Here is a 57,671-nt window from a genome sequence, read left to right on the forward strand (position 1 = left end):
GAAACCAGAAACAACGGATCCAGAGAAACCAGAAACAACGGATCCAGAGAAACCAGAAACAACGGATCCAGAGAAACCAGAAACAACGGATCCAGAGAAACCGGGAACAACGAATCCAGAAAAACCAGAAACAACGGATCCAGAAAAACTGGGAACAACGGATCCAGAAAAACCAGAAACAATGAATCCAGAGAAGCCTGAAAAAGAATTACCGAAAACAGGACAGAAAATGCCTGTGGAACCATATATGGGAGCACTTCTTATTATGATGAGTTTTGGATTGCTCGTATTAGGTAGAAAACAGCAGAGATAATAAAAATGAAAAGGTATCCTCCAAGTATTGGAGGATACCTTTTTTATTTGGCATGAAAAAACATTTAGCAAAAGAACTCGATGCAAATAGAAACAAAAAGGAAGAAAAAAATCGTCCTATTTTCTTAATATGGTTATATCAAAAATAACATATATTTAATGTGAAAATAAAAGGTTAAAGGTCTTCGTAATGTTTGGGTGAAAAAAGAGTTATCTATGTAATTAATTTGAGTACTTTAAGACAGAGGGCTTTTTCCTAAAGTGTTCAAAGGATGATAGTCCAATAGCAGGTGGAAGATGAAACTCGTTTTAGCACTGTATTAACACCTTGAAATATAGATAGGGGAAAATAATGTAAAAAAAACTATTGTATATTTAAAAACTTTATGTTACATTTGTGTTACAGAAAAGTTACAAACGGTAAATTATGTTACAGTTTGTTTTCTTTTGTTTTTCTTTATGTTACGAAAATATGTAAAACTAAAAAAATAGCAACCTAAAAATAGTTTTTCTATGTGTATAAGAGTGTGTGTAGTAAAGAGCCTGGTGAGAGCTTTACGCACATTATTAAAATTCCTTTCTGTCTTTAAAAGAAGAAAACCAACTACCAACTATTTAGGAGTTTTAAGTAATGATAGTAAATGAAATGTACTTCCTTTCCCACACACAAAGTACATCTTTATTTTCAGTCTAATTACTACACAGACTTTTATACATATGCTGTTATTGTTTTAGGGATATATAGGAGGAGAAAAAATGAAAAAGTTATTAATGGTAATTGGACTTACGTTTTTAATGTTAGCTGGATGTAGTAATGGGAATTTTGACAAAGCAATGGATGAAGGGAAGACCGCGTTAACGAATAAAGAATATAAAAATGCTTTATCATCATTTGAAAAAGCGTTAGATGAGAAAAAAGACGATTCAGATGCAAAGATGCTTGTAGAACAAACGAAAGTAATGATTGAAGCAGTGAAGTTAAAAGAAGAAACAAAGATAGAAGAATCAATCAAATCATTTGAAAAAGTAGAGAACATGAAGAATGGAAATGCTACGCTTGTAAAACAAGCGAAGGAAGAACGAACAGCATTACTAGCCATCTTAGAGCAAAAAAAGAAGTATAGCGAGCAACTGACGAAAAGTGAAGAGTTAATAAGTAAGAAAAATTATGCAGAAGCGAAAGATATATTAAATAAGCTAGTTGCAGAAACAAAAGATAACAAGAATCTTGAAGAATATAATAAAAAAGCAGTAGGATTAGTTACTAAAATAAATGAAGAAGAAAAAATGGCAAAGAGTGAAGCAACAGCGAAGGCACAAAAAACAAATGCAGTAACGAATCAAAAAGTAGCAACAGAAAAGACTCAAAAAACTGAGGCAGAAAAAAATCAAAAGGTAGCAGCAGAAAAGAACGAAAAAACTGAGGCAGAAAAGAATCAGAAGGTAGTAACAGAAAAGAACGAAAAAACTGAGGCAGAAAAGAATCAGAAGGTAGTAACAGAAAAGAACCAAAAAGTAGAGACAGGAAAGACTCAAGATGCATTTACTTTTGAGAAAGCGAAAGCATATATCAAAAATGAATATAAAGAAGACTATGATTACACGCTAGAAAATACGCAAGTAGAGAATGGAAAGAAATATTATCAAATAAGAGTGCATACGACATATAAAATAGAAGGTGCAGGTGGACCAGGATTTACTGGTGTATTTAAAGTATTCGAAGATGGTACAATCGTTGAAATGCACTAAATTGATGGAAAAGGTATCCTCAAAGTATATGAGGGTACCTTTTTTTACATAAAAAAAGGCATCTAGCAAAAGTACTAGATGCAAATAAAAACACAAGGGAAAATAAATATCTTCCCGTTTCCCGTAAGTAATTATATCAAAAAATTTATAAAAAACTAGCTTTATTTTTTATATCTTTGATGTGTAAAGCTATGAAAGTATAAGATTACACTGTTTTCATAGTGTTTTATTGAAAAAAGGAGCTGTGTATATGATTAATTTTAAACCAGAAAATTTAAACCAACTATTAAAAGTGATGCTAATTAGTGCGAATAAGTCGTATGATGCGATTAAAGATTATGAATTTACGGGAGAAGAAGTAGTATTCCGTGTAGACTTCGAATATATTGACGTTTCTTTAATGATTGTAGATATGTTAGGAAGATCAGCTTCTAAATTCACCATTTTGCCATATGCTCGTCCGAATACGAATGAAATAGATTACATTCAGTTTCAAGTGTATGCGATTAATGAAGGGAATTTTAAAGAAATGATGGATACGATGTGAAAAACTATAATTTTACAAATATGTATATACCAACTAATATATAATTAATACATTCATATAATTGGAGTGATGAGATGCAGCCATTAGAAAGGGAAATTCATTCTAATATGCTGAAAGTGTGGAGGGTTCACGCTTTAATTGGGGCGGCAGTTATACTAGCAGTCGTAATTGCATATTTCTTTTTTATGATCAATTTTAATTGGTGGGGCTGGTTGTTTGGCTTGTTAGTAACAGGCGCTATTACATTTATCCCGCTTGATTATTTTGTGTTTCCAAATTTACGTCAACGTTATTATAGTTACAGATTAAATGAAGAAGAGATTGAGATACAAAAGGGAATGTTCGTTGTGAAACGCGTACTCATTCCGATGATGCGTGTGCAGCACGTAACGATTGAACAAGGACCGATTATGAGAAAGTATAATTTAGCAGAATTACATATTTCCACAGCAGCAACTTCTCATAGTATTCCAGGTTTAACAAAAGAAGAAGCAGAGCAGCTGAAAAGACAAATTGGAGAACTTGCGAAAGTGAGTGATGAGGATGTATAAGAGGCAACATCCGATCACGATATTGTTAGGTATTAGGATTTCGAGTTTATTTCCACTTATTATCCTTGTTATGTTTAAACCTGAAGAACAAGTGAAACCTTGGTATTTCTTTTATCTTTTCATCTTGTTTATTATATTTATTATGGCAATTTTCTCAGCTATAAAATGGTATTTCAAAGTGTACTGGGTTGAAAATAATATTGTACATATAAAGCACGGTGTGTTCGTTAAGAAGGAAAGCTACTTAAATAAAGAACGTGTGCAAAATATTAGTACGTCTTCTAACATCATTTATCAAGTGCTTGGATTGACGAAATTAAACATAGAAGTAGCCGGCGGTGGTACTGAGCCGGAAGTGATGTTAGCTGGCATTAGAGAAAGTGAAGCGAAGGAACTGATTTCTTTATTACATAAAGAGAGAAGCATTGTGACTGAAGAAGAGCCCGCGACGACAGAAAATAAAACAATTTATCAGTTAACAGCGAAAGAAATTTTATTCGCATCTATTACATCTGGTAGATTCGGATTAGTATTTTCTATGTTAGTCATCCTTTACACAGAGTTTAATCAATTTCTACCAGAATGGCTCATCAATAAAGTAGAAGCGTATGTAATGGATAACGGTGTATATGAATTAATCGTTATGGCCGCGATTTTAATGGCAGTTTCGTGGGTCATTTCAACAGCTGGTTATGCGTTAAAATATGCGAACTTTAAAATAGAGCGAAAAGGAAATGAAATTCGCATCGTACAAGGGTTATTTGATAAGAAAGAGTTTGTTTTAAAATTACATCGCATTCAAGCGATCACGGTGAAAGAAGGCATTCTCCGTCAACCTTTCGGTTATTGTTCTGTTGAAGTAGAAGTTATTCAAAGTATAGAAGCGGCTGGAAATGAAGTAATGCTACATCCCTTTATGAAAAAGAAAGATGTCCAGCAGTTACTTACGTATTTACAGTTACCGTATGAAACGGAAGAGGAAATCTTTCACTTACCGAAAGCTGCATTACGTCGTTACGTAATAATGGGCTGGATTACAAGTGCAGTGCTTGCTGTGCCGATCGTCGGTGCGAGTATATATTTTAAGCAAAATATGGCGTTATTCACTTTAATACCACTATTTATCGCATTTACGCTACTTGCATATGCCCGGTATAAAAGTGGTAGATATATGATACGAGACAATCAGTTAGTCATGGTATACCGCGGCCTGGCAAAATATACAGGAATTATGCGAAGAAGGCATGTTCAAGCAGTAGGATACAATCAATCGTATTTTCAAAAGAAAGACGAGCTATGTACAGCTGCCGTATCAGTAGCGGGACATAAATATAAAGTGAAGCATATGCGAAAAGAAGATGCGCTGCGCATATATAATTGGTACAAAGAAAAAGGAAACACCGGTGCGTAATGGTGTTTCCTTTTTTCTGTCGTGATTTGTCGATAAGTCGATCTATTCGAAAAATCGCTGATATAATTTCATGTACCGCATCCCTGAAGGAACTACAGTACAAAAGAACTTAAACTAACACATCAAAAGTAGTCACAAATGACGGACGAGAGAAAATACTTTTCTGCTGTTCCGCATGCGGATGAGCCTGAGATGGAGCTTGTCCTTCTGCTTGTGCAGGGCGTTTTTTGTGAGCGTTTTCGAATGAACGTGATTCTGTCCAGTCTTTAAAGTTCTGCTCCGTTTCCCACATCGTTAAGATGACATATGTATCGTTACTTAATGGGCGAAGAACGCGAATCGCTTGGAAACCTGGTTCGTTTTCGATAAGGCCTGCGCGGTTTTTAAAACGATTTTCAAATACTGGGCGACCTTCGTCTGTTACAGAAATGTTGTTACAAACGATATAGCCAGGTTGTCCTTTAAATTCGCCAACAGCGTCTAATACGTCATACTGAAGAGAACCTTCTACAGATTCTTCTGTATTTTCTTTATAAAACATATCTTTTTCATTATTTTTTGCAGTGAAATGTGCTTGTTCTAGAGGTGTTTCGTATGAAATAATAGCCTTCATTTTAATGCCCCCTTTAATTATTTGTTTCTATTATATCAACTCTCTTAAAAAACTTCGAAGATTATATACATAAAGATACTTCTTTTTCAAATAATAAATGTACCATCATTTGGAAAGAAGGACGATGTATGAAGAAAGTAAAGTGGACTTTATTAGGTGGGTTAGCAACGCTCGTATTAGCGGTTGTACTTTATAAACTTATCGTGTTAGCTGGTGGCTATATGATGGATGAAAAGCAGCTCGTTTTCCACTCTTCATCACGTATCGTTGACCAGAAAGGGAAAGAAATTACGAAATTATACGTAGAAAATAGAGATCTCGTACCAATCGAACAAATTCCAAAATACGTGCAGCAGTCATTTATTGCGGTGGAAGATTCTCGTTTTTATGAGCATCAAGGAATTGATTACCCGTCTATATTCCGGGCTCTTTATAAAGATACGTTAGCTGGAGAAAAGGTAGAAGGCGGTAGTACCATTACGCAGCAACTCGCTAAAAATGTCTTTTTAACTCGGGAAAAAACAGTTACACGTAAATTGAAGGAAGTCGCAATTTCTCTTCAATTAGAGCAAAAATATACGAAGCAACAAATTCTTGAAATGTATATGAATCATATTTACTTTGGCCATGGGGCTTACGGTATTCAAGCGGCAGCAAAGTTGTATTTTAATAAAAATGTGGAAGATTTAACAGTAGAAGAGGGAGCAATGCTTGCAGGCCTTCCGAAGTCGCCAAACGGATATTCACCTTATTTCTCTCCAGAGAAGAGTAAGGAGCGCCGTGATCTCGTATTGTCGCTTATGCATAAACAAGGCTATTTGACTGCAGAAGAAAGTGTACGTTATCAAGGAAAGACAATTGCTCTATATAAAAACTTAGATGAGAATGAGCTCGCATATATGCCGTATATTGATATGGTTATAGATGAAGCAGCACGTTTATACGGGTTGTCTCATCAAGAAGTACTTCGCGGAGGATACACGTTTGTCGTTCCGATGGATGAAAAAATTCAAAAGGTAGCGTATAACCAGTTTCAGGATGCAAGGAATTTCCCTGGTAAAGAAGAGGGGGCGCAAGGTGCTTTTTTATTAATGGATAATCGTACGGGTGGAATTAAAGCGGCGATTGGCGGAAGAAAGTACGTCCCGAGAGGATTTAATCGTGTTTTTGCAAAAAGACAACCGGGTTCTGTGTTAAAACCACTTATCGTCTATGCACCAGCACTCGAAACGAAAAAGTATAATCCATATTCTTTATTGACGAATGAAAGACATTCTTTTGAAGGCTATGAACCTCGAAATTATAACCATGCGTATTCGAAAGAAATGACGATGTACGATGCGATTTTAGAGTCAGCAAATGTACCGGCAGTTTCTTTATTAAATGAGTTAGGGGTAGAAGAAGGAAAGCAATATTTAGAGAAAGGTAATGTTCATATTGCCGATGCAGGTTTAAGTACAGCGCTTGGCGGACTGAAAAATGGTGTTTCCACATTTGATCTTGTGAAAATGTATCGTGCGTTTTTAGCAAATGGTGATATTATTGAGCCGCATGTTATTGATAAAGTGTTAAATAGACACGGCGCGGTTATTGGAGAATCGCCAAAAGTAGAAACGAAAATTTTCTCGAAACAAACGGCATGGTATATGACGAAAATGCTTGAAGGAGTTGTAAAGGAAGGGACAGCAAAAGCCGGTGAATATAACGGGGCGTTAGCTGGGAAAACAGGTACAACTTCACTGCCAAATGACGATAATGGAGCTAGAGATATGTGGTTCGTTGGCTATACGCCAAATTTAGTAGGCGCTGTTTGGATTGGGTATGACCGTACGGATAAAGAGCATCAGTTGCAAGGAGAAAGTGCATCAGCAACGAAATTGTTTAAGAAAATTTTAACGAAGGCAAATGTAGAAAAGAAAGGGCAGTTTATGAAGCCAGAAGGTGTGGAAACAATCGGTGCTCCGATTCGTCTGCGCAAAATTGAAGATGTGAAAATGAAATTAGCGTTTAGCCCTTTCGGTTTATTTAAAGCGAAACTAAGCTGGACGCCACTTCCTGATGATAGAATTATGTATCGAATTTATAGAGTAGAAAACGGAATCCATACGCATGTAGGCACTGTAAATGGTGCTGGAGAATATGAAGAAAAGTTCGTTAACATCTTTTCAAAACCGAGTTTTTACGTTGTGCCATATAACACACAAACGAATCGTGAGGGAGAAAAGTCAAAAGTAGCTAAACCATAGTTTTTCTCTGTGTTATAATAAGAATGTTGTGAAAATAGTAAGCGTTTTTAAGAATGTTTGTGTCAATTTAATGAACAACGTACATAATATTATGCATTTTGTTTTTACAAGCTGTATAGTAAAAAAAGATAAATATCGAACGTATTCGAAGCATTGGTAAGGAAGGGAGCAAGGGTCTTGGTAAGAAATATAAATGAGACATTTTTAAAAGCATGTAGGGGGGAACGTACTGATTATGTACCAGCATGGTATATGCGTCAGGCAGGTCGTTCGCAGCCGGAATATAGAAAGATAAAAGAAAAGTATTCTTTATTTGAAATTACACACAATCCAGAGTTATGTGCTTACGTTACAAAGTTGCCAGTTGATCAATATAACGTAGACGCAGCAATTCTGTATAAAGATATTATGTCACCACTACCTGCAATTGGTGTGGATGTAGAAATTAAATCAGGTATTGGTCCAGTTATTGATAATCCAATCCGTTCTTTACAAGACGTAGAAAAACTAGGGGAAATCAATCCAGAAGATGACGTACCGTACATATTAGATACGATTCGTTTATTAACGACAGAAATGCTAGACGTACCGTTAATCGGTTTTTCAGGAGCTCCATTTACATTAGCGAGCTATATGATTGAAGGCGGTCCATCTCGTAATTATCATAATACGAAAGCGTTCATGTATGCAGAGCCGAAAGCTTGGTTCGCTTTAATGGATAAGCTAGCTGATATGGTTATTACATATTTAAAAGCGCAAATTAACGCAGGAGCAAAAGCAGTTCAAATTTTCGATTCTTGGGTTGGAACAGTAAATGTAGCAGATTACCGCGTATTTATTAAACCAGCAATGGAGCGTATTTTTACAGAAGTTCGTCCGATGGGTGTACCAATGATTATGCACGGCGTAGGAGCTGCACACTTAGTAAACGAATGGCACGACTTACCGCTTGATGTAGTAGGCTTAGATTGGCGCTTACCGATCGAAGAGGCACGCACGCGTGGCGTTCATAAGGCAGTGCAAGGTAACATGGATCCTTCATTCTTACTTGCGCCATGGTCTGTTATTGAAGAACATGTAAAAGGTATTTTAGATCAAGGGATGAAACAGCCAGGTTATATCTTTAACTTAGGACACGGTGTATTCCCAGAAGTAAATCCAGATACATTAAAACGTTTAACTACATTTATTCATGAATACTCTAAAGGACAGTTAGCGAAGTAAAGGAGCATTGCTGTATGAAAAAGAAAATTGGTTTGCTTGTAATGGCATACGGAACGCCATATAAAGAAGAAGATATTGAACGTTACTATACACATATTCGCAGAGGAAGAAAGCCAAGTCCTGAAATGCTAGAAGATTTAACAGAGCGTTACCGTGCAATTGGTGGTATTTCTCCTTTAGCTACTATTACATTAGAGCAAGCTAAAAAGTTAGAACAGCGTTTAAATGAAGTACAAGATGAAGTAGAGTACCATATGTATCTTGGCTTAAAACATATCGAACCGTTCATTGAAGATGCAGTGAAAGATATGCATAACGACGGTATACAAGATGCAATCGCACTTGTTCTTGCACCGCACTATTCTACATTTAGCGTGAAATCGTATGTAGGACGAGCACAAGAAGAAGCAGAGAAACTTGGAAACTTAACAATTCACGGCATTGATAGCTGGTATAAAGAACCGAAATTCATCCAGTACTGGGTTGATGCAGTGAAAGGTATATATAACGGTATGGCAGAAGCAGAACGTGAAAAGGCAGTATTAATCGTATCTGCACATAGCTTACCAGAAAAAATTATCGCACTTGGCGATCCATATCCAGATCAATTAAATGAAACAGCTGACTATATTGCAAGAGGTGCTGAAGTAGCAAACTATGCAGTAGGTTGGCAAAGTGCAGGAAACACGCCAGATCCTTGGATTGGTCCAGATGTACAAGATTTAACGAGAGAATTAAATGAAAAGTACGGTTATACTTCATTCGTATACGCACCAGTTGGATTTGTTGCGGAACATTTAGAAGTTTTATATGACAACGACTTTGAATGTAAAGTTGTAACAGATGAAATTGGCGCGAAATATTATCGTCCAGAAATGCCAAATGCATCGGACGCATTTATTGATTGCTTAACAGATGTTGTATTAAAGAAAAAAGAATCTGTAATGTAAAAAGAAAGGGGGAGCCTGCTTGAGGAAAAAAGTTGTAATCATCGGCGGTGGCATCACAGGATTAACAACAATGTATAACTTACAAAAAGATATTCGTGACAACAACTTGCCGATCGATACATTACTGATAGAAGCATCCGGTAAACTTGGCGGGAAAATTCAAACCGTTCGAAAAGATGGATTTACAATTGAACGCGGTCCTGATTCTTTCTTAGCACGAAAAGAAAGTGCAGCAAGATTAGCGAAAGAATTAGGTCTTGGCGATGAACTTGTAAATAATAAGGCCGGTCAATCATTTATCCTCGTAAACAATCGGTTACATAAAATGCCGACCGGATCAATGATGGGAATTCCAACGCAAATTACGCCGTTTCTATTTTCCGGGCTGTTCTCCCCAATTGGTAAACTAAGAGCTGGTTTTGATCTGTTAATGCCGAGATCAAAGCCAGTATCTGACCAATCACTCGGGCGTTTTTTCAGACACCGCCTCGGAAACGAAGTGGTTGAAAATTTAATAGAACCATTACTATCGGGTATTTATGCAGGAGATATTGATGAAATGAGCTTAATGTCAACATTCCCGCAAATGTATCAAATTGAGCAGAAACATCGCAGTATTTCACTCGGTATGCGTACACTTGCCCCGAAAAAAGAGACATCTGAACCGAAAAAAGGAATCTTCCAAACAGTGAAAACAGGTTTAGAATCTATCGTAGAATCTCTCGAAGTGAAGATGCATGAAGGTACGATAATAAAGGGTACTCGCATTGAAAAAGTTGCAAAACTCGGTGATGGTTATATGATTACTCTTAGTAACGGAAAAGAAATAGAAGCGGACGCGGTCGTAGTGGCAAGCTCACATAAAGTATTGCCATCTATGTTTGCGCAGTACAAGCAGTTTCGTTTCTTCCGCAACATTCCGTCCACATCAGTTGCGAATGTAGCAATGGCATTCCCGAAATCAGCCATTCAGCGCGATATTGATGGCACAGGGTTTGTCGTATCTCGAAATAGTGATTACACAATTACAGCATGTACGTGGACACATAAAAAATGGCCACATACAACGCCAGAAGGAAAAATGCTACTTCGTTGTTATGTTGGACGCCCTGGTGATGAAGCAGTTGTAGAACAAACAGAAGAGGAACTCGTTCAGCTTGTACTAGAAGATTTACGAAAGACGATGGATATTACAGAGGATCCAGAATTTACAGTCGTAAGTCGCTGGAAAGAAGCAATGCCCCAATATACAGTAGGCCATAACGAGCGAATGAAGAAACTTACAACATTTATGGAAAAAGAGTTGCCAGGTATATACTTGGCAGGTAGTTCTTACGCTGGTTCTGGTCTTCCGGACTGTATTGATCAAGGTGAGAAAGCCGCAAAGCGTGTACTCTCTCATTTGGAGAAAGTAATGGATACCGAATTAATTGCACAATAAAGTGAAACGCCTTCAATCACATTGAAGGCGTTTTGTTATTTATTCACCAATAAACATATATAAGTTATTTGGCTTTATAACAGCATCTCCTGCATAAATAACCCACTCTGTTAAGTTATCAAAATCTAACTGATAACTATTTCCTTCACTCATATCTTTTATAAAATATGGTTCATTAATGAGTATTCCTTGAATGAAATCTTCCGTAATTTCTTGCATTTCAAACCACATATGTTCACTTTTTCCTTCTTCGTAGGAGACACCAAACTTAGCGAGGAAACGAAAATCTTCATTCGATTGTTCAATGTGAAAAATGTTACTGAAATACCCGAAAGTATTCTTCGCATTGTAAGCCATACGATCGGTTTCACTATTTGTTTTATAGAACATGAGCCCTGTAGCTTCCTCGTGTTCTTGGAAAAAGCTTTCAATATATTCTTCTGAAGTATTAAATTTGAATAAGAGAACGGATGGAGATTGATGGTATTCATCTCGGTCATCCATACCGCCAAGAAATACGTTTTGCGCATCTATTGGTTGTAGTTTTACTTCTTCATCCTCAATTGAAGATAATTGATCCATACTCGTTTTATGCCCAATATAAGATAATCCTTTTTCCCATGGAACAGCTACTGTATGTATAGAACCTTGCTGACTATGCGCGATAACGATAGGCTCATTCATAGGAACTTGTCCATTCTCAACGGCATTATTAGCAAAGGTTTGAAAGAGGTCACCAATACCGTAGTAGGAAGAAATGCGATTTGGAATAATTAATTCTATTTCTGTTACACCTGCTCTTAAAAGGCCATGTGTATGAAACCAATATTGCGTAGGCTCACCGTCTTTATCGTCTTCATAAACGGAATGAATAACGTACAAGTCAGGAATGTCAGGTAATAATTCATTTTCAACGTGATATTCAATATAGCTTCTAGATATCACTTTCATTGCGGCACTTGAATCGATTACAAATAACAAGTCTGGAGCGAGGTTCCATAAAAACTGTAATTGCTGGAAAAAGCAGTCCAGCACATCGCCTACAAATAGCGTACGAGTAAAAATTTCAGTGCCATAAGCAGCATCTTCAAAATGACGATCTACGATTGTAGAATCTTGTCTATTGTACATTTTATATTCTTCTGGTTCATTCGCTTCATCAATATGCAGTTCATACGGTATGATGGTTTCATCCATATGTAACTCAACAATAAGGCTTGTCTCATCACTAAAAATAATTTTTAACTCATCAACTTTAGTAGCGATCGTTTCTAGCCGCTGTTTTAACTGCTCAATTGTAATTCTAGTTGGTATAACGGCAATCATATCTGAAAAATGACGTTCTAATGTTCCATTCATAGCTGCGCGGTATGTTTCTGTTTGCACTTCCATCCAATCACTCCTATTCAAATGAATCCATTTACATGCCAGTTAAATTTCGATATTTTCTGTTTTCTCTCTCTAACATTATAGAGCGCATTCGTAGAAGGTGTAAAATTATTATTTTGTATTATAGTTTGAAAGCTTGTAAATTAAATAAATTTTTTGTAAAACTTGTCGAAATGTAGTTCTATATAACGAATCATTTGATATGATAGAAATGCTGAGAAAATATGAAATAGGGAGAGGAAAATGGCTGTGAAGAAATTGTTAAGTGTCTTTTTATCATTCATACTATTGCTTTCATTTACTGGAACTATAGTACAAGCAGAAGAAACTACTTCTATGTCAGTAGAAAAAGCAATTCAAGTAATTAAGGAGCAAGGGAAAACGAAGGGAATAGTGGAAGGATATATCGTTGGGTATACGCAAAGTCCTTCTAAATACACGAAAGATCCGGCTAAGTTTGATGATACAAACGTAGCAATTGCGGATTCGCCAAATGAAACGAATCCAGACAAAATCATGCCTGTTCAATTGCCAAAAGGCGATGTGAGAGCAGCAGTAAACGTGAAAGATCATCCTGAAAACATCGGGAAGAAAGTTAGTTTAACAGGGACGCTTGAATTATATTTTAGTAGCCCAGGTTTAAAATCAGTAACAGCTCATAAGTTTCAAGGAGAAGGACAAAACCGTGTTAGCGATGTAGTAGCTTCGCCTAGTGGCGGAGAAGTTGCGAAGGGAACAGCGGTAACATTAACAACGAATACAGAAGGAGCAACAATCTACTATACGTTAGATGGCTCTAACCCTACAAATAAGAGCGTTCGTTATAACGGACAAATTGTGGTGAATGAAAATAGTGTGATTAAAGCAATCGCAGAGAAAGAAGGGCTTACTTCTTCAGCGATTTCAACATTTTCATTTAGCATCGTAAACAATGAACAGGTTCGTATTCATGATATTCAAGGAAAGTCACATACTTCTCCTTACAAAGGGAAGAAAGTATACAATGTGGAAGGCGTTGTAACAGCGCTTGATAAAAACGGTTTTTATATCGAAGATAACCAGCCGGATAATGATCCAGCTACTTCAGAAGGTATGTACGTATACAAAAAAGATGCGAACGTAGCAGTAGGAGATCTTATTCAAGTTGATGGAGAAGTAGAAGAATATGTTGGTCCTGGATACGCAGAAAGATTTGACACAGACTTAACGACGACGGAAATTAAAGCGAGCCGCGTTGCTGTAATCGCAAAAGATCAACCTTTACCAGCACCGATCGTACTTGGAGAAAACGGTGTGAAAATCCCTGATCAAATTATCGATAATGATGCATTCGGTTTATTTGATCCAAATGAAGATGCAATCGATTTTTATGAAAGTATAGAAGGTATGCGCGTTACGATGCCAACGCCAAAAATTATTGCACCTCAGAAAAACGGAAATTTATATGTAACAGTAGAAAATGGCGGAAATAAAGTCGTAACGAAATACGGCACACCTGTATTAGATGAAAATCAATTAAACCCAGAGCGTCTTTCTGTAAAAGTATCTCGTGATTATGTAGCAAAAGTAGGAGATACTTTCACTGGAGATATAACAGGGGTAGTCGGATATGATTACGGTTCGTTCCGTATTTCACCAATAACGGAATTACCATCTGTAGTGGACGGTGGATTTAAGCAAGTAGGCGCAAATATTCAGCCTCGTCTTGATAAGTTAACAGTTGCTACATATAACATTGAAAACTTCTCGGCGAATAAAAAAGAAACAACAGATGAAAAAGTAAAAGCGTTAGCGTATTCTATTAAATACAATTTAAAAATGCCAGATATTATCGGTGTAGAGGAAATGCAAGATAATAATGGATCAATTAATGATGGTACAACAGATGCTTCATTAAGTGCAAAACGTATCATTGATGCAGTGCTAGAAATTCGCGGACCAAAGTATGAGTATGTAGAAATTGCTCCGCATAATAATCTAGACGGAGGAGCACCAGGAGCGAATATTCGCGTCGGTTTCTTCTACAACCCATCACGCGTGAAATTAGCAGCAGTACCGAAGTTACTTGATAAAAATGTCGTTCGCATTGGAGACGAGAACCCATTATTTGAAAGTACACGTAAACCGCTTGCGGCAGAATTTACGTTCCAAGGACAAAACGTTGTTGTCGTTGCAAATCACTTAAACTCAAAAATAGGGGATGCAACGCCATTTGGAAAAGTGCAGCCACTCGTATTAAAGAGTGAAGAAAAACGAGTTCAATTAGCACAAGAAGTAAACAATTTCGTACAAGGTATTCAGAAAAAGAATACGAATGCACCAGTTGTTGTGTTAGGGGATATGAACGATTTTGAGTTCGCTAAACCACTAAAAACACTAGAAGGAACAATCTTGAAAAATATGTTAAACACAGTGCCAAAAGAGAACCGTTACACGTACATTCATGAAGGAAATGCACAAGTGTTAGATCATATTTTAGTAACAAACAACATCGCACCATACACAATTGTAGATCCAGTACATTTAAACTCAAACATTATGAAAGAACATGGACGTGTAAGTGACCACGACCCAGTACTTGCTCAAATTGATTTGAAGAAAGCTTCTTAAATCGTTGTAAAAGAACGCTTAGAAATATACTGAGCGTTCTTTTTCTGTAAAAATCATGTTAAAATTAATTAAAAATTCAGTTTTTTATAATGAGGAGGTTAAAAATGCAAGCATGGTTAAATGGAAAATTAATAAATCAGCTTGCCATTTTTTTTAGTACAATTGTCATGTTTCAATTTGTAGCTGAAGTAACAGGACTTACTCAAAATTTAGATATCACGTATAACTTAATACATACAGGATCGTCCTATGTAACGTTTAGTTTGGCAGTCATTTTTACTTTAATAGGTGCAAGAAGAGAATTAAGTAAATATGCAATTATTTTATTATGTTCAGTTGTAGGTATTAAAGCGATTTATTTTGCGGTGTTCGTTATTTTATGGGGATTAGCAGATACGCCGTAAGGGGGAGATGATTATATGAATAATGATAATAAGAGCGTAATTCTCCAAGCTTGCTTAGGGAATTACGCTCTTATTCGTTCAATGATTTAGTCTGAAATTGCTTGAAACGCTTTTCTACATCGATCTCTTTTTTGCAGTCTTCTTCTATATTTTTTCTTATCCCGCTTTACTCCTTGTATATACATGAATAAGCTAACGAGAAGGAAGAAAGTACATTGCATCGTTAAAATGTACGGTGACATGCCTTGCAATGGTTGTTTCGGATCATATAAATGAATAGGTGCTCCGCCTATTGAAGGAAGTATTGTATTTAGCAGGACGTACGGAATGGAGGCAACTGCGAATGGAAAGAGAATCGCCATATAGTCCTTTTGTGACCATACAGATGCAGCAAGTCCTAAAAGAGCCATTAAACCTGCAAATAAAAAATTAATTCCGATATATACAGTAATGTAAGTGAGAGGCGCATCAAAATATAGGTTTGCGAACATTCCATCAGCATTTATGATGCCGGAGCCAATCGTAGGTGTTCCGTCTGGAATGGTTAATTTGCAAAATAATAACGATAAGATGAATGGAAGCGTATAAAGAAATCCTCCGCAAAAAAACGTAACGATATATTTCGTTACTGAATAAGGAAATAAAGAAATCCCCTTACTGACAAACGGTTTAAAATCATCTGATTTATCCGAATTGTAACTTGTACTAAAGGGAAAACTCGCAATAACTGGCATTAATAATAAATAAACATCCATTTCATTGTCGCGAAATCCGATCCATTTTATATCTGTTGAAATAGGTCCACTCGCAGCGTCTCCTAAATAACGAATGACATAGTAATAGTGATAAATACAAATAAGAACGAATCCACTAAACATCATAATTAAAGAAATACGACTACAAAAAGCTTGCTTTATATTTAAACGAAGCGCATGCATCATGACTGAAAAAGCCTCCACTATTTTGATAAACTTGTCTATTTTCTATATTACTATTAAATGTAAAGATTTTCTTGTTTTTTTATTTGATTATTTGAAAAAAGGGGAATTTGTTGTTGTTAAGTAAGGTTTAACAGAAATTATATTTTCTAAAATATGGTTGACAATTTAGTATTACATTTGTAATCTTAATTGTAGATTACAAATGTAATACTAAGGAGTGAAATATATTATGACAAATCAATTACCTAAAATATCTGAAGCGGAATTAGAAATTATGAAAGTACTTTGGTCTAATTCTCCACAAACAGCGAATGAAATTATAGAAGAACTAGAAGATCCAATGGACTGGAAACCGAAAACAATCCGTACATTAATTAATCGGTTAGTACAAAAGGAAGCCGTTTCTTACCATCAAGATAAAGGGCGTATGTATGCTTATTATCCGTTAGTATCACAAGATAATTATTTACAAGTTGAAACGAAATCTTTGCTAAAGCGTTTTTGCGGCGCAGCGTTCAAGCCATTACTTGTTAATTTCTTAAAAGAGGAAAAATTGTCTTCAGATGATATTAATGAACTGAAACGCATTTTAGATGAAAAGACAGAGGAGAATAAGAGGAAGGATAGATAACAATGATAGACATGTTTATAAATGTATACCTTCCCCATTTTTTTGATTGGCTTATAGAAACGTCACTTATGGCCAGTATATTAGTTGGATTTATTTTATGTATAAAAGTGCTATTCAAAAATAAGTTAACGCCCCGGTGGCAATATATGCTGTGGATCGTACTAATGATACGACTCCTTTTACCATGGTCACCAGATAGCTCTTATAGCATTTATTCATTACTTTCTTATAGTTCTAGTGTGTCGGAAGTGATTCAAAAAAATACATCTTCCCTTGAGAATACAGTGAATAACGAGATAAAACAGACAGTAGAATTAGAAACAAATTCTGAAACTGTGATCAAAAATAGTGAACCTGAAGTAAACGCGAGTGCGGAACAACAGACTACACTTTCTTTATACAAAATCGCTCTATATGTTTGGTTAGCTGGAGTAATCGTATTAGCAGTCATCACGTTTATTACAAATAGACGTTTATATTCTTACATAAAGAAACAACCAGATATTACGGATGAACAAGTCGTTACAGTGTTTAATCGCTGTAAGCAGTCTATGAAAATGAAGAAGGCAGTTTCATTACGTCTTGCAGGAAAGATTGCGAGTCCAACTGTTTTTAGTTTCTTTCGCCCGAAAGTATTACTATCAAAAAAACATATGAAAGTATTAAATGAGCAACAATTACAATATGTCTTTTACCATGAGTTAGCTCATATTAAAAGAAGCGATGTAGCTGTAAATTGGATTATGTACAGTTTAATCCTATTAAATTGGTTCAATCCGATTCTTTGGTACGCCTATTTCTGTATGCGAGAAGATCAAGAATTAGCCTGTGACGCATATGCACTTACTTTTATAGATAAAGAGGAGCAAATTGCATACGGTCATACCATCATTACCCTTTTAGAACATTATTCCTATCAAGTACCAAGCCTAGCCAATTTAAGTAGAAATAAACGAACACTAAAAAGGAGAATCGTTATGATTAAAAAGTTCCAAAAGAAATCGTATCGTCTTTCTTTACTTGGAGTTATTGCTATAGCAGTTATAGCAGGGGGATTCTTATTGAATGCAAGGATAACTGAGGGAGATGAAAGACAGAAGGAAAAGGTTGTAGAAAACAAGCAATCTAAAGCGGCATTTGAAAAAGCGATAGAAACAGTATATGGTACACCAGAGAATGCAAGTAGAGAATGGGGTATGTCGATAAAGTCATATAAAAGAGATACAGATTTTTTGTATTTGGCAGAAAAGAATTTTACAAAAAAAGAATTTGAACAATATGTCCAATTATTTAAAGAGGCTAGTGAAATTCAGAAACAAGCAATGGTTAAGAAAAATGTGCCTGAGAATTACGATGGAGATACAAAGGAATTTAATCTTGAACGTTTGAATAAAACTGATCAAGAAAAATTAGCTAGTATTCAGAAGAAATTAAACCCTTTTAATGATAAATTGCAGAAGTCTTTAACATATACTATGGAAGAAGCAAAAGAACATGTACCGTATCAAATTAAAGAGCCAACTTATATACCTGAAGGTTATGAATTAAAGAGAGAATGGGCTGATTCATATTTTGGAAGAGATGTAGAATTAGTTATTAAATCAGAATATACAAAAGGGAAATATGGTTTTACAATTTACCAGTCAAGGATGTATATGGATGGTAATGTTAATGGTGGCAAGGATCCACTACACTACATGATGCCTGGAGACGAGAATCTAGAAAGTTATAGTTTAGACGGGAAAGAAATGGTCTATAATAAATATTCTCAAGGAGAGAGTAAGTTAAAAGGACTCAAAATGTTTGTACCAGCACAAGGTAAGAATAGTGAGTATCAAATTGTCATAGTGAATGATATTTTTACAAGAGATACAAAGATATACGAAGAGATAATCAATGATGATCTAACTAAGAAAGAGATGGAGAAAATATTACTCTCTATGTCAAAATAAAAGACAGTGTTCTTCAACTTTTGGTTTTAAGAACACTGTCTATTTAATTAGATTTCTAGAGTGATCTATCCAGCAATTATTATGAAGATATTCTAGCTTTCCATACAAGTATACTTTTTGATACACTATGGACAGTAATATATAACTTGACTGGAATTTTTTTATACTGGAAATAATAAAAAAGAGAACTTGTATAGAATGTAAGCGTGTGGTAATATCAAAGATGTACTGATTGACTATATTATCCAATTGGTCATTTTTGGAGGTGACGATGTGGCGATAGATCGAAAACGTTCTATTATTGAAGCTGCAACAAAGTCTTTTTCAGCGTTCGGTTATAAAGCAACAACGATGGATCAAGTAGCGAAATTAGCGAATGTAGGAAAAGGAACGATTTATACTTTTTTCAAAAATAAAGAAGAGCTATTTGGTGAAATTATTTCTAATTTAATTACAGAAATGAAGCAAGTTGCAGAAAATGCAATTCGTTCAGATGTTTCATTTTTTGAAAATGTACATAGAGCATTATATAGCATATTAGAATTCAGAAAAGAACATCAGCTCATGATTAAGTTAATTCAAGAAGAGCGTGATATGGGAACGAAAGAAGTACAAGAAGTGATGCAACAAGTAGATGTAGAAATCGTTTCTGTCATTCAATCGTATTTAAAGATTGCGATTGAAAAAGGTGAAATTAGCAAATGTGATCCAGAAATTACAGCATTTATTATGCTTCGCTTATACGTATCGCTTATTTTTGATTGGGAAAAAAATCATGAACCGCTAGAAAAAGAAAAAATCGCAGAATTATTTGAACTTTATTTATTAAAAGGATTGTCAAATTAAGATAATCCTTTTATTATTATAAAATATGACCAAATGAACAAAACGGTCATACATTTAATTTAAGGAGGGAAAATAGAAATATTAATTTCATATTGAGTAAAAGTTGCATAGTATAAATCCGGGGATAAGGCATATGTATGAATAAATATAGCCTTTTTATTTGGGTAAAAATGACTAAATGAACATTTTGGTCATTCGGAAGAGGGGGAGTAAAGATGAAATGGAATCAGTTACTTCGTAAAGAGTTTACTGAAATTATAAAAAGTAAAAAAATATTAATTCCAATTATCGCGGTTTTATTCGTGCCAATTTTATATGCAGGTATGTTTTTATGGGCCTTTTGGGATCCGTATAAACAATTAGATGATTTACCAGTGGCGGTAGTCAATTTAGATAAAGGTGCAGTATTTGATGGGAAACCAATTGAAGTCGGAAAAGGGCTCGTTGATAACTTAAAAGATAATACAAGTTTTAAATGGGAATTTGTAAGTGAAAAAGAAGCGAAAAAAGGAATGGAAGGTAGAAAGTATTACATGTTAGTACGCATTCCAGATGACTTCTCAAGTAATGCTACAACGTTATTAAAAGATGATCCAAAACCATTAAACTTAGAATACATTCCAAACGAAAGTTTAAACTTCCTATCTTCACAAATTGGCGGAACAGCCATTGAAAAAATTAAAGGTGAAGTATCAAGTACGTTAACGAAAACATATGCAGAGAAAATGTTTGATTCCATTCAAGACGTCTCAAAAGGATTAGCAGATGGAGCGGAAGGTGCAAACAAACTACACGACGGATCAAGTGAGCTGCATGATGGTTCAAGTAAAGTGACAGATGGCCTTCATACACTTCAAGGGAAGTCTGGAGAGATGAAGGATGGAGCTCAGAAATTAGCAGATGGATCTAATAAATTAGTAGATGGGTCAGGCAAAGTAACAAATGGTTTAAATACGCTAAATAGCAAAACAGGTGAAATGCAGATAGGTATAGGGAAATTAGTAGATGGCTCTGGAAAAGTAACGAACGGTTTAAATACGTTAAATAGTAAAACAGGTGAGATGCAGACAGGTATCGGAAAATTAATAGATGGCTCTGGAAAAGTAACAGACGGTTTAAATACGTTAAATAGCAAAACCGGTGAAATGCAAAAAGGAATTGGTGAATTACATGATGGATCTGAGAAAGTGACCGGTGGTTTGAACAAATTAGTAAGTAAATCCGGTGAATTAAAAACAGGAACAACGGATTTATCAAATGGTATGGAACAACTGGTTGGGGGGCAAAGACAATTAGAGGAAGCCTCTCAACAAATTGAAAAAGGTTTGCAAGATTTAAATAGTAAAGTGAAAAGTTCTGCTGCAGCTTTAGAGGAAATGCAGTCAAAAGGCCCTTCTATATTGAATACAGTAAATGAGAAAATAGATGGAGCTGGGGCGAATGTAAATCAGTTAAATGAACTTACGCAATCAACAGCAGGAGATGCAAAAAATGCAGCGCAAGATGTAGTGAATTTACAAAAGCAAATTGAAAGTTTACCGAAAGAATATCAAGAGCAGTTACAACCATTCATAACAAATGCTGTAAAAAATACAGCGACAGTTCAGCAAAAAGTTGCTGGAGTAGCGGGTGGAACAAATAAATTAAATGAAGAAGTAAAACAATTAAAAGGCGAAATAGATCAAAAAACAAGTGATACGCAAAACAAACTACCGAACACAGAGAAATTGGACTCTTTAACAGATAATATTGAGAAATTAGCCGGTATACAAAAAGGATTTGTTGGGAATTTCCAAGGGTTTGGTAAGAATTTAAATGCAGCAAAAGAAGGCGCAAATAAATTTAAAAACGAATCCGGTCAACTAATTGATGCGATAAATCAATTAGCAGATGGCTCTGGAAAAGTAACAGGTGGTTTAGGTGCATTATCTGCAGGGGCAAATCAAATGGCAGGTGGTGTAAATCAATTAGCAAATGGCTCAAGCCAAGTAACAGGCGGCTTAGGAACATTATCTGCAGGGGCAAATCAAATGGCAGGTGGTGTAAATCAATTAGCAAATGGTTCAAGCCAAGTAACAGGTGGTTTAGGTACAGTATCTGTAGGAGCAAATCAAATGGCAGGTGGAGTAAATCAATTAGCAGATGGCTCAAATCAAGTAACAACGGGATTAGGTACTCTAAATGGTGGTCTAAATAAAATGTCAACAGGCTCAACCCAGCTAATCGACGGCGTAAATAAACTAGCAGACGGATCAGGAAAAGTAACAGAGGGTCTTGTAAAAGTAAACGACGGTTCCGGTGAACTTGCGGAGAAGCTCGGCGAAGGGGCAGAGAAAACAGGTGAAGTGAAAGGGACGGATAAAACGTATGATATGTTTGCAAGTCCTGTAAAAGTGAAGACGGAGAAAATGGCGGAAGTTCCAAACTACGGAACTGGATTTACACCGTATTTCTTATCACTCGGTTTATTTGTTGGGGCATTACTATTATCAATCGTATATCCATTACGTGATACAGTTGGCGTTCCAAAATCAGGATTTAGCTGGTTTATTAGTAAGTTCGGCGTGTTACTATCAGTCGGTATTATTCAAGCGATTGTAGCAGATGTGATATTACTATTCGGATTAGGTGTAGAAGTACAAAGTATTCCGTATTTCATACTCTTTAGCATCGTTACAAGTTTAGCGTTTATCGCATTAATTCAGTGTTTAGTAACAGCATTCGGTGATGCAGGGCGTTTCATCGCCATCATCACATTAATCATTCAGCTTACAACAAGTGCTGGAACATTCCCACTAGAATTGATTCCGAAGTTTTTACAACCATTCAATGCTTGGTTACCGATGACATACTCTGTATCAGGATTGAAAGCAGTCGTATCAAGTGGAGACTTTAACTTCATGTGGCAAAACGTAGGAGTGCTCATGATTTTCATCGTTGTATTATCACTTGGAACAATTGCAGCCTTAACTTGGATGCACAAACGACAGTTTAGAAATATTGCGGAAAATCAATCGATTGAAGCATAGAAAAAAGCACCTTTTCGGTGCTTTTTTTATTTTATTGTAGGAGGTCTTTTCTGTAGTTTATATAAACCTTTTTACAAGATATAGAGACGAAAGAAAAGGATTTACAACAAATTATAGAGAAAATTAGATATAGAGGAGTTGATATGATGAAAGGAAATCTTACTTACTATTTTATCTTGTATCCACTAATCTTCTTTCTTGTTTTCACCCTTTCACCTATCTTATTTCATAAAGAGGAATATACAAGTATAAAAGATACATTAGGAATACTATTATTCTACTATGTGTTAATTAGCGGGTATTATATGATGGATGTTGTAAGTAAAAGAATGAAGAAAAATAATAAGGACAAACAATAAAGGTGTATGATTTAAAAACCGATGGAGGATAACAAAATGACCGAAAATGAAATGAAATTCAGAGATATGACGATTCGTAACTTTTTTGATAAAGAGGACCGCCTAAAATCGATTCCAGGTCAAAAGAAGAAAAAACTAGTATTGTTAGAGCATTTAATTAGCAAATTAAACGCTGAAAATCAATATACGGAAAAAGAAATGAATACATTTATAAAGCAATATCACGATGATTTTTGTACGATTAGACGTGAGTTTATTGTACACGGGTTTATGGATCGAGAGGATAATACGTACCATATAAACGGGAGAGAAGTGTGGACGAAGTGGGAGGAGTTAAAATAATGAATCAGCGGGGGATCCCCACTGATTATGAGTCTGTGCTAGTGTTGCAGCTTCTTTGTAGTAAGTCTATGAACTCTTCAACATTCGAACTTGTAATGTACCCAAGCGTTATATATTCATCTTCATAGTAAAATATTATTTTTTTATCAAAGATTCTTCTCTTCGTTTCTATAGATTCAATTTTTTCATACTTAAATTCGGCAATGAATGTATTTTTAGATTGTCCATGAAAGAGAAGTCTTCTATTAGTAGCCAGTAGCATGCCCGGATACGGAACATTATGTGTCATAATATAGCCAGTAAGTGAACAATTTAAAGTTGATAAAATCTTTTCTTCTTTATGTAATAGTTGTTTTGCAGCTATTAAGATTGGATTCATTGTGTACATTCCTTTTATATAGATGTAAAAATATTGTATCAAAAGTGAAAAGGTACTCAATATGTAATATTGCATATTGAGTATTTTATAGTTTAAATATTATTTTTTTAGAAAAGGGTATGAGGTGATTCAATGATACGATTAGCAAAAGAGATTGATGCGGAATCAATTATAGATATTAGAAAAGAAATTATATTATCGGAAACTACTACAAAGTTTTTTATAGTATCTCCAAAAAAATTACCAAATGATATTGATGCAGAAAAAGAAAAGATACGGAAAGGCAATAAAAAAGGGAATCTTTATATAGTTTATGAAGTAGATAGTAAGGTCGTTGGCTTTTTAATTTTCAACCGCTACAAACTAGAACGTCTACGACATGTAGGTACAATGGGAATGGGTATTAGAGAGGCGTACTGTAATCAAGGTATTGGTACGAAACTAATTGAATTTCTTATTAGTTGGGCTAAAGGACAGAAAGGTTTAGAGAAAATTTGCTTAGGTGTAGTTTCTGTTAATGATAGGGCAATTAAAGTGTATAAACGTATGGGATTTGTAGAAGAAGGAAGACAAAAAAAGCAAATTAAATATGAAGATGGAACATATGGAGATGACGTATTGATGGGGCTTTATCTTGAATAAAATAAAGGAGTTTTCTATTGATAGTAAGTGAGACTTTATGAGTCATCATATAGACGGTGCATATTTTAGTGATAAGACTGCCAATATTGGCAGTCTCTTTTTAGTAGAAGTGTTTACATACAACAAACCTTAAGTTCTAATCGTTCTTTCTGGCGCAGATGATGTGCAAAATGCATAGAAATAAGCTGGAACCATTCTGCTGCATGTAAGTAACCAAGCCCAGGATGTTCGACTTTACAATCACTAGGGATAGAAGAAAGTGTTGGCTCAATGTCTTTAACAATTGTAAGTAATTCTAGAAGCTGTTTCTGTACATCTTCTTTATTAGCTGGGTTTTCAGGCGTATATCCAGGATGATCTGGTAATTTGATTTTTATGTCTGGGAAAGCTCCCATCATATATACCTTTTCTCCCATATCCGTTTTTTTGTTAGTTGCAGAAGGCGCTTCAGTTCTGCATTTCGCGATTGCATTTAACTGCATGTGTGTAGCTGAAATTAAATGATTATACATTTGACCAAGAGACCATTCCTCATTAGAAGGCTTCATCCTAAATTGTTCTATAGAGTACTTTTCTAATTCCTTTATGTAGTACGTTGCTAACTCTTCAAATTTCTTCATATCACTAACTCCTTTTTATGAAAATGTATTTGTTACTACCTACTATAAAGAAGTAATACTGACAACATTATGTCAGTAGTGAAATGCAAAAATTAAAGATGTAACATTTTCTTTGCTTCATCACGGATTTTCTCAGATAGAACGTTTGGTTCAAGTACTTGCACTTGGCTTCCCCAGCTCAATACCCATTGAAACACTTCATCTATGTTTCTTGATTTCAAAAAGACGTGAAAACCATCATTTCTATGTTCGTATGAATCTATAAAGAAGTATCGTGATTCAATAATTTTATGTGCAATATGGGCTGGGAATAATAAATGAATCATCACAGTACGGTTGCTTTCAGGCTGATATTCTTGCAAAGAAAAGTCTTCGGATTTTATAAAGAATTCTTGTTCTTGTTGTAGTCCATCCATTCGATCTAAGCGGAAATTACGTATTTGTTTTCGAAGTAAACAATGGGCAACGACGTACCAAATTCCTGAAATATTGACTAAGCCGTAAGGATGAATGGTCCGTTTTATTTTTGTAGTTTCTCTCGGTTTCAGATAAGAAAAAGAGATAGCCTGTTCTTTTTGAATAGCTTCTTGCAATAGGAGAATTTGATTTTCTAGCTTTTCTTGTTCAGATTGCTGATGTGAAAATATAGGAGAAAGGAAACGGAAAGTCCCTCGTAACTCTCGGGCTTTCTTTTGTTGATCAGTAGGGAGAACAATTTCAAGTTTCTCTTTTGCCGATTTTGCATGTACAGAGAAAGAAGAAGTGAAAGTTTTCTCGATATAATCACCGCCTAATAAAAGAGTAACAGCCTCTTCAGACGTAAGCTGAATGGGTGGTAAGAAATAGCCATCCATTAATGAATAACCTTGGCCAGGCATGGCGAAAAGTGGGACGCCAGATTCACTAAGTGCATCCATATCTCTATAAATCGTTCTTATACTTGTCTCAAATTTTTCAGCTAAGCTTTGTGCTGTAACAGTTTGTCTTCTTTGTAATTCAATTAATATAGCTAATAAACGATCCGTCCGATTCATGAAATATCCCCCTGTATCTTTTATAAATATGCCTACTGTAAACTTCTAAAATCAGTATAAACTCTTCTCCTATTAACAGACTTTTCCCTATGTATAATATTAATATAGTAAAATCATAACAACCCATATTGCAGTTTCCAATAATATACTATATAATCAATTTAAGAAAACGTTTTCATGCAAAGGGGGAGAATTTCGTGTCGACTATAGAGGACGTGGCGAAATTAGCGGGGTTATCAAGGACAACGGTTTCTAGGGTGATTAATAATCATCCATATGTTTCAGATGAGAAGAAAAAAAGGGTTCAATTAGCAATGAAGCATTTAGGCTTCGTTCCTAATTCTGCGGCGAGAAGGCTTCGTAAACAAAAGACGGAAACAATTGCGGTGCTAGTTCCAAGGATTACAAATCCTTTCTTCAGTAGATTTATCGAAGCAATCGAGATTGCTGCTTCTGAACATAAATATAAACTGATTATTTGTCAAACAAGATATTTACCGGAAAAAGAGATGGAGTATTTACAATTATTATCTACGAAACAAGTAGATGGGATTATTCTATGTTCACTAGAAAATCCGTGGGAAGATGTAGAGCCATACTTACAGCACGGTCCAATCGTGTTATGTAATGAATATATTGAGGAAGCAAATGTTCCAACAGTGAAGTTTGATCATGCACAAGGAGCATACATAGCTGCTAAGCATGTGTTAGAACAAGGATATCGTAATCTTATTTTTTGCCGTGGAAACGAAACCAAAGTCGTTAGTCAACAGCGAAAAATGGGCTTTTTACGTGCTATAACGGAGAAGAGCCGACAAGTAGAAGCGATCGATTTTCTTGAAAACGCTTTCTCTTGGGATGATGGAAAGAGAATATTCCATGAAGTATTAAAGGACAAAAAAAATCCTACCGCGATTTTGGCAGGAGGCGACGAGGTTGCAGCTGGAATTATTTCAGAGGCAAAACGCCATGACTGGAGCATTCCAGATGATCTCGCTGTTATCGGTTTTGATAATCAAATATTATCACAGATTACAGAGCCAGGTATTACGACAATTGAACAGCCAATCGATGAGATGGCCCGAAAAGTTGTCGACCTGATGATGGATAAAATCCATACGAAAAATTATCGAAAAAAAGAATTGTATGAGTTTGAACTGGAGCTCTTGGTGAAAGGTTCAACGATGAAGGATACGATGTTATTAGCCTAGTAGACTATGTCTGCTAGGTTTTTTTATGTTCATAAACTACTATTCTTCGTGAACGCAGTCATCACATTTGTTATGGTATGCTTCGTGTTGCTCATCAATTTCTTTCCCGCAGTGCGCACAAGTTTTCGTCGGTAAATTTCTGAAAAACTCCATTGGTTGATCGATCATGTCAATCCCTCCATTTCCATTTCTTACTATCATTGTATTAGTACAAAAAACAAAAGTCAATAACTGTTTTATAACAAAATTGAAAATTAATGAAAAAGTTTAGGAAATGGATTATAGTTAACAATGTAGGATGTAAGTGAAACATGCATTCCTACTCGGTTTTAGAAAGGATGGATACATATGAAAATGACTGTTGTCGGCTTTTGGGGCGGCTTTCCAGAAGCGGGAGAAGCAACGTCGGGGTATTTGTTTGAGCACGATGGTTTTCGTTTACTTGTAGATTGTGGTAGTGGTGTACTAGCACAGCTTCAAAAATATATAACACCATCTGATATAGATGCAGTTGTACTTTCGCACTATCATCACGATCATGTTGCAGACATTGGGGTATTGCAATATGCGAGATTAATTATGAGCGGGGCGAAGGGGCAACTACCGGAATTACCAATATACGGTCATACGTTTGACGAGAATGGATTCTGTTCTTTAACGCATGAACCACATACGAAAGGAATCGCGTACAACCCAGAAGAAACACTTCAAGTTGGACCGTTCTCGATTTCATTCTTAAAAACTGTTCATCCTGTTACATGCTTTGCGATGCGTATTACAGCTGGTAGTGAGGCTGTAGTATATAGCGCGGATTCCAGTTATATTCCTGAATTTATTCCATTCACAAAAGATGCTGATCTTTTCATTTGTGAGTGTAATATGTATGCACATCAAGAGGCTGCAAAAGCAGGACATATGAATAGTACAGAAGTAGCAAGTATTGCGAAAGATGCGAATGTAAAAGAACTTTTATTAACGCACTTACCACATACAGGCAACACATCTGATTTAGTAACAGAAGCAAAACAAATTTTCAGTGGCCATATTACGCTAGCGCATAGTGGCTACGTATGGAACTCATGAGGTGATACGATGTTATTTATTGATAATAAAGGAATTACAGACCCTAGAATAAACTTAGCAATTGAAGAATATTGTGTGAAGAATTTAGATATTAACGAAACATATTTACTGTTCTACATTAACGAACCTTCTATTATCATTGGTAAAAACCAAAACACAGTAGAAGAAATTAATGCAGATTACGTAAAAGAAAAAGGGATTCATGTCGTTCGTCGTCTATCTGGCGGAGGCGCAGTATATCACGATTTAGGAAACTTAAACTTCAGCTTTATTACGAAAGATGATGGAGACAGTTTCAGCAACTTCAAAAAATTCACAGAGCCTGTAACGAAAGCGCTTGGTAAATTGGGCGTAAATGCAGAACTAAGTGGTCGTAACGACATCTTAGCTGAAGGTAGAAAAATTTCAGGTAACGCGCAGTTCTCAACGAAAGGTCGTATGTTCAGTCACGGTACGTTACTATTTGACTCTGAAATCGATCACGTCGTATCAGCGTTAAAAGTAAAAATGGATAAAATTCAATCAAAAGGCATTAAATCAATCCGTAGCCGCGTTGCGAACATTACAGAGTTCTTAAACGAAAAAATGACGACAGAAGAGTTTAGACAACTTCTTCTAGAAACAATTTTCGAAGGAGAAACAGAAATTCCAACGTATGAATTAACAGAAAATGATTGGAAAGAGATCCATAAACTTTCTGAAGAACGTTACCAAAATTGGGACTGGAACTACGGAAAATCTCCGAAGTTCAACTTACAACATTCACACCGCTTCCCAGTTGGACAAGTTGACGTTCGTCTTGAAGTGAAAAAAGGAACAGTAACAGAATGTAAAATTTACGGTGACTTCTTCGGTTCACTAGATGTACATGACATTGAAGAGCGTCTAACAGGTGTACAATTTGATAAAGATGCATTCACTGTAGCTTTGGAAGGCGTAGATATCGCGCGTTACTTCGGTAATATTACAACAGAAGATTTCTTACATTTATTCTTCTAAAAATGAGGGAGGCTGCCGTAACGGGCAGCCTCTTTTTTTTGCATAGATTGTCGCGTTTTTTCGGTAAGTCGATATAATTTCATTCACCATAAAATCATAGGATATTTGCCCCTTATAAAGGAATATATATATTCAAAAGGAGGCGAATCGAAATGAAAAGGGTAATGTACGTTGTATTATTGTTCAGCTTCGTTATTGGAATGACAGCTTGTAACGATGAAACGTCCTCAAGTCGCACACTTTTATCTATTGGAAAGCCTGCGAAGGATAATGTCATATATTTTACGCATACGGATAACAAACGAAAGATAGATGATATACAAACTATGTTTCAAAATAAGAAATGGAAAAGAAATGAAGCTTTTAGTACGATGAATAAAACGCCAGATCTTGTCTTGTCGATAGATGAGGCCAATACCGGGTTACCGACGTTATATGTTACATTGTTTTTTCATGAAAACGGAGCGGATGCACTCAACTTGTATGGGGAGCATACGAGCTTGAATAAAGAGGAACTAGAAAAACTTAGCGAAAAGATGAGTGCATATTATCCTGAAATGATTTTAGCCTTTGTTTCATCATTTGCTAATAAATAAAATTCCCTTATTATTCCAAAGGGAGTCGGTAGGAGGTGGTCGTTGTATATGCAATTAATGGAATATCACTTGCTACTTTAATTTTCTTTTAATATAATTAATTTAGAATTTTTAAATATTCTAAATTTTATAAAGGTGGGGTTTTTGTGAATCTCGTTCAATCTTTAGCTGAAACGGCGAAAAAGAAGGGGGATAAACCGGCTTATATATTTATGGATCAGTCGGTCTCGTATGACCAATTAAACAAAATGGTCACAAGGTTTTCTAGCAATTTAGCAGCAATGGGCATTGGAAAAGGGGACAATGTCGCATTAGTTGTTGGAAACTCACCACATTTTTTGGTCGGTTTATATGGAACAATGAAAGCTGGAGCAACAGTTATTCCAGTTAATCCAATTTATACAGCAGACGAAATGCATTACATTTTACAAAATGGAGATGTAAAAACAATTATCGTACTCGACGTCCTTCTACCTGTTATACAATCTCTTACAACAAGACTTCCTTCACTTGAAAACATCATCATATGCGAAACCTCATCAGATTTTAACCATACAGAAACCGAAAAAATGAAAACGTTTACGAGAATGGTAGGGGCTGGAGATGTAACTTACGAAGGCCCGGAGCTAGATGAAGAAGATGTAGCGGTTATTCTATACACTTCAGGCACAACTGGAAAACCGAAAGGCGCTATGTTAACACATAAAAATTTATATAGTAATGCGAGCGATGTGGCGTCGTATTTACAATATACGGCTGATGACCGCGTCGTTGCAGCACTGCCGATGTTCCATGTATTTTGTTTAACAGTGGCGGTAAATGCACCGATTGTGAACGGGGCGACTATTTTAATGTTACCGAAATTTAGTCCGAAAGAAGTATTCCGTATTTGTCGCACGTACGAACCAACGATTTTTGCTGGTGTACCGACGATGTACAATTACTTATATTTATTCGAAGAAGCAAGCGCAGAAGATGTGAAGACACTTCGTCTTTGTATTTCAGGTGGTGCGTCCATGCCTGTTGCTCTTCTACAAAACTTTGAAAAACGTTTTGACGTTATTGTTTCAGAAGGATACGGTTTATCAGAAGCATCACCCGTTACTTGTTTTAACCCGCTAGATCGTCCGCGTAAACCAGGATCAATTGGTACAAATATTTGGCATGTGGAAAACAAGATTGTGAACGAACTTGGGGAAGAAGTACCTGTTGGCGCAGTCGGTGAATTAATTGTTCGCGGACCTAACGTTATGAAAGGATACTATAACGCACCAGAAGATACAGCTGCGACATTGAAAGACGGCTGGCTGTATACAGGAGACTTAGCGAAAAGGGATGAAGAAGGTTACTTCTATATCGTTGATCGTAAAAAGGATATCGTCCTAGTTGGTGGTTATAACGTATACCCTCGTGAAGTAGAGGAAGTATTATATACACACGAATCTGTAGCAGAAGTTGTTGTAATTGGCGTTCCTGATGAAAACTTAGGAGAAGCAGTACGAGCGTACGTCGTTCTGAAACAGGCTCAAGTAACAGAAGAAGAACTGATGCATTATTGCACGTTACATTTAGCAAAATATAAAGTGCCAATGAGTATCGAATTTTTAACAGAATTGCCGAAGAATACGACGGGTAAATTGTTAAGAAGAGCGTTAAAAGAGAAAGCGATGCAATTATAAAAATAGGGGCAACCATCTTTATGAAGGTGGTTGCCTTTATATTTTTTAGAATTGGTTAAGCTATAGCCCCATATATTTAAACCGTAATATGACTAATAAGGAGGAGATATACGTGGAGAAAAAGGAATTACGTTTACGGAGAGTTCAATACTTGATTTGTGACATTATGGATGAAATGAATTCTGAAAATGAGAAGAAAAACTTAGAAATACTGCAGCAAGTCATTGATCATCTTTCAGGTGCGATAGGGGATTTAGTTGATCCATCAAGCTCGTATTCTATCGATTATTTAGAACGGAAAGTTCATACGGCGCATTATTTATTATTTAAAAATGAGCGAAAGGCGTATTTGTGCAGGAAATGATATTTTTTATTTGACATTGATAATCATTATCAATATGATAGTTATGTTGGGTATATTTATATAAAGGGAGATGTCATATTGATAATGATTAAGAAAAAATATATTAATGCATTCGTTATAGCAGCAACTTTAGCAGTTCCGCTAAGTGGTTTCAGTGCACCAATTGCAAAAGCAGATGTGATTGAAATGAAGGCAGCTAGTAAACTTGCAGATGGTACATATGATGTTATTTTAAAGACTTATAAAGATCAAACGAATGATACATCAGTTGCGTCTACATATTTAAAAAATCCAAAAGTAACCATTCAAGGTGATAAAAAAATCGTTACGTTAACAGTCCAAGATAGTAGTTATTTTCAGTACCTTAGAGTAGAAGATCCAAATAAATTAGGGACATTCCATGATGTAAAAGTAATCTCCGAAGATAAAGCGAATAACGGTACGAAAGTTGTTCAATTTGAAATCGGTGAGTTCTCGAAAAAATATAATATGCAAATGCATATATTAATTCCAGCAATTAAATATGATCATAAATATCAACTGCAGTTTGAAATAGATGCAAGTGCAATTGAACAGAAGCCTAAATTCTCAGATGTACCAGCTTGGGCACAAGAATCAGTTCAATATTTAGTTGATAAAGAAGCAGTGCACGGTAAGCCAGACGGTACATTTGCTCCGGCTGAAAATATCGATCGTGGCTCAGCTGCGAAAATATTAGCAACTGTTTTAGGGTTAGAAATTAAGCAAGATGCAAAGCCATCATTCCGTGATGCACAAAATCACTGGGCAACTCCATATATTGCCGCTGTTGAAAAAGCAGGTATTGTAAAAGGTGATGAGAAGGGCAACTTTAATCCAAGTGGGTTAATTAATCGTGCATCAATGGCTTCTATGCTAGTAAATGCATATAAATTAGAAAGAAATGAAAATGTTAAACTACCAAAAGAATTTGCTGATTTAAACAATCATTGGGGTGCGAAGTATGCGAATATTTTAATCCAAGAAAACATTTCAAATGGAACAGATAATGGCTGGGCTCCAGATAAAGTGGTAAGCCGCGCGGAAGCAGCACAATTTATTGCGAAGACGGATAAGTTGAAGAAATAAATGAAAACGTATACTAGATTTTGTATAAATAAAAAAGGAAGATTTGAACTTCAAATCTTCCTTTTTGCATTGTTATATATTCCTCCTCATCAACTCTCCAACCTGCGTCGCAACGTACTCAACATCATTATCAATTTCATCCAATACGTAAGATTCCAAAATGCACATGAAAGCTGTTCCTAAAAATTTTAAAACGATGAGCTTATCAATTTTTTTATTTACGGATGTATTTGTGTTTAATTTTTTTCTAGTTCACTCATGATGAACGTTAGGAACTTTTTCTGAAATGATAATGTGCTGTTGCTTCTGAATAACGCTGCGAAAAATGGTTTGTGTTCTTTGAAGTATTCAAACCATATGACAGTTCCTTCTATATAGCCTTTTGTTTTGAATTACATCTCTAATTGTTAGGTTTGCATCTAGCAGTTAGAGGTTTTTATTGTGAAGGTTGCTGTGCTTAATATTTACGTTAAACGTGCATAACAAGATATAATAGAAGAAATCAATAAGGAGGCTATCAGTGAAAAATTTTCGTTATCTCAATATATTTACTATTTTAATTGTATACACACTACTCATGTTATACATCGGCTGGAACGGTTGGGTTTGGCTTCATGCGGTGTTTGGCTGGGAATCTTGGGGATATTACGCTTTCGTAGTCGGATTTATTTCATATGCGTACATTCTCGTGCAAGTGTTTAAGTTCTTGCCATTTCTACGAACGATAGGTTCGATTTGGTTTGCGGTCATACAATATGCGCTTATGCTGTTGCCGTTAGCAAATATTACGGTCTTTCTTTTACAGTTTTCAGTGGAGAAAGAAGCGGCAATTATTTGGACAGGAACGGCCGTGTTACTTGCATTTATCTTTATTTTTGCATATGGGGTATTCAACGCATATAGCCCAGTAGTTAGAAAGTACGAGGTGCACATCCCGAAAAAAGTAGAGGGACGTAAAAGCTTACGCATTGCGATGGCTTCTGATATGCATTTCGGTAAATTATCTGGCGTTTCGCATTTAAAAAGACTTGTCCGTCATGTAAATGAGATGGAGCCTGATATTATTTTACTGCCAGGTGATATTATCGATGATCATCCAGGTGTGTTCATTCAAAAAAATATGGGACCAATTATGAAACAAATGAAAGCTCCACTAGGCGTATATGGTGTGTTAGGAAACCACGAATATTACGGACGAGCGGTTCCTGAATTTTTACAAGAGATGGATAAGATTGATATTCGTATTCTGTTAGATGAAGTGATTACAATTGAAGATCATTTTTATCTCGTTGGAAGAAGAGATAAAACAGAGCGAGATCGTCAAAGCTTTGAAAATCTAATGAGTACGGTAGATAAATCTATGCCAGTTATCGCAATGGATCACCAACCATTTGAGTTGAAACAAGCAGCGGATGCTGGTGTTGATTTACTATTATCAGGTCACACGCACCGCGGACAAATGGCGCCGAATCATATTGTAACGAGAAGAATGTACGAGCTAGACTGGGGATACGCACAAAAAGGTGCATTCCACGCGATTGTTTCTTCTGGTTTCGGATTCTGGGGACCACCGCTTAGACTTGGAAGTAGATCTGAGATTGTGCAGGTGGAAGTTACGTTTGAATAGCGGGCTAAAGAGAAAAGGACTGATAAAAGTCAGTCCTTTTCTCTTTCATTTTTTCTAAAATCATACGTGTCCGTCTCTACATGTAATTTATGTTTATTAATCATTACTGTATGATCGTCTAACCACTGTGCAGTTGCATCTTCTTCACGATAATTCCAGTATATATTTTTCGTGTTCATAAATTTTTTATTATTTGCTACAAGCTCTCCTCTTATAGCAAAGCTAGTCGTTGCGCCGCCATTATGCCTGTATATATGTAAAGTATACGTTTTATCTGGTGAGTGTATGGATTGAATTTTTTCACCGCCTGAAACCCCAGATAAAGTAAAGAACTTCCAATATCCTAAACTAATTAATACAATAATGATGAATAGAATGGTGAAGAAAATCTTTTTCATGTTTCCCCTCTTTTCCTTGACGGCCATACCTGTATTAAATCAAAAAAGAATAAAACTGGAAATATTATCATTTTTCTCGCTGGAATATGTATGCTCCTATTTCTAACGTAATGTTCGCAATTCAAATGAATTAAAAGAAATAACAGACATGTATAATATACAATAATTATAAAATTATATAAAAATATTTAGATTTAATATTTTTGTTGATGTCGATTTCATAAAAGAGGTACGATTAGAAGACTCTGCTGAAATAAAGGGGGGATTATAAGTGGTTATATCAGATGTTATTTACGGTGAGTTTAAAGTGGATCAAGTAGTAGAAGAATTAATTTTAAGCAAGCCTGTGCAAAGACTAAAAGGTATTCATCAAAATGGCGCAAGTTACTTAATAAATGAGAACTGGAATGTAACGCGCTTTGATCATTCAGTTGGTGTTATGTTGTTGGTTAAAAAACTTGGTGGTTCAGTAGAAGAACAAATTGCAGGATTACTGCATGACGTATCACATACCGCTTTTTCCCACGTGATTGATTACGTTTTTCATAATGAGGGGGAAAGTTATCATGAAGAGATATTTAGTTCTGTCGTGAAAAACTCAGAAATTCCAGCGATCCTTTCAAAGTATGGTTATAACTATGAAGATATTTTGTTAGATGATTCGAAATGGACGCTACTTGAAAGGTCAGCACCAGAATTATGTGCAGACAGAGTGGATTATACATTACGAGATATGTATACATATGGGTATGTTTCTTTAGAAGAAGTTCACAGCTTTTTAGAGGATGTCATCGCTGTAGATGGGAAAATGGTTCTTCAAAGTGTCGGAATGGCAGAATGGTTTACAGAAACGTATTACAAAGAAGTAATTGATTTCTTTATGAAACCAATGAATATTTACGGAAACGACATGTTAGCGAAAACGCTAAAGCTAGCTCTTCATAAAAGGATTATTTATGCAGATGACTTTCTTCTTGAAGATGATGAGCTTATTTCGAAATTGCAGCAATGTAATGATTCAGAAGTACATGCTTTATTAAGAAAAATTCATCCGAATGTAAACGTAAAAGAAGATAGAAACGATTATGATTTGGATCAGAAAAATAAAGTGCGTCTCATTAATCCGCCGTTACTTCATGAAGGTAAAGTTGTTTCATCGTCTGTCGTATCAGAAAACATAAGACAGATGAGTGAAATTGCTTATGAAAAAGCGGTGAGAGGGATGTATGTGAAAGTGATTTCGGATTAAAAAGGAGAGCATATCTTTGCTCTCCTTTTCCTCATTAATAATCAAACCAATTCCAAACCTCAATATCTCCAAGAGTCGCATAACGAACGTGCGACGAGTTTTGTAATTTTAATAACTCTTTCGATGGACCAGTAATGACAATCCCGTATACTTTAACGCCGTTATCTTTTACATACTGATAGCGCTTATCTAAATTCAGCTCTTTTTCAGGAGTTCGAGTAGTTTTACTTACAGTTTCTTTATGTGTAGAAAGAATGTGCATCATTTCGATTACTTCATCTTCTTTTGTCTTTGGTCGTATTGCTTCATTATCAGGGAGATTTATATGTTCTGAAAATCCTATAATTTCTCCACCATGTAGGATGAAATCCTCCTCATCTATTCTCTCTTGTCCTGTGTCTAAAGCGTACCATAAAGGAGTCGGCGGCATTTCTTGTGCTTCAAATGCGCTATATAGAATTGATTCGACTTCTTGTAAAGTGTAAGCTTTATCGAAAGATATCGCTACTTCTGCAACGGTCCCCTCATGTATCTTTCCAAGTGTATCCCAAACTTTTTTAGATGATTCTTTCAAAGAAGCTTCTTCCTTGATTTTTGGATGAACAAAGGAAAGTTTTTTTGAATAGGGTTTATTTTCCCAAGATGGATTTTTGGCAGTTATAGATGATAAGAAACTACGCGTTGTTACTGTCCCGATTAGAAATTCTTTTTTGCCGACCGTTTTATATAAATTCAGTTCATTTTCTGTACGGAAAAAGGGTTTAACCTTCGTACTTCCTCCAGCGGAACAACTATTTGGCATTGTTGCTTCTAGTGCGAGTGCTGGTATATCATCTACTTTCCCTAAGTTTTTCATTTCGTTCGAATAGAAGTAAAAGGAAGATGAAAAATGACCAATAAAATAGATTGCAATACAAACAGCAAGGACAAAACTAACGGTTTGCCAACGCTGTTTCCATTTTATTTTCCAAAATGGGACTTTCAAATTTTGTGGTGGTAGTCTTTTCTTTATTGGTTCACTTTTTGAAAGCAACTCATCTAAGTAAGCTTCACACTCTTCACATGTCTCAATATGACTTTCTAACTCTTCTTGTTCATCATGCGTGAGCGTTCCGTTTTCGTATTTCTCCCATAGTTTTTTAAACTCTGTACAACCCATTATTATCACTCCTTTATGCTTTTCGTTTCTTTTCGTCCTCGGTGTAATTCAATTTTCACTTTCGCTAGTGAGAGACCAGTCATTTCGGCTATTTCCTTATACGAGAATCCGTAGTAATCTCGTAGTAACAGGACATTTCGTCTTTCAAGAGGAAGAGAAGATAAACTGTCTAACCAACTAGCAATCTCGTGTTTTACGAAATAAGAGCGCTCTGTACTTGGTACGTTCGGTAAATGGAACTCTTCAACTGTCGTTGTTTTATATCTTTTTTCTTTTCGATACCAATCGATAAAGGCGTTGTAGGCAATCGTAAATAACCACGGCCTAATTTCTTCTCCTTTATAATAGTCAATATGGACGAGCATTCGATAAAATGTTTCTTGCATGAGATCTTCCGCGTAGTGGGAATCTCCGGTTAGGGAGAGAAGATAGCGAAATAAAGTTTGCATATGTTCGGAGTAAATTTCTTCTAATGATTGTTTGCGTTTCACTACATTTCCCTCCCTTCATACATAACAACGAAATACATATAAAAAAGTTACATTTGTTTTTGAAATTATAGTAAAAAACGTCAAGAATTGGATAGGATTCTCTTTTATCATAATACATATAAGGCGGGTGAACAGAGATGGAAAGCTATGAAACACAAATTCAAAGGTCAATTGATTATATTGAAGAAGATGTCATGGAAAAACAGACGCTGCGTAATTTAGCACGTATTGCAGGTTTTTCTGAGTCGCATTTTCATCGTGTATTTCAGGCGTTAGTAGGTGATACAGTAATGGAGTATGTTCGAAAGAGGAGGTTAGCCCGGGCAGCTTATCAACTTTCTCATACGGATGAAAAAGTTATTGATATCGCATTTGAGCATGGCTTTCAATCTCACGAAACGTTCACGAGAGCCTTTAAAAAAATATTTCAAATGACACCGAGTGAATATCGAAAACAAGAAATTGAAACGCCGATGTATTACAGTGTAAATGTAAAGCAAAGAAAATTAAATCCGTATTTAGGAGGCATACAAATGGAATATCGTATTGTAAATAAACCAGAATTTTTAATGGCGGGTTATGAACTGAAGACGACAAGTAAAGAAGGGAAAAACCATCAAGACATCCCAGCATTTTGGCAAGAATATTTACAAAAAGATCTTGGAACAACGATTCCGAATCGTAAAGATACGAGCCAATGGGTAGAGCTTGGATTATGTACTGATTTTAATTTAGAAACAGGGGACTTCACTTATATTATCGGAATGGAAGTTACAGGTTTTGAAAATGTACCAAATGAAGTTGCGAAGCGTACTTTCCCAGCAGCGACGTATGCTGTATTTACAACGCCGAAAGTTCCTCATGAAGAAATGGTAGCGTCTATTCACCAAACGTGGAATGCAGTATTCTCAGAATGGTTCCCGCATTCAGGATACGAACATTGCGGCGTTAATGAATTTGAACTATACGATGAGCGTTCCCATGCAGATAAAAGCGAGTTCGCTCAAATTGAACTTTGGATACCGGTGAAGAAGAAGTAATAGGATAAGAGCGAATCATTGGGAGATGGTTCGCTTTTTTATAAAGGGGAAATGGGAAGATGTTCAAAAAATTAGAATGTGTATCTATACATACAAAGGATATAGAAAAATCAGTTTCTTTTTATAAAGAAATGGGAATGAAGCAAAACTGGGTTATAGAAAGAGAATTAGAAGAAGGGGTTATTTGGACGTTAATAGGATTGAAGTTTCCAGATGAGAAAAGTTCGGAGTTAGTAATAAGTAATCATCCGGATATTCATTTTATGGAAGTCGAAGTATTAGTAGAAGATGTGCAACAAACGTATGAAAGTTTAAAAGATAATAAAGATGTTAAATGGATTCGCGCACCATTTCCAACAGAATCAGGACACGTTGCGGTAATGGAAGCACCTGATGAGAATGTGTTTGTGTTAGTAGGGAAATAGCTAAAATATGGAGATAACCTTTCATAGTGAGCTGTGAAAGGTTATTTTGTATGGTAAGGAGAAAGGATTGTTATTGTCGGTAAATCGATATAATTTCATTTGCCATCAAACTCCCCAATAAGAAAAGACGCCACATAGCGCCTTTTCTACGAATGAAACGGGAACACAAGTATAATCGTCGTTCCTTTTCCAAGTTCGCTATCAATAGAAATTGCTCCGTTATGAGCATGAACGAGCTGTTTCGTAATAGCGAGGCCAAGTCCAGTTCCGATGTTGCTTTCTTCTGTATTTGTTCCTCTGTAATATCGCTCAAATAGAAGTTCTTTCGTTTTGTCATCCATTCCTTTTCCGTTATCTGAAATAGAGAGTGTGAATGAAGTAGCGTTTTGGGAAAGCTTTACGATGACATTTGTCGTTTCATTATTATGCTTTACAGCGTTTACGAGTAAGTTTTCGATAATACGCTGGAACCATTTTTCTTCAATAAAATATTGAATTTTGTTTGAGCTTGGTACGAATTCAATATTTTGATTTTGAAGTGTCGGATTATTAATAAATTGTAATAATACTTTTTGGACGAATTGATTCATTTCAATGTTTACGTGCTGCGCAGGAAGACTGTTATTTTTTAATTGATACGTTAAGCTTAAGTCATCAATTAATGTCGTCATATATTGAGATTTCTCTTTCATAACGCTGCCGAATTGTTGAATGTCACGATCAGTCCAGTTATACTGCTGTGATTCTAGTAATAATGCGTAGCCATATATAGAGCTAAGTGGTGTTTTTAAATCGTGTGTGAGACCGGTAATCCATTCTTCACGTGTTTGCTGCAGTACTTGCCTCATTGCATCATTTTTTTTGAGTGTAATAGAAAGGTGCTCTAGTGAATTTGTAACATCACTAAATAAGCGGAACGACCATTTCTCTTTACCAGATCGCCGGAATCTGACAGTTTTCCCTTTTTTACTAACAGGCTCTTCGTACTTTCCACCAGCTATATTTTTAAGCCAGCGCATCGCATGTAATAACGGTTTTCCAAATTTATTACCGTACCAAATAGAAAGAATGACTAGATAAACAAATACGATAAGAAGGATTAATCCGCATCCGATTAGAAACTTTTTAGTAAATACATCGTCTATTTCATCATCTGGGTAGTAGTACTCATTTTTGGCAGTTACAACAAGAAGATGATTGCTATCTGTGTCGTAAAAGCTAGACGTGTTTTCTTTATGATTCCACGGTTCCTTTTCGCTAAGAGCAGTTTGTATGACAGAAAACGGTTTTTTCTTTCCATCTGGATAGGAGAATACTTCTTCGCCATCACGATTAAAGATTTGAAGTGTTGCTTTTTCTTTAGAAAGTAACTGTTGTTCTTCTTCTGTTAATGTGAACGTATCCGTAGATACAGAAGGGTGCTCTTTTTGTATCGTTTTCAGTAATACATTGCTTTTTAACGTACTGCCATAAATAACAAGTACGTTCTTTTCTTCTAATTCAATTTCCCAATATGTAAATGTATAAGGGCTTTCTATGTGATTCTGTATATATGAGAATAATGATACTTTCGTATAAGATGTTGGCACGTCACTTGGTGTATTAAAGTGATAGAGAACTTTTCCGTTTTCCTCTACAACTTGAATCCAATCATTTTTCTCTTTAATTAAGTCTTTTACTTCAGCTTTCAACGAAATATTGCCATCTTCTGAGGAGATATATCTTGCAATCATAAAATTATCAGCATCTGGAATGTTCGGTTCGTATGAAGTACTCGTAACAAGAAAAATTAAATAAGTGAATGCAGCTACTACAGCAATCAGTAATGTAACTAAAACAAATACGTGTTGCATGATAAACTGGATAATAAGTCGTTTATTAAAGTTCATATCGTCACCCTACTTTGTAATAAACTTATAGCCAAGTCCGCGAACGGTTTTTATATATTCTGGTTTACTTGGGTCTTGTTCAATTTTTTCACGTAGTTTTCGAATGTGAACCATAACGGTATTATCATCGCCATTATAGGCAGGTGCTCCCCAAACTTTTTCATATATTTCTTCTTTCGAAAATACGTAGTTCGGATTCTCGCAAAAGAAGAGTAGTAGCTGAAATAGCTGGGCGGAACATTCGACAACACGTCCATTTACTGTAAGTTCTGCGGAATATGGATCTATTTCAAATCTGCCAAATGAACTGGATTGTGCTTTTGGTTCATGTGGTACTGCTGGTTTCATATGTCTTCGGAGTTGTGCTTTCATACGAGCTACTACTTCAAGTGGATTAAATGGCTTCGTAATATAATCATCTGCACCGTGTGAAAATCCAGATATTTTATCTAAATCAGATGTTTTAGCTGTGAGGAAGAAGATCGGGCAATCTGTTTTCTGGCGAATGATGGGACAAATATCAAAACCAGATTGTCCAGGAAGCATGACATCTAAAATAATTAAATCGTAATCGTTTTTTTCGGTGAGAGATAAAGCTATTTCAGCGGATGTTGCAGTTGTAATATGAGAAAAACCTTCTTTTTCAAGAATGGTAGTTAGTAATTGTAAAATTGCTGTTTCATCATCAACGAGCAAAATATTTGCTTCATACATAAAAATCCCTCCTAATTTCCTCGAATATCATATCATCTTTCTGTAACTTATGGAATTTTTAAGGAAATTTTAAGGTTTTCTTTCTCAAAAAATTAAGAATCAAATGATATGATAAAAGTAACATAGGGGAGGAGATGAGTGTGAATCCGTTTCAAACGATGCGAGCTAGATATTTTTTAATTGTATTTGCACTATTAACTTTAGTTGCAAGAGCCAGTAATGAATTGATAGAAAATACATTTCATATGCAAAATTCTACTTTTATAAATATTCTTATATTCTATATTCTTCCGATTACGTGGATTTTTTATGAATATAGAAAACACCGTGTTTCCTTTTCATTATTTATTAATAAAAATGAAACATTTAACTTGGTGCAAGTTTTATACATTGCAATTATGTTAGCTGTGTTTAGTTATGGATACCTTATTTTGTACATGTATAGCTTTGCATGGATTACACCGGAATTTATTATGAATGCATTACGTGAACCGGTTATTGATAGCACAGGGGGATATGTATATCAAATTATTATGGTCGTGTTCATCGCACCAATTATTGGTGAATTTGTTTTTCGGGGATTTTTACTGCAACGCTTTGCAGCAAAATGGGGAACGAGTATAGCGATCATTGTAGTAGCGATGTTGTTTGCGTTGCTACATGTTGATTTTCTAGGCGCAGTAGTATTTAGTGTTGTACTATCAATCGTATATATTCGTACAAATAGCTTACTCATGCCAATTGCTATTCACATGTTAAACAATGCATTTGTAATCGGTGCTTCTTTTTTAATAAATAAAGAAGAGATAATGAGTTTTGCAGATTTCTCAAATTATACGACGTTCTTTCCAGGACTTATTATTTTTATAGCGGGATTAAACTTAGTACTCATCTTTTTATTTGTTAACCGCAAATATTGGAATAAAGAAATGCCAGCTATATATGTAGAGCAAGAAAAGAGCTTTTCAGATGTAGTGGGGAGTAAATGAGATGAAGAAGACGATTGAAAAAATATTGAAAGACATTATAGATGCTACGTCTATTACAGATATGTGTGATAAAAGCGTTTGTCATTGGCTTCAACCTGTAGTAGATACGATTGTGTTTCCAGAGTATTATTTGTTCTCTAGTAATCATTTGAAAGAAAATATTATTTCTCTTCTTATTGTGCTAGGGGTTTTACTAATATTTGGTCTAATAGTAGAAGAAATGATGAAGCGCATCTTCAGAAAGAATGAAGAGAAGTATATGTGGGTTCATAAAGTATTCGAGAAAGTAATAGTGGCTTTCCTTTTGTTTTATAGTATGAAAACAATCATTTACGTTATAGCTTTGAAACATCATTAATTCGAAATTTGAAAGGGATGTATAAAATTATATGAATGAAACAATATCATCAAATAAGTTTTTTTATTTGATTTTGCTTAGTATTGTGCTGATCACGACAGTCAATGTTATTCTTCGCTGGGAGGAAGCTTATTTCTTTATGTATTTAGCACTTCATTTGTTAGGAATATTATGTATAAGCGGCGGAATAGTTTCTGAAAAAAAGAGTGAAGAAAGCATTAATTATATGTGTGTGACCGGTCTAATTTTACTATTAGCAGTACAAGGTATTATGAAATATAGTTCTTTTTCTTTACAAGATTTTAGTTTATTAATGGATGTACTTCCTTAAGGGGGCGCGTTATGTTATCTAAGAAGCAAATAGGATACGTACTAGTTTTAATTGGTTTTTTTACGCTTATTGTAACGACGTTATTTTTTCAAGACTATGAATATATACGCTATATAAAAGGCGCTGGTTTCATATGTTGGGTTGTAAGTATATTTCTTATCCCAGATTATGAACCGAAGAAAGTGTCTAAAGGTAGGTAAAACTCTTCTTTTTGTAGAAGAGTTTTTTTATGTAAATAGAAGGTTCTCGAGCAATTCGCATAATAAGCTTGTTCTAATTTAGCATGTACGAACTTACAATAATAATAGACAGGCAGCATAGAGGAGGGAATAGCGTGAGGAAGGTTATTGGGTGGTCGCTTTTTTTGTACGTTGGGTTTGCGTTGCTTATATATTGGTATTTATTTGGATGGAATCATGAACTGATTCCGGACATGTATAAAGGAACAAAGGCAGATCCAGAAACGTTTATGAATGCAAGAGAGCTTACGCTAAGCCAAGATTATTCGCGCGTGAAAAACTTACTGTACTTTTTAGCGACGCCTCTGGAATGGATTATTTTATTATTTGTACTTGTGCTCGGTGTTTCAAGAAAGTTTGAGAAATGGTCGAAGGAAACGACGAAAATAAGTGTTCTGCAAGTTGCGATTTATTTCTTTTATTTATCGTTACTCACAACAGTTCTTGCCCTGCCAATGCAATGGATTAGCCGAAAAGTGTCCGTTGATTACGGCATTTCAACGCAAAGTACACAAAGCTGGATAAAAGATCACGTAATCGATTTTTGGGTGAATTATGCGACGATGTTACTCATTGTTACTGTTTTGTTATGGCTTATTCGTAAATTTCCGAAGCGATGGTGGCTAGCAGGATGGGCGCTCTCTGTACCATTTACAATCTTTTTAACATTTGTGCAGCCAGTCGTTATTGACCCACTTTATAATGACTTCTCGACGCTACAAAATAAAGAATTAGAAACGAAAATTTTAGCACTTGCAGATAAAGCTGATATTCCATCTGAACACGTATATGAAGTGAATATGTCAGAAAAAACGAATGCGTTAAATGCATACGTAACAGGACTTGGAAAAAATCTTCGCATTGTAATGTGGGATACAACGCTTAAGCAATTAAAAGATAAAGAGATTTTGTTTATAATGGCCCATGAAATGGGGCATTATGTTATGAAACATATATATTGGGGCGTTGCGAGTTATGTATTGCTATCGTTTATAGGGATGTATTTCATTAGCCGTATTATAAATATGTGTATTCGAAAATGGGGAGATACGCTGCAAATTTCAAAAGCAGCATGTTTCTCAATTTTACCTTTATTTTTCTTAATTTCTTCTGTACTTTCTTTTGCATCGCAGCCAGCAACAAATTATGTTTCTCGTATAGAAGAACGAGCAGCAGATCAATATGCTTTAGACATGACGAAGGACGGGAAATCTGGTGTGAAAACGTTCCAATATTTATCAAAAACGAGTTTAAGCCAAGTAAATCCGCCTGCGTTAGTGAAGTTTTTCTTATACACACATCCACCAATTTTCGAAAGAATTCATACGTTTGAACAATATGAAAAAGAAAAGAAGCAGTAGTGTACTGCTTCTTTTTTATGCTTCATTCGAGTTTTGGAAAATTATAGTGTATAATATATGGAATATTCAGTTAAAAGTTTAGGAGGTTAATATTTTGTTTCATTCAAAATCAATGCCGGCTATAAAAATGATCCTTTCGATGTCTATTTTTGGATCAATTGGATTTTTTTCTGTTCAAACAGGTTTACCGTCTTTTGAGTTAGTATTCGTTCGTTGCATTTGTGCGACTATATTTTTAGCATTATGTTGGCTCGTAACAGGACAGTATAAAAATGAGAAATGGAATAAAAAAGAAGTAATGCAAATATTAGCATGCGGTGTATTTCTCGTTTTTAACTGGGTATTTCTATTTAAAGCGTTTGAAGTTATGTCGATTACAATTGCGATTTCAGTTTACCACCTTGCACCTATTATCGTATTAATGATTGGTAGTATTGTATTTAAAGAGAGACTTACAGTATTTGCGGTTATGTCCATTGTCATTTGTTTTATAGGTACAGTTTTAGTAGCTGGAGTAGATGGAAGTCTATCGCTCGAAAAACTGATGTCATCTGGAATGGTATGGGCACTTCTTGCAGCTGTATTTTATGCTTTTACCACTTTATTAGGAAAAGGAATTCAGCATACGAGCGCATATGCAATGACATTTTTACAAACGTTTTTAGGTATATTTTTATTGCTACCATTCATAGATTTTGGCAAGTTCCAAGGGTTAACAGAGATGAACTGGATGATGATTACAGCGACAGGTCTTATACATACTGGATTTGTATATTACTTATTTTTTGACAGTTTAAGAGATTTATCGACGAGATTAATTTCTGTATTAGTGTTCTTAGATCCTGCGGTTGCAATACTATTAGATACAGTCTTTACCGGGTTTAGACCGACTAGTATGCAAGTAGTAGGAATTGTTCTTATATTTGTAGGGATGGCATTTACTTTTCGAAAAACGAAGGAGGAAAAAATAGCGATAAAAGAAAATTTGCATTCTGAATTTTAAATATTTTCACCTACATTCTATTGATAATTCCCTAATTTTTTGTACAATAAAATCGTAGGAAAATAAAGGGAAAAGTGGGTGGGGGAGATGAAAAAGCTAGTAAAGATAATGACATCATTAACTTTAATGGGAGGAATATTCGTAAGTGTAAATGGTGTGTCTGCAAATGCAGATGTTATCCAAAAATCTGGTCAGATGATAGAGTTTGATGATGTAACAACAGATCATTGGGCGTGTGATGATATTAAATATTTAGTATATCATCGAATTATGTTTGGATATGGAAATGGTAAGTTTGGTATAGAAGATCATATAACACGTGAACAAGCAGCGGCAGTATTATACCGCGCACTTCATGTAAAAGGAACTGCGGATATTGGGAATCCATATAGAGATATTAGTGTGAAATCAACCATGTTCCCTTACGAAATTTTACGCTTAACACAGCTTGGTATTTTTAAAGGAGACGAAAATGGAGATTTCCGTCCGAAAGCAACACTGACTCGTGCAGAGTTATCACAAGTTTTAACGAAAGCATATGAGTTGAAAACAAAGCGTCCGCATACATTTACAGACATACCAGAAAACTATTGGGCAAGAGATGCAATTAGCGCATTACAGTCTAATAAAGTGGTGGTTGGAACGGGAGATGGCAAGTTCGAGCCTGAAATGCTTGTTACACGCGGGCAATTTGCGAAATTTTTAAAACGATCCATTGATAATTCTCCAGGGAAAATGGAATAGAGAAAGAGAAAGCTCATAATCTGTAGAGGAGGCATCTTCTGCTCATTATGAGCTTTTATTAATAGATAGGTTATTATTTTCGTATGTTGTAGTCCAGTTGATATCCTTTGTCGAAACGTCGATATACACGGAGTAACAACATATATTGGCGGTTTTTGTCTAGAAAATGAACTTTAAAAATGTGAAGGATTTCTTTTTAAAAAAGTAGAATATTTAATGTATAGAAACACCTTTAAATGACCATAGGAAAGGGATATGATTTGCGTACAATTCGGTATAAAAATTGAAATTGAGAGCGAATTGGCTCTCCTTTAGTAGTGATTTTCACAATAATAGATTTTTTAAATGTAATATATTGCATAATGGGTGCGGAGGCAACATATGTAATATTGGAAAGGATTTCAGTCTATTATTTTCCGTTTTATTAAATGGAGATAAAGGGGAGAGGGCAATGAAAAAGAACATGTTACGTATAATGGCAACGGTAACTATTATGGGCGGCTTGTTTGTAAGTACAAATGTACCAAACGTAAAAGCAGAAGAATATCCAGAAATGATTGTGTTTGATGATGTTCCAGTAAATTACTGGGCATATGACGATATAATGGACGTAGTATACAATAAAGTAATGTTAGGCTATGGAAATGGTAAGTTTGGTGTAGGAGATAATGTTACGCGAGAACAAGTAGCAGCAGTACTTTATCGTACATTGGATTTGAAAAAAGAAGGACCTTTAAAAAATCCATACAAAGATATTTCTGAGAGGGCAACAATGTTTTTAGATGAAATTTTAGTATTAACAGAGCATGGTATTTTTAAAGGGGACGAAAAAGGAAACTTTAGACCAGCCGCACCAGTAACACGTGCAGAGATGGCGCAAATTCTTACGAATGCATTTACATTTGAGGTGAAGAAGAACCATACATTTAAAGATGTACCAAATAATCATTGGGCAAAAAATGCGATTAGTGCACTGCAGTCTAATCATGTCATAGTAGGAACAGGAAATGGGAAATTTGAACCGAATACAGTTGTAACACGCGAGCAATATGCAACGTTTTTAAATAGAGCTGTTATTAATTTTAATTTGAAGGATGAAGACTATTAAAGTTAAAATACAAAAAACCATTTAATTTAATAGTAGGTTATAGATAATATATAAATATAGTGAATAAAAAGAAGGGATGTGATTTTTTACATTCCTCCTTTTTATTTTTAATCTATATACTGTGTTTTTATACTTCTATTTATAGTGGAGTAACCATTTGAAATAATCGTGTTTTTACGGATGGTCGATCTGTAATCTACCTCGCGTATCTCCGTTTTCTTTCGGTGGGGATGTTATTGACCTCAAATGGTGGGAGAAAGAAAATAAGCGTGAAAAGTGATTGGTTATATACTTATTTTATGCGCAAAAAAACATGTTGTATCACCTTGATTATCAATGAAGTGTAAAGGAAATTAAGTGAATTATGATTCACAATTTGGACAATAATTATATGAATAAATGCATTGTTACTCTTTTGCTAATTCTTTATATTAGAAAAAAATAAACTTTGATTAGGGAGAGAGTACTTTGAAGAAAAAAATTCTAAAAGTAGCAACAGCTTTAACAATTATGGGTGGAGTAGCATTTAGTGCTGAAGGGACTACAGCAAAAGCTGAAGTAGCTGCAAAGCCACAACAAACAAGTCAAGCTATCTTTAAAGATGTACCAGCAGGACATTGGTCTTATGAAGCAATTCAAACTTTAGCAGAACAAGAGATTATGCTTGGTTATGGAAACGGGATGTTTGGTTTTGGACATAATGTAACTCGTGAACAAGTAGCAGCTTTAATTTATCGTGCACTGGATCTTGATGAAGAATTTGGTGAAGATGAGGAACTAGAAAGCCCATATAATGATATTGTTGATGATAACTCAACGATGTTTCCGTTCGAAGTGTTAGCAGTAACAGAATTCGGTATCTTTACAGGTGACGAGAAAGGGAACTTCAGACCAAAAGATACGTTAACACGTGCAGAAATGGCGCAAGTTCTTACGAGAGCATTTGGATTAAAGGTACAAGGACCAGCAGGATTTAAAGATGTACCAAAGGGACATTGGGCAGAAAATGCGATTAATGCAGTAGGTTCAAATGGTATTTCAATAGGAGATGGAGAGGGTAACTTCGCTCCGAACATGGAAGTAACACGTGAACAATATGCGCAGTTCTTATTTAGAGCACTTTAATAAAAAAGGGATCAGTGTTGTATAACACTGATCCTTTTTTTGTGTGTAATGCGGGTGAAAGAATACAGTTTTATAAAAAAACGATTAAATTTTCAAAAAAAACTTCCTTTTCTGAAGATTTGTTATATAATATAAAACATAAAATCAAATCTGTTATAAAACAGTTTAAGAAGGGGATGCTAATATGTCGACGCAAACTTCACGGGTTACATTGCCCGGAGAAATGTTACCAGCGTACAACGAAATATTGACACCTGAGGTGCTTAGTTTTTTGAAGGAACTACATGAAAACTTCAATGAGCGCCGCATAGAACTTTTACAAAAGCGTGCGGAGAAACAAAAGAGAATTGATACAGGAGAGTTTCCGAAGTTTTTAGAAGAAACAAAGCACATACGTGAAGCGGATTGGACAATTGCCAAATTGCCAAAAGATTTAGAGGATCGCCGCGTAGAGATTACTGGACCAGTAGATAGAAAGATGGTTATTAATGCTTTAAATTCAGGAGCACATCTTTTTATGGCAGATTTTGAAGATTCGAATTCACCAACTTGGCAGAATGCGATTGAAGGTCAAATAAACTTACGAGATGCTGTGCAGGGAACAATTTCACATAAAAATGAAAACGGAAAAGAATATCGTTTAAATAGTAAAACAGCAGTATTAATTGTGCGTCCAAGAGGATGGCATTTAGAAGAAAAACATATGCAAGTTGATGGGAAAAATATGTCTGGTAGCTTAGTAGATTTCGGACTTTATTTTTTCCATAATGCGAAAGCTCTTCTAGCAAAAGGAAGCGGTCCATACTTTTACTTACCTAAAATGGAAAGCCATTTAGAAGCAAGGTTATGGAATGATGTTTTCGTATTTGCTCAAAAATATATCGGTATTCCAAACGGAACGATCAAAGCAACGGTGTTACTGGAAACGATTCACGCTTCGTTTGAAATGGATGAAATTTTGTATGAGCTTAAAGATCATTCTGCTGGATTAAATTGCGGAAGATGGGATTATATTTTCAGCTTTTTAAAGAGTTTCCGTAATCATAATGAATTTTTACTTCCAGATAGAGCGCAAGTCACAATGACGGCGCCGTTTATGCGCGCTTATTCTTTGAAAGTAATTCAAACGTGTCACCGCCGTAATGCGCCAGCCATTGGAGGAATGGCGGCACAAATTCCGATTAAAAACAATCCAGAAGCGAATGAAGCAGCTTTTGAAAAAGTCCGTGCAGATAAAGAGCGCGAAGCTTTAGACGGTCATGACGGGACTTGGGTTGCCCACCCGGGACTCGTACCAGTCGCGATGGAAGTATTTAATCACATTATGAAAACACCGAATCAAATTTTTAGAAAACGTGAAGAAATACATGTTACAGAAAAGGATTTATTAGAAGTACCAGTGGGAACGATTACAGAAGAGGGATTTCGCCTGAATATTAGCGTAGGTATTCAATATATCGCATCTTGGTTAAGTGGACGGGGAGCAGCACCAATTTATAACTTAATGGAAGATGCGGCAACAGCGGAAATTTCTAGGGCACAAGTATGGCAATGGATTCGTCATGAAGGCGGAAAGCTACATGACGGTCGTAATATTACGCTTGAATTGATGGAAGAGTTAAAAGAAGAAGAGCTAGCAAAAATAGAAAGAGAGATTGGTAAAGAAGCCTTTAAGAAAGGGAGATTCCAAGAGGCGACAACGTTGTTTACAAATCTCGTTCGGAATGCTGAATTCGTACCATTTTTAACATTACCGGGTTATGAAATTTTATAAAAAATGAAAAGGGGATGGAACATATGAAAAATGAAAGAATCGAGAAATTACAAGAGAGCTGGGAATTAGATACGCGCTGGAAAGGGATCACACGTCCATATTCGGCAGAAGATGTAATTCGCCTGCGCGGATCAATTGATATTGAACATACGTTAGCGCGACGGGGTGCTGAAAAGCTTTGGTCATCGCTTCATACGGAAGATTACATTAACGCACTTGGCGCATTAACAGGAAACCAAGCGATGCAACAAGTGAAAGCTGGGCTAAAAGCAATTTATTTAAGTGGATGGCAAGTAGCAGCGGATGCGAACCTTTCTGGACATATGTATCCAGACCAAAGTTTATATCCGGCGAATAGCGTACCTGCTGTAGTAAAACGAATTAATCAAACACTGCAACGTGCGGATCAAATTCAGCATATGGAAGGAAGCGATGATACAGATTATTTCGTACCGATTGTAGCAGATGCAGAAGCTGGATTTGGCGGACAATTAAACGTATTTGAACTGATGAAAGGTATGATTGAAGCAGGTGCATCTGGAGTGCATTTTGAAGATCAATTATCTTCAGAGAAAAAATGCGGTCATTTAGGCGGAAAGGTATTACTACCGACGCAAACAGCGGTACGTAATTTAATTTCGGCACGCCTTGCTGCTGACGTAATGGGAGTGCCGACAATTATCGTTGCAAGAACAGATGCGGATGCAGCTGATTTAATTACGAGCGATATCGATCCTGTTGATAAAGCGTTTATTACAGGGGATAGAACACCAGAAGGATTTTACCGTACGAAAGCAGGTCTTGATCAAGCAATTGCGCGTGGTTTAGCATACGCTCCTTATGCAGACCTCGTTTGGTGCGAAACGTCTGAACCAAATTTAGAAGATGCAAAACGATTTGCGGACGCAATTCATAAAGAGCATCCAGGGAAATTGCTAGCATACAACTGTTCACCTTCATTCAACTGGAAACAAAAATTAGATGAGAAAACAATTGCGAGCTTCCAAAAAGAAATCGCATCTTACGGCTATAAGTTCCAGTTCGTAACACTTGCTGGCTTCCACTCGTTAAACTACGGCATGTTTGAATTAGCGCGTGGCTATAAAGAGCGCGGCATGGCAGCGTACTCTGAACTACAACAAGCAGAATTCGCAGCAGAAAAACACGGCTACTCTGCAACTCGTCATCAACGCGAAGTAGGAACAGGTTACTTTGATGAAGTGGCACAAGTTATTACAGGCGGTACTTCATCAACGACAGCGCTAAAAGGATCTACAGAAGAAGCACAGTTTACGAAATAAAAGGAAGGGGCACCTGTTTGAAGGGTGCCCCTTATTATTTTTTGAACGATTCGAGGAGTAAATGAAAATATATCGACGATTTTTTCGATATATCTATCATAACTTAAAATATATCAACGATTCGACAAAGGATATCGACTTACCGACAAAAAAGACAATATGATTAAATCCATTCAGCTCCATGAGCAAGAATAAACTCTATATCTTTCTCGTAATGCTCTAAATGTCCTTCATCAATCATTCTTTGGAAATTCACATCGCCTTCTTGCGCTTTTCTTTTCATATACGTACATAACGCTTCTAGGCGTAGTATTACCATACTTATGTAATCTTCGTCCATACTTTTCCCGTAGGACTGGACAAACAATTTCACTCTTTCTTTCGTACGATCAGCATGTTGTGCAGGTTCATAATGAACTGCCTTACCTGATTCTGTATAATACGTTCTGCTTAAAGGAACACAAGTATAAAGTGTATAAGCGATATCCCAAATTCTTGGACCAGGAGCAGCAATATCGAAATCAATAATACCTACTGGTTTTTCGTCATGAAAAATAATGTTATATATGGCAAAATCGTTATGGCATACAACCTCAATGTTATTTGGAGTAAGATCCATCGGTTGCCAGTCATCTAATAACGGAAAATCACTTACCGCATCATGGTACAGGCGGAGCATCTTTGCTATTTCTTTTAAAACATCATTAGATCGCATATATTCTTTTAAAGGATAATTCCCAGCTTCTCCTTTAATAAAAGATAAAATCTCTATATCTTTTTCATCTACCCCTAAAAACTTTGGAGCATGATGAAACCCCTTGTTTTCTAAGTGTTGTAATAATGTATGAATTTTTGCGCTGCCAACCTTTAATTCTCGCCGAACAGTATTTTCAGAACGATATACATTTGATACATTTCCCCCAGTAAGCTTTTCTTCGTTTGTGTAATTTGACATATAATCCCCTCCAATATAACTATATTGTAACACTTCAGAACAAGGGATATAATCGCATTCAAATGATGTGTATGTTCATTTTAAAATGAAATCCGCACATGTTAAAATCAAATATTTACGAATGTACAATCAATTTAATTTGTCAGTTATTTTCAAAAAAGATTGTACATTTTATTTTAATGTGCTATGATAGTCCCAGTTGAATAGTTAAATTAAGCAATCCATATGTTATCAAGTGCTGAAAACGAACGAGAAAAAGTATGTGAGAACTAGTTTATGTTTCGTATTTGATAATGTGTGGATTCTTTTTTTAGACAGGAAGACTAAAAAAATAAAATGTGTATTTTCTTAGGAGGAAATAATTATGGCAGTAACAGGACAAGTAAAATGGTTTAACAACGAAAAAGGCTTCGGTTTCATCGAAGTTCCAGGCGAAAACGATGTATTCGTACATTTCTCTGCAATCGAAACTGAAGGTTTCAAATCTTTAGAAGAAGGTCAAAAAGTTAGCTTCGAAATCGAAGAAGGTAACCGTGGACCTCAAGCTAAAAACGTAATCAAACTATAATTTTATAGTTTATTATGGAAAAAAGGGATGGCTGCTGCCATCCCTTTTTTTGTTATTGTAATATACGAGCGCAATAATTATGTGGGGGAGAAGGCGGAGAATATATATGATGGAAAAGTATACAAATGAAGTAATACTCGATGTTCGTAGAGGTAACGAAGATTTACACAATACGATTGAAGAGATAAAAGCGTATGCGAAAATGTATGAACATGATAAAGTGACGTTAATTGATTTGAAGAAATCCCATTCTCTTGTTTTAGACGAAGAGCGATATATAGTTCTATTACAAATTGTAAGAAATACAGAAAATCTTGGAAGAAAATATGAATATGAAGAAGAAAAAATAGTCGGTTTTTTTGAGGACGAAGAAGAGTAAAAGGCTTTCCAGTATGGAAGGCCTTTTACTCTTCTTTTTCAATCTTTTTCTTTTCGCGTTTTTTACATTCAGAGCATTTCGATTTACGAAAAGGCTTTGCGAAGAATAGTAGAATGAAAAATAGTCCGAATATAATGCTGGATGAGTTTTTCACGATCACAATGCTGCTATTTTTCATTTGAATCGTTGGTTGAATTTCTTTTTCTTCCATAGTGGACCTCCATATATTGGATTTTTCTTTTAATTATAGCAAAGTTAAATGTCGTAATGATGAAAAATGAGGAAGCAGTTGTAAATATTTATAGGTAGTATAAATACATTTTGTATAGGTTTTTTATTTTATAATCACTATATCGTTATTTTGTAATTTGAAAGATATTTGACAAATGATAAAGTATTGTAAAAAAGCGGGATTTGTAAACCGTTTCCTTTTCATAGATGCTAAAATTATATATGCAGCTGCTAATATAAATGGAAAAAAGGAGACAGTAGAATATGGAAAGTAAAGTAGAACGTTATGTTGAAAACTATGTGGTAAATAAAAATACAATGGCCTTACTTCCTGTTATTCTAAGTGAAAAGAAAATAGTTACACGAGTTATTGAGATGGAAGATTCTTTTTTCGTATTTCAAAAGCCCCTAGATATTATAGAAAGAAGTTGCCGCAAGCATGGCTCTAGTTTCTTAGGCAGAAAAGAAGGAACGAAAGAGTTAACTCATATTACACATAAAGCACCGATTGCGATTAGTCCAACAGATCAACTTTATTTTTTCCCTACTTATTCTTACTCTAGAAAAGAGTGCGCTTGGTTGTCTCATTTTTATATTGAAAGTAATAAAGAGTTAAAAGATGGAAATGTCATTGTTAGATTTATAAATGGCTTTGCTGTGAAATTAGAAATATCAAAAAGTAGTTTTGAAAATCAACAAAATCGTACAGCGAAATTGCGTACTGAATATGAAGATCGTAGAAAAAAACAAGGAAATCATTCCTTCAAATTAATTGATAAAAATGAGGAATCTAGATTAAAACCAGCATATGAGAAAGTATATTTTGTTAAGGAAGGCGACGTTTAAAAGGATGGGGGAAAACCCCATCCTTTTACTTTGCAGTTTTGTTCGTAAGTTGATACATTCGAAAAAAATGCCCAAGTAACGACACGTCCTGTCGAATATTGATAGATTATCATAGCGTAATAATGAAGGAATTCTAATGAAAGGTATGGAAACTTAATAATTACATCTCCATATGTCGTATCTACCATTTCCTCTTTCATATAAGCAATGATACAGTAGAGGTAGTACTTAGAGTAAAGGGGTAAAGTGTAGAATGGATTTTCAGACAATCAAAGAGTATTTTTCACCAGAAAATATGGATCATATTGTTGAAAGCTATAAAGCGTTTGGACCACTTCTTGGTATTGGTTTACCGATGATAGAAGCGTTGATTCCGGCATTGCCACTCATCGTATTTGTACTGGCGAATGCTGTTGCATTTGGATTTTGGCTCGGTTTTCTTTATTCGTGGCTTGGATCAGTAATGGGTGCTTTACTTGTCTTTTTCATTATCCGTCATTTTGGCCGAAGTCGTTTCTTTTCTTTTGTAAATAAGCATGAGAGAGTACGAAAGGCAATGGGATGGATTGAAAGGAAAGGGTTTGCGCCGATTTTCGTCATATTTTGTTTTCCGTTTACACCGTCTGCGCTTATAAATGTTGTTGCTGGTTTATCTCGCATTAGTGTAAAGCAGTTTGGACTTGCGCTCGCGTTCGGAAAGCTTGTGATGATTTTTATTTTAACGTATATCGGTCATGATTTGATGTCATTTATTCATAATCCGGTGAAATCAGTTATTGTAGCAATTGGTATTTTTATTTTATGGTATGTCGGTAAGAAAATTGAAGTAAAGTTAGAACTACATTAAGAATAGTCTTCTTTATCCAGCTATTTGAGGGCAGTAAAACTCCCACCTCAAAATTCGGTTGGATAGGTGAGAGTCGGATTACTGGTAAATGCCCGATTGGTGCGGACTGATTAAGTTTTACTTTATAAATGCAGGCTTCATTATTAAAGGATAAGGGGAGAAGCGGATGAAGAAAACTTTGAAAAAAGAAGGCATAGAATGGATACGAACAATTTTAATTGGTGTATTATTAGCTGTATTTTTTCGAACGTTTTTCTTTTCAACGTACGTTGTAGAGGGGAAGTCAATGATGCCGACATTGCAAGATGGCAATATGCTCGTTGTAAATAAGGTGAGTTATCAAGTGGGGGACTTGAACAGGTTTGATGTTGTTGTGTTTCATGCGAATAAAAAAGAGGACTACGTAAAACGAATTATCGGTTTACCTGGAGATCACATTGAATATAAGCATGATAAATTATACATAAACGGACAATTCGTGGATGAACCTTATTTAGAAACGTATAAGAAAGAGATAAATGGACGACAACTAACAGGTGATTTTAAACTAGAAGAGTTAACGAAAGAAAAATCCGTGCCATCTGGATATATTTTTGTAGTAGGCGATAACCGCCTTGGAAGCTGGGATAGTAGACACTTTGGATTTGTAAAAGCTGATACAGTTGTCGGTAAAGTTGATTTACGATATTGGCCAATTCAAGAGGTGCAAACGAATTTTTCAAAAGGTTGATATACTAGATAGAAGTATAGAAAAAGGCAAACTACTCCGTTTGTCTTTTTTCGTGTCCTATAATACAATTATAGTAGCAAACTAACGTTCGTTATGTAAGTGAAAGGTGGGGTTACATGTCACTTCGATTTGTGATTGGTAGAGCGGGAAGTGGAAAAAGTACACTTTGTTTACACGAAGTGCAAGAAGAGTTAAAGCAGCGCCCAAGAGGGGAAACAATATTATATCTTGTGCCAGAACAGATGACATTCCAAACGCAGCAGGCGTTAATCGGGAGTGAGGATGTTAGAGGTTCTATTCGGGCACAAGTTTTTAGTTTTTCACGATTAGCGTGGAAGGTACTGCAAGAAGTTGGCGGAGCGAGTCGTCTTCACATTGATGAAGCGGGTGTACATATGTTGCTTCGTAAAATTGTAGAGTCTCGTAAAGATGGATTATCAGTGTTCCAAAAAGCAGCGGAGCAAAACGGTTTCTTTGAACATCTTGGTAGTATGATTGCGGAGTTTAAACGTTACAACGTGACGCCATC

Annotated in this window: 60 protein-coding genes and 1 pseudogene (1 of these 61 cut by a window edge); 46 read left to right on the forward strand and 15 right to left on the reverse strand. The window is 35.6% G+C overall.

The annotated features are described in order from the left end of the window. From FS742_RS27625 to FS742_RS15360, 5 genes are all read left to right on the forward strand, one after another. A partial coding sequence (locus FS742_RS27625) for an LPXTG cell wall anchor domain-containing protein (RefSeq protein ID WP_186327182.1) occupies nucleotides 1-313 on the forward strand: 313 nt, incomplete at its 5' end. 755 nt (nucleotides 314-1,068) lie between these two features. Next, complete coding sequence (locus FS742_RS15345; RefSeq protein WP_144613374.1) at nucleotides 1,069-2,061, forward strand: hypothetical protein; 993 nt, start codon at nucleotides 1,069-1,071, stop codon at nucleotides 2,059-2,061. Between the two features lie 250 nt (nucleotides 2,062-2,311). Next, nucleotides 2,312-2,608: a hypothetical protein gene (locus FS742_RS15350; protein WP_060489221.1), complete on the forward strand. Its 297-nt coding sequence runs from the start codon at nucleotides 2,312-2,314 to the stop codon at nucleotides 2,606-2,608. 74 nt (nucleotides 2,609-2,682) lie between these two features. Then, nucleotides 2,683-3,159 carry a PH domain-containing protein gene (locus tag FS742_RS15355; RefSeq protein ID WP_144613376.1) on the forward strand — a complete coding sequence of 159 codons (477 nt, stop codon included), beginning with the start codon at nucleotides 2,683-2,685 and terminating at the stop codon, nucleotides 3,157-3,159. Beyond that, nucleotides 3,152-4,570 carry a PH domain-containing protein gene (locus tag FS742_RS15360; protein ID WP_144613378.1) on the forward strand — a complete coding sequence of 473 codons (1,419 nt, stop codon included), beginning with the start codon at nucleotides 3,152-3,154 and terminating at the stop codon, nucleotides 4,568-4,570. The genes FS742_RS15355 and FS742_RS15360 overlap by 8 nt, the downstream gene beginning before the upstream one ends. Nucleotides 4,571-4,679: 109 nt before the next feature. Here FS742_RS15360 and hmoB read toward each other — a convergent pair whose 3' ends face one another. After that, nucleotides 4,680-5,183 carry a heme-degrading monooxygenase HmoB gene (gene hmoB / locus FS742_RS15365; protein WP_098275804.1) on the reverse strand — a complete coding sequence of 168 codons (504 nt, stop codon included), beginning with the start codon at nucleotides 5,181-5,183 and terminating at the stop codon, nucleotides 4,680-4,682. A 128-nt stretch (nucleotides 5,184-5,311) separates the two neighbouring features. On the opposite strand from hmoB, the gene FS742_RS15370 reads away from it, so the two are divergent. The 4 genes from FS742_RS15370 to hemY all read left to right on the forward strand — a co-directional run bounded on the left by FS742_RS15370 (nucleotide 5,312) and on the right by hemY (nucleotide 11,044). Next, a complete protein-coding gene (locus FS742_RS15370; protein WP_144613380.1) occupies nucleotides 5,312-7,429 on the forward strand; it encodes a transglycosylase domain-containing protein in 2,118 nt (705 codons plus the stop codon). Nucleotides 7,430-7,606: 177 nt separating this feature from the next. Then, nucleotides 7,607-8,653: a uroporphyrinogen decarboxylase gene (hemE, locus tag FS742_RS15375; RefSeq protein WP_144613382.1), complete on the forward strand. Its 1,047-nt coding sequence runs from the start codon at nucleotides 7,607-7,609 to the stop codon at nucleotides 8,651-8,653. 14 nt (nucleotides 8,654-8,667) lie between these two features. Further along, nucleotides 8,668-9,603 carry a ferrochelatase gene (hemH, locus tag FS742_RS15380; protein ID WP_144613384.1) on the forward strand — a complete coding sequence of 312 codons (936 nt, stop codon included), beginning with the start codon at nucleotides 8,668-8,670 and terminating at the stop codon, nucleotides 9,601-9,603. Between the two features lie 19 nt (nucleotides 9,604-9,622). Next, nucleotides 9,623-11,044 (forward strand): protoporphyrinogen oxidase, encoded by a 1,422-nt coding sequence (gene hemY, locus FS742_RS15385; protein WP_144613386.1) that lies wholly within the window; start codon nucleotides 9,623-9,625, stop codon nucleotides 11,042-11,044. 39 nt (nucleotides 11,045-11,083) lie between these two features. Here hemY and FS742_RS15390 read toward each other — a convergent pair whose 3' ends face one another. Then, entirely contained in the window at nucleotides 11,084-12,436 is a 1,353-nt protein-coding gene (locus tag FS742_RS15390; protein ID WP_144613388.1) for a DUF4026 domain-containing protein, read from the reverse strand. Between the two features lie 240 nt (nucleotides 12,437-12,676). Between FS742_RS15390 and FS742_RS15395 the strand changes: the two genes are divergently transcribed. Beyond that, nucleotides 12,677-15,043 carry a DUF6359 domain-containing protein gene (locus FS742_RS15395; protein ID WP_144613390.1) on the forward strand — a complete coding sequence of 789 codons (2,367 nt, stop codon included), beginning with the start codon at nucleotides 12,677-12,679 and terminating at the stop codon, nucleotides 15,041-15,043. Nucleotides 15,044-15,147: 104 nt separating this feature from the next. Continuing rightward, nucleotides 15,148-15,447, forward strand: a complete 300-nt coding sequence (locus FS742_RS15400) for a hypothetical protein (protein ID WP_001149495.1) — start codon at nucleotides 15,148-15,150, stop codon at nucleotides 15,445-15,447. A gap of 86 nt (nucleotides 15,448-15,533) precedes the next feature. On the opposite strand, the gene FS742_RS15405 is transcribed toward FS742_RS15400, so the two are convergent. Then, nucleotides 15,534-16,388 carry a hypothetical protein gene (locus tag FS742_RS15405; RefSeq protein WP_144613392.1) on the reverse strand — a complete coding sequence of 285 codons (855 nt, stop codon included), beginning with the start codon at nucleotides 16,386-16,388 and terminating at the stop codon, nucleotides 15,534-15,536. A gap of 229 nt (nucleotides 16,389-16,617) precedes the next feature. Between FS742_RS15405 and FS742_RS15410 the strand changes: the two genes are divergently transcribed. The 6 genes from FS742_RS15410 (at nucleotide 16,618) to FS742_RS15435 (ending at nucleotide 23,547) form a co-directional block, all read left to right on the forward strand. Beyond that, nucleotides 16,618-17,019, forward strand: a complete 402-nt coding sequence (locus tag FS742_RS15410) for a BlaI/MecI/CopY family transcriptional regulator (RefSeq protein ID WP_087957659.1) — start codon at nucleotides 16,618-16,620, stop codon at nucleotides 17,017-17,019. 2 nt (nucleotides 17,020-17,021) lie between these two features. Beyond that, on the forward strand, nucleotides 17,022-18,971 hold the full coding sequence (locus tag FS742_RS15415; protein ID WP_144613394.1) for a M56 family metallopeptidase: 1,950 nt from the start codon (nucleotides 17,022-17,024) through the stop codon (nucleotides 18,969-18,971). A gap of 273 nt (nucleotides 18,972-19,244) precedes the next feature. Next, the gene (locus FS742_RS15420; protein ID WP_000963378.1) at nucleotides 19,245-19,817 is read left to right on the forward strand and encodes a TetR/AcrR family transcriptional regulator; all 573 of its coding nucleotides are present in this window, start codon (nucleotides 19,245-19,247) and stop codon (nucleotides 19,815-19,817) included. A 215-nt stretch (nucleotides 19,818-20,032) separates the two neighbouring features. Continuing rightward, nucleotides 20,033-22,846 (forward strand): YhgE/Pip domain-containing protein, encoded by a 2,814-nt coding sequence (locus FS742_RS15425; RefSeq protein ID WP_144613396.1) that lies wholly within the window; start codon nucleotides 20,033-20,035, stop codon nucleotides 22,844-22,846. Between the two features lie 143 nt (nucleotides 22,847-22,989). Then, nucleotides 22,990-23,205 (forward strand): hypothetical protein, encoded by a 216-nt coding sequence (locus FS742_RS15430; RefSeq protein WP_144613398.1) that lies wholly within the window; start codon nucleotides 22,990-22,992, stop codon nucleotides 23,203-23,205. 36 nt (nucleotides 23,206-23,241) lie between these two features. After that, nucleotides 23,242-23,547: a DUF2087 domain-containing protein gene (locus tag FS742_RS15435; protein ID WP_144613400.1), complete on the forward strand. Its 306-nt coding sequence runs from the start codon at nucleotides 23,242-23,244 to the stop codon at nucleotides 23,545-23,547. 25 nt (nucleotides 23,548-23,572) lie between these two features. Here FS742_RS15435 and FS742_RS15440 read toward each other — a convergent pair whose 3' ends face one another. Then, nucleotides 23,573-23,935 carry a PH domain-containing protein gene (locus tag FS742_RS15440; protein WP_144613402.1) on the reverse strand — a complete coding sequence of 121 codons (363 nt, stop codon included), beginning with the start codon at nucleotides 23,933-23,935 and terminating at the stop codon, nucleotides 23,573-23,575. A 123-nt stretch (nucleotides 23,936-24,058) separates the two neighbouring features. Here FS742_RS15440 and FS742_RS15445 point away from each other — a divergent pair, with 123 nt between their 5' ends. Beyond that, nucleotides 24,059-24,568, forward strand: a complete 510-nt coding sequence (locus FS742_RS15445; protein WP_144613404.1) for a GNAT family N-acetyltransferase — start codon at nucleotides 24,059-24,061, stop codon at nucleotides 24,566-24,568. Between the two features lie 113 nt (nucleotides 24,569-24,681). Here FS742_RS15445 and FS742_RS15450 read toward each other — a convergent pair whose 3' ends face one another. Together FS742_RS15450 and FS742_RS15455 are read right to left on the reverse strand one after the other, a co-directional pair. Then, nucleotides 24,682-25,188, reverse strand: a complete 507-nt coding sequence (locus FS742_RS15450) for a DinB family protein (protein ID WP_144613406.1) — start codon at nucleotides 25,186-25,188, stop codon at nucleotides 24,682-24,684. 92 nt (nucleotides 25,189-25,280) lie between these two features. Continuing rightward, nucleotides 25,281-26,222: a helix-turn-helix transcriptional regulator gene (locus tag FS742_RS15455; protein WP_144613407.1), complete on the reverse strand. Its 942-nt coding sequence runs from the start codon at nucleotides 26,220-26,222 to the stop codon at nucleotides 25,281-25,283. Nucleotides 26,223-26,419: 197 nt separating this feature from the next. Between FS742_RS15455 and FS742_RS15460 the strand changes: the two genes are divergently transcribed. Further along, nucleotides 26,420-27,433 (forward strand): LacI family DNA-binding transcriptional regulator, encoded by a 1,014-nt coding sequence (locus FS742_RS15460; RefSeq protein WP_144613409.1) that lies wholly within the window; start codon nucleotides 26,420-26,422, stop codon nucleotides 27,431-27,433. A gap of 39 nt (nucleotides 27,434-27,472) precedes the next feature. Here FS742_RS15460 and yhfH read toward each other — a convergent pair whose 3' ends face one another. Further along, nucleotides 27,473-27,601 carry a protein YhfH gene (yhfH, locus tag FS742_RS15465; protein ID WP_000567010.1) on the reverse strand — a complete coding sequence of 43 codons (129 nt, stop codon included), beginning with the start codon at nucleotides 27,599-27,601 and terminating at the stop codon, nucleotides 27,473-27,475. 180 nt (nucleotides 27,602-27,781) lie between these two features. Between yhfH and FS742_RS15470 the strand changes: the two genes are divergently transcribed. The 6 genes from FS742_RS15470 to FS742_RS15495 all read left to right on the forward strand — a co-directional run bounded on the left by FS742_RS15470 (nucleotide 27,782) and on the right by FS742_RS15495 (nucleotide 33,261). Beyond that, complete coding sequence (locus FS742_RS15470) at nucleotides 27,782-28,516, forward strand: MBL fold metallo-hydrolase (RefSeq protein ID WP_144613410.1); 735 nt, start codon at nucleotides 27,782-27,784, stop codon at nucleotides 28,514-28,516. 9 nt (nucleotides 28,517-28,525) lie between these two features. Next, complete coding sequence (locus FS742_RS15475; RefSeq protein ID WP_016088968.1) at nucleotides 28,526-29,515, forward strand: lipoate--protein ligase; 990 nt, start codon at nucleotides 28,526-28,528, stop codon at nucleotides 29,513-29,515. Between the two features lie 152 nt (nucleotides 29,516-29,667). Further along, entirely contained in the window at nucleotides 29,668-30,111 is a 444-nt protein-coding gene (locus FS742_RS15480) for a hypothetical protein (protein ID WP_144613412.1), read from the forward strand. Between the two features lie 146 nt (nucleotides 30,112-30,257). Continuing rightward, complete coding sequence (locus FS742_RS15485) at nucleotides 30,258-31,790, forward strand: fatty acid--CoA ligase family protein (RefSeq protein ID WP_144613414.1); 1,533 nt, start codon at nucleotides 30,258-30,260, stop codon at nucleotides 31,788-31,790. A gap of 112 nt (nucleotides 31,791-31,902) precedes the next feature. Continuing rightward, nucleotides 31,903-32,154 carry a hypothetical protein gene (locus FS742_RS15490; RefSeq protein WP_144613416.1) on the forward strand — a complete coding sequence of 84 codons (252 nt, stop codon included), beginning with the start codon at nucleotides 31,903-31,905 and terminating at the stop codon, nucleotides 32,152-32,154. 84 nt (nucleotides 32,155-32,238) lie between these two features. Beyond that, entirely contained in the window at nucleotides 32,239-33,261 is a 1,023-nt protein-coding gene (locus tag FS742_RS15495; protein ID WP_144613895.1) for an S-layer homology domain-containing protein, read from the forward strand. A gap of 72 nt (nucleotides 33,262-33,333) precedes the next feature. Here FS742_RS15495 and FS742_RS15500 read toward each other — a convergent pair. Then, nucleotides 33,334-33,650 (reverse strand): annotated as a pseudogene (locus tag FS742_RS15500) (TetR-like C-terminal domain-containing protein); the annotation flags it as partial. 131 nt (nucleotides 33,651-33,781) lie between these two features. On the opposite strand from FS742_RS15500, the gene FS742_RS15505 reads away from it, so the two are divergent. Then, the gene (locus FS742_RS15505; RefSeq protein WP_144613418.1) at nucleotides 33,782-34,888 is read left to right on the forward strand and encodes a metallophosphoesterase; all 1,107 of its coding nucleotides are present in this window, start codon (nucleotides 33,782-33,784) and stop codon (nucleotides 34,886-34,888) included. 29 nt (nucleotides 34,889-34,917) lie between these two features. Here the strand turns inward: FS742_RS15505 and FS742_RS15510 are convergent, their stop codons facing one another. Continuing rightward, nucleotides 34,918-35,286 (reverse strand): DUF5412 family protein, encoded by a 369-nt coding sequence (locus FS742_RS15510; protein WP_144613420.1) that lies wholly within the window; start codon nucleotides 35,284-35,286, stop codon nucleotides 34,918-34,920. A 271-nt stretch (nucleotides 35,287-35,557) separates the two neighbouring features. Between FS742_RS15510 and FS742_RS15515 the strand changes: the two genes are divergently transcribed. Beyond that, the gene (locus FS742_RS15515; protein ID WP_144613421.1) at nucleotides 35,558-36,535 is read left to right on the forward strand and encodes an HD domain-containing protein; all 978 of its coding nucleotides are present in this window, start codon (nucleotides 35,558-35,560) and stop codon (nucleotides 36,533-36,535) included. Nucleotides 36,536-36,569: 34 nt separating this feature from the next. Here FS742_RS15515 and FS742_RS15520 read toward each other — a convergent pair whose 3' ends face one another. Then, nucleotides 36,570-37,694, reverse strand: coding sequence for an anti-sigma factor (locus tag FS742_RS15520; RefSeq protein ID WP_144613423.1), 1,125 nt, complete (start codon nucleotides 37,692-37,694; stop codon nucleotides 36,570-36,572). A gap of 5 nt (nucleotides 37,695-37,699) precedes the next feature. Next, complete coding sequence (locus FS742_RS15525; RefSeq protein WP_144613425.1) at nucleotides 37,700-38,185, reverse strand: RNA polymerase sigma factor; 486 nt, start codon at nucleotides 38,183-38,185, stop codon at nucleotides 37,700-37,702. A 137-nt stretch (nucleotides 38,186-38,322) separates the two neighbouring features. Here FS742_RS15525 and FS742_RS15530 point away from each other — a divergent pair, with 137 nt between their 5' ends. Next, nucleotides 38,323-39,225, forward strand: a complete 903-nt coding sequence (locus FS742_RS15530; protein ID WP_144613426.1) for an AraC family transcriptional regulator — start codon at nucleotides 38,323-38,325, stop codon at nucleotides 39,223-39,225. Between the two features lie 59 nt (nucleotides 39,226-39,284). Then, nucleotides 39,285-39,650 carry a VOC family protein gene (locus FS742_RS15535; protein ID WP_144613428.1) on the forward strand — a complete coding sequence of 122 codons (366 nt, stop codon included), beginning with the start codon at nucleotides 39,285-39,287 and terminating at the stop codon, nucleotides 39,648-39,650. A gap of 146 nt (nucleotides 39,651-39,796) precedes the next feature. Here FS742_RS15535 and FS742_RS15540 read toward each other — a convergent pair whose 3' ends face one another. Beyond that, nucleotides 39,797-41,539: a sensor histidine kinase gene (locus FS742_RS15540; protein WP_144613430.1), complete on the reverse strand. Its 1,743-nt coding sequence runs from the start codon at nucleotides 41,537-41,539 to the stop codon at nucleotides 39,797-39,799. A gap of 9 nt (nucleotides 41,540-41,548) precedes the next feature. Next, nucleotides 41,549-42,253 carry a response regulator transcription factor gene (locus FS742_RS15545; protein WP_144613432.1) on the reverse strand — a complete coding sequence of 235 codons (705 nt, stop codon included), beginning with the start codon at nucleotides 42,251-42,253 and terminating at the stop codon, nucleotides 41,549-41,551. Nucleotides 42,254-42,393: 140 nt separating this feature from the next. Here FS742_RS15545 and FS742_RS15550 point away from each other — a divergent pair, with 140 nt between their 5' ends. The 11 genes from FS742_RS15550 to aceA all read left to right on the forward strand — a co-directional run bounded on the left by FS742_RS15550 (nucleotide 42,394) and on the right by aceA (nucleotide 52,586). Beyond that, on the forward strand, nucleotides 42,394-43,242 hold the full coding sequence (locus tag FS742_RS15550; RefSeq protein ID WP_186327183.1) for a CPBP family intramembrane glutamic endopeptidase: 849 nt from the start codon (nucleotides 42,394-42,396) through the stop codon (nucleotides 43,240-43,242). 1 nt (nucleotide 43,243) lies between these two features. Continuing rightward, nucleotides 43,244-43,600, forward strand: a complete 357-nt coding sequence (locus FS742_RS15555; RefSeq protein WP_144613435.1) for a hypothetical protein — start codon at nucleotides 43,244-43,246, stop codon at nucleotides 43,598-43,600. A 31-nt stretch (nucleotides 43,601-43,631) separates the two neighbouring features. Further along, nucleotides 43,632-43,931 carry a hypothetical protein gene (locus FS742_RS15560; RefSeq protein ID WP_144613437.1) on the forward strand — a complete coding sequence of 100 codons (300 nt, stop codon included), beginning with the start codon at nucleotides 43,632-43,634 and terminating at the stop codon, nucleotides 43,929-43,931. A gap of 11 nt (nucleotides 43,932-43,942) precedes the next feature. After that, nucleotides 43,943-44,131: a hypothetical protein gene (locus FS742_RS15565; protein WP_144613439.1), complete on the forward strand. Its 189-nt coding sequence runs from the start codon at nucleotides 43,943-43,945 to the stop codon at nucleotides 44,129-44,131. Between the two features lie 134 nt (nucleotides 44,132-44,265). Further along, on the forward strand, nucleotides 44,266-45,531 hold the full coding sequence (locus tag FS742_RS15570) for a M48 family metallopeptidase (protein WP_144613440.1): 1,266 nt from the start codon (nucleotides 44,266-44,268) through the stop codon (nucleotides 45,529-45,531). Between the two features lie 94 nt (nucleotides 45,532-45,625). Then, nucleotides 45,626-46,534, forward strand: coding sequence for a DMT family transporter (locus FS742_RS15575; protein ID WP_144613442.1), 909 nt, complete (start codon nucleotides 45,626-45,628; stop codon nucleotides 46,532-46,534). An 87-nt stretch (nucleotides 46,535-46,621) separates the two neighbouring features. Then, entirely contained in the window at nucleotides 46,622-47,278 is a 657-nt protein-coding gene (locus tag FS742_RS15580) for an S-layer homology domain-containing protein (protein ID WP_186327184.1), read from the forward strand. 451 nt (nucleotides 47,279-47,729) lie between these two features. Then, entirely contained in the window at nucleotides 47,730-48,386 is a 657-nt protein-coding gene (locus FS742_RS15585) for an S-layer homology domain-containing protein (RefSeq protein WP_144613445.1), read from the forward strand. Nucleotides 48,387-48,854: 468 nt separating this feature from the next. Next, nucleotides 48,855-49,511: an S-layer homology domain-containing protein gene (locus FS742_RS15590; protein ID WP_144613447.1), complete on the forward strand. Its 657-nt coding sequence runs from the start codon at nucleotides 48,855-48,857 to the stop codon at nucleotides 49,509-49,511. Between the two features lie 184 nt (nucleotides 49,512-49,695). Further along, the gene (gene aceB / locus FS742_RS15595) at nucleotides 49,696-51,285 is read left to right on the forward strand and encodes a malate synthase A (RefSeq protein WP_144613449.1); all 1,590 of its coding nucleotides are present in this window, start codon (nucleotides 49,696-49,698) and stop codon (nucleotides 51,283-51,285) included. Between the two features lie 23 nt (nucleotides 51,286-51,308). Continuing rightward, nucleotides 51,309-52,586 (forward strand): isocitrate lyase, encoded by a 1,278-nt coding sequence (gene aceA / locus FS742_RS15600; protein WP_144613451.1) that lies wholly within the window; start codon nucleotides 51,309-51,311, stop codon nucleotides 52,584-52,586. 163 nt (nucleotides 52,587-52,749) lie between these two features. Here the strand turns inward: aceA and FS742_RS15605 are convergent, their stop codons facing one another. Beyond that, complete coding sequence (locus FS742_RS15605; RefSeq protein WP_144613453.1) at nucleotides 52,750-53,541, reverse strand: phosphotransferase; 792 nt, start codon at nucleotides 53,539-53,541, stop codon at nucleotides 52,750-52,752. A gap of 364 nt (nucleotides 53,542-53,905) precedes the next feature. Between FS742_RS15605 and cspA the strand changes: the two genes are divergently transcribed. Together cspA and FS742_RS15615 are read left to right on the forward strand one after the other, a co-directional pair. Next, nucleotides 53,906-54,109, forward strand: coding sequence for an RNA chaperone/antiterminator CspA (gene cspA / locus FS742_RS15610; RefSeq protein WP_000301522.1), 204 nt, complete (start codon nucleotides 53,906-53,908; stop codon nucleotides 54,107-54,109). Between the two features lie 106 nt (nucleotides 54,110-54,215). Continuing rightward, nucleotides 54,216-54,488: a hypothetical protein gene (locus FS742_RS15615; RefSeq protein ID WP_144613455.1), complete on the forward strand. Its 273-nt coding sequence runs from the start codon at nucleotides 54,216-54,218 to the stop codon at nucleotides 54,486-54,488. 25 nt (nucleotides 54,489-54,513) lie between these two features. Here FS742_RS15615 and FS742_RS15620 read toward each other — a convergent pair whose 3' ends face one another. Then, nucleotides 54,514-54,699, reverse strand: a complete 186-nt coding sequence (locus FS742_RS15620) for a hypothetical protein (protein WP_144613457.1) — start codon at nucleotides 54,697-54,699, stop codon at nucleotides 54,514-54,516. Nucleotides 54,700-54,983: 284 nt separating this feature from the next. Between FS742_RS15620 and FS742_RS15625 the strand changes: the two genes are divergently transcribed. The 4 genes from FS742_RS15625 to addB all read left to right on the forward strand — a co-directional run. Then, complete coding sequence (locus FS742_RS15625) at nucleotides 54,984-55,565, forward strand: competence protein ComK (protein ID WP_144613459.1); 582 nt, start codon at nucleotides 54,984-54,986, stop codon at nucleotides 55,563-55,565. Nucleotides 55,566-55,818: 253 nt separating this feature from the next. After that, nucleotides 55,819-56,412 (forward strand): TVP38/TMEM64 family protein, encoded by a 594-nt coding sequence (locus tag FS742_RS15635; RefSeq protein ID WP_000347517.1) that lies wholly within the window; start codon nucleotides 55,819-55,821, stop codon nucleotides 56,410-56,412. A gap of 166 nt (nucleotides 56,413-56,578) precedes the next feature. Next, complete coding sequence (lepB, locus tag FS742_RS15640) at nucleotides 56,579-57,142, forward strand: signal peptidase I (protein WP_144613463.1); 564 nt, start codon at nucleotides 56,579-56,581, stop codon at nucleotides 57,140-57,142. A gap of 116 nt (nucleotides 57,143-57,258) precedes the next feature. Then, nucleotides 57,259-57,671 carry the 5' end (the start) of a helicase-exonuclease AddAB subunit AddB gene (gene addB / locus FS742_RS15645; protein WP_144613465.1) on the forward strand. 3,103 nt of this gene lie beyond the right edge of the window, so 413 of the gene's 3,516 nt are visible here — the first part of the coding sequence; it begins with the start codon at nucleotides 57,259-57,261; its stop codon lies beyond the right edge, outside the window.

Origin of the sequence: Bacillus cereus, assembly GCF_007678085.1 — a bacterium.
GTDB lineage: Bacteria > Bacillota > Bacilli > Bacillales > Bacillaceae_G > Bacillus_A > Bacillus_A cereus_BE.

What these genes read in the sequence shown, in the direction of transcription:
- FS742_RS15345 (WP_144613374.1), top strand. Translation starts at nt 1,069, where the DNA reads ATGAAAAAGTTATTAATGGTAATTGGACTTACGTTTTTAATGTTAGCT.
- FS742_RS15350 (WP_060489221.1), top strand. Translation starts at nt 2,312, where the DNA reads ATGATTAATTTTAAACCAGAAAATTTAAACCAACTATTAAAAGTGATG.
- FS742_RS15355 (WP_144613376.1), top strand. Translation starts at nt 2,683, where the DNA reads ATGCAGCCATTAGAAAGGGAAATTCATTCTAATATGCTGAAAGTGTGG.
- FS742_RS15360 (WP_144613378.1), top strand. Translation starts at nt 3,152, where the DNA reads ATGTATAAGAGGCAACATCCGATCACGATATTGTTAGGTATTAGGATT.
- hmoB (WP_098275804.1), bottom strand. Translation starts at nt 5,183, where the DNA reads ATGAAGGCTATTATTTCATACGAAACACCTCTAGAACAAGCACATTTC.
- FS742_RS15370 (WP_144613380.1), top strand. Translation starts at nt 5,312, where the DNA reads ATGAAGAAAGTAAAGTGGACTTTATTAGGTGGGTTAGCAACGCTCGTA.
- hemH (WP_144613384.1), top strand. Translation starts at nt 8,668, where the DNA reads ATGAAAAAGAAAATTGGTTTGCTTGTAATGGCATACGGAACGCCATAT.
- FS742_RS15390 (WP_144613388.1), bottom strand. Translation starts at nt 12,436, where the DNA reads ATGGAAGTGCAAACAGAAACATACCGCGCAGCTATGAATGGAACATTA.
- FS742_RS15395 (WP_144613390.1), top strand. Translation starts at nt 12,677, where the DNA reads ATGGCTGTGAAGAAATTGTTAAGTGTCTTTTTATCATTCATACTATTG.
- FS742_RS15400 (WP_001149495.1), top strand. Translation starts at nt 15,148, where the DNA reads ATGCAAGCATGGTTAAATGGAAAATTAATAAATCAGCTTGCCATTTTT.
- FS742_RS15405 (WP_144613392.1), bottom strand. Translation starts at nt 16,388, where the DNA reads ATGATGCATGCGCTTCGTTTAAATATAAAGCAAGCTTTTTGTAGTCGT.
- FS742_RS15410 (WP_087957659.1), top strand. Translation starts at nt 16,618, where the DNA reads ATGACAAATCAATTACCTAAAATATCTGAAGCGGAATTAGAAATTATG.
- FS742_RS15415 (WP_144613394.1), top strand. Translation starts at nt 17,022, where the DNA reads ATGATAGACATGTTTATAAATGTATACCTTCCCCATTTTTTTGATTGG.
- FS742_RS15425 (WP_144613396.1), top strand. Translation starts at nt 20,033, where the DNA reads ATGAAATGGAATCAGTTACTTCGTAAAGAGTTTACTGAAATTATAAAA.
- FS742_RS15430 (WP_144613398.1), top strand. Translation starts at nt 22,990, where the DNA reads ATGATGAAAGGAAATCTTACTTACTATTTTATCTTGTATCCACTAATC.
- FS742_RS15435 (WP_144613400.1), top strand. Translation starts at nt 23,242, where the DNA reads ATGACCGAAAATGAAATGAAATTCAGAGATATGACGATTCGTAACTTT.
- FS742_RS15440 (WP_144613402.1), bottom strand. Translation starts at nt 23,935, where the DNA reads ATGTACACAATGAATCCAATCTTAATAGCTGCAAAACAACTATTACAT.
- FS742_RS15445 (WP_144613404.1), top strand. Translation starts at nt 24,059, where the DNA reads ATGATACGATTAGCAAAAGAGATTGATGCGGAATCAATTATAGATATT.
- FS742_RS15450 (WP_144613406.1), bottom strand. Translation starts at nt 25,188, where the DNA reads ATGAAGAAATTTGAAGAGTTAGCAACGTACTACATAAAGGAATTAGAA.
- FS742_RS15455 (WP_144613407.1), bottom strand. Translation starts at nt 26,222, where the DNA reads ATGAATCGGACGGATCGTTTATTAGCTATATTAATTGAATTACAAAGA.
- yhfH (WP_000567010.1), bottom strand. Translation starts at nt 27,601, where the DNA reads ATGATCGATCAACCAATGGAGTTTTTCAGAAATTTACCGACGAAAACT.
- FS742_RS15470 (WP_144613410.1), top strand. Translation starts at nt 27,782, where the DNA reads ATGAAAATGACTGTTGTCGGCTTTTGGGGCGGCTTTCCAGAAGCGGGA.
- FS742_RS15475 (WP_016088968.1), top strand. Translation starts at nt 28,526, where the DNA reads ATGTTATTTATTGATAATAAAGGAATTACAGACCCTAGAATAAACTTA.
- FS742_RS15480 (WP_144613412.1), top strand. Translation starts at nt 29,668, where the DNA reads ATGAAAAGGGTAATGTACGTTGTATTATTGTTCAGCTTCGTTATTGGA.
- FS742_RS15495 (WP_144613895.1), top strand. Translation starts at nt 32,239, where the DNA reads ATGATTAAGAAAAAATATATTAATGCATTCGTTATAGCAGCAACTTTA.
- FS742_RS15510 (WP_144613420.1), bottom strand. Translation starts at nt 35,286, where the DNA reads ATGAAAAAGATTTTCTTCACCATTCTATTCATCATTATTGTATTAATT.
- FS742_RS15520 (WP_144613423.1), bottom strand. Translation starts at nt 37,694, where the DNA reads ATGGGTTGTACAGAGTTTAAAAAACTATGGGAGAAATACGAAAACGGA.
- FS742_RS15530 (WP_144613426.1), top strand. Translation starts at nt 38,323, where the DNA reads ATGGAAAGCTATGAAACACAAATTCAAAGGTCAATTGATTATATTGAA.
- FS742_RS15535 (WP_144613428.1), top strand. Translation starts at nt 39,285, where the DNA reads ATGTTCAAAAAATTAGAATGTGTATCTATACATACAAAGGATATAGAA.
- FS742_RS15540 (WP_144613430.1), bottom strand. Translation starts at nt 41,539, where the DNA reads ATGAACTTTAATAAACGACTTATTATCCAGTTTATCATGCAACACGTA.
- FS742_RS15545 (WP_144613432.1), bottom strand. Translation starts at nt 42,253, where the DNA reads ATGTATGAAGCAAATATTTTGCTCGTTGATGATGAAACAGCAATTTTA.
- FS742_RS15555 (WP_144613435.1), top strand. Translation starts at nt 43,244, where the DNA reads ATGAAGAAGACGATTGAAAAAATATTGAAAGACATTATAGATGCTACG.
- FS742_RS15560 (WP_144613437.1), top strand. Translation starts at nt 43,632, where the DNA reads ATGAATGAAACAATATCATCAAATAAGTTTTTTTATTTGATTTTGCTT.
- FS742_RS15565 (WP_144613439.1), top strand. Translation starts at nt 43,943, where the DNA reads ATGTTATCTAAGAAGCAAATAGGATACGTACTAGTTTTAATTGGTTTT.
- FS742_RS15580 (WP_186327184.1), top strand. Translation starts at nt 46,622, where the DNA reads ATGAAAAAGCTAGTAAAGATAATGACATCATTAACTTTAATGGGAGGA.
- FS742_RS15585 (WP_144613445.1), top strand. Translation starts at nt 47,730, where the DNA reads ATGAAAAAGAACATGTTACGTATAATGGCAACGGTAACTATTATGGGC.
- aceB (WP_144613449.1), top strand. Translation starts at nt 49,696, where the DNA reads ATGTCGACGCAAACTTCACGGGTTACATTGCCCGGAGAAATGTTACCA.
- aceA (WP_144613451.1), top strand. Translation starts at nt 51,309, where the DNA reads ATGAAAAATGAAAGAATCGAGAAATTACAAGAGAGCTGGGAATTAGAT.
- FS742_RS15605 (WP_144613453.1), bottom strand. Translation starts at nt 53,541, where the DNA reads ATGTCAAATTACACAAACGAAGAAAAGCTTACTGGGGGAAATGTATCA.
- cspA (WP_000301522.1), top strand. Translation starts at nt 53,906, where the DNA reads ATGGCAGTAACAGGACAAGTAAAATGGTTTAACAACGAAAAAGGCTTC.
- FS742_RS15615 (WP_144613455.1), top strand. Translation starts at nt 54,216, where the DNA reads ATGATGGAAAAGTATACAAATGAAGTAATACTCGATGTTCGTAGAGGT.
- FS742_RS15620 (WP_144613457.1), bottom strand. Translation starts at nt 54,699, where the DNA reads ATGGAAGAAAAAGAAATTCAACCAACGATTCAAATGAAAAATAGCAGC.
- FS742_RS15625 (WP_144613459.1), top strand. Translation starts at nt 54,984, where the DNA reads ATGGAAAGTAAAGTAGAACGTTATGTTGAAAACTATGTGGTAAATAAA.
- FS742_RS15635 (WP_000347517.1), top strand. Translation starts at nt 55,819, where the DNA reads ATGGATTTTCAGACAATCAAAGAGTATTTTTCACCAGAAAATATGGAT.
- lepB (WP_144613463.1), top strand. Translation starts at nt 56,579, where the DNA reads ATGAAGAAAACTTTGAAAAAAGAAGGCATAGAATGGATACGAACAATT.